Below are 43,621 nucleotides of genomic sequence, written 5' to 3' on the forward strand. Positions count from 1 at the left end.
TTTGAATTTCTTTAATTGTTTCATTGGTGGACACCTCCTTTTGTTGGAGTTCAAATCTTATTTTAGGGTGTCCACCTTCTTTCTGAACTTCAACAGTTATAAGTATAAAGTAATACTTCAGAGATTTGAGAACAACCACTTATTAAAAGTTTATGAAGGCTCCTTGGACAATAAAAGATTTATGAATAAGAAATTAAAAGATGGTGATTTAGTTTTTATAAAACAGATTGTGGATATTCCTGAAAATGCCGTTTCTGTTGAAGGTTATACAACCTATCCGGGCCTTTACGAATACAAACCAGGGGAGAAGTTATCAGAGATTTTGAAACCCGATATGTTCTTTCCCGATTCCAACATGAGATTTGCTCTTATAGAGAGAAGATATCCTTTAGGTTCATTACCTAAGTACTTAACCTTTTCTCCCGAAGATGTATTAAAAGGTAAGAAGGATTTAGAGCTTAAACCTAAAGATAGAATTATTCTATACAAATTTAAGGAAAAAGAAATTATAGACTTTAATAAAGTTAAGGATGCTTTCCTTGTAAAAGGAGAAATAAAGTATCCAGGAATTTACGCCTATAAAAGAGGAATGAAACTTTCAGACATTCTTAATCGAGATATGCTCACTTTAAATACAAACCTTTACTATGCGGAAGTAGAAAGGAGAGATTTAAAAACACTTGAAGTAACAGGAATTGAGAGGTTTGCTCCTATTGATATTTTAAATGGGAAAAAGGACCTAACAATTAATAGGTTAGACATAATTAAATTCTATCCTAAGTATATATATCCACCAATAAGGGTTTCTGGACTTATTAAGAAATCTTATTACCTTCCTTACCATAAAGGTTTAAAACTTTCTGAAGCTCTATCGTCTGCAAAATTCACTGAAGATATAAGAAAATTGAAAGTAGTAATATTCAGACAAATTAAAGAAGGACAACCTGAAGAACAAGGAAAATTATTAGATACTTTAGGAAGAACAAGAAGCAAAGAGATAGAAGTTTCAAGAATTGAAGATAATAACACAATAGGTCTTGAAAGCAATCTTTTTGAACCAGTAAAAGAAATGAATAGTATAGCCTACACTCAAGGAACAAGGGCCAACGAATTCTTAAGCGAAAACAAAATGCTTAGAGAAGAACCTTCTGATAATGAAGAAGAAAGTACAAAAGAAAATATTAAAAATAGTAAATCTAAAACTCAAATTTATGCTGCATCTGTTTTCCTCTATGATTTACTAGTTAAAAAGAATTCGAAAGTTGATATTCTGCTAAAACCCGGTGACAAGCTTGTTATTCAGAAAGTAAAACCGGATGAAATGGTTGAAAAAGTTACAGTTTCAGGTTATGTAAGGAAACCCGGAGTTTACAAAATAAATGAGAAAACTACACTTTATGATGTTCTAAAGGCTGCCGGTGGATTTAGAGAAAATGCCTATCCTCAGGGAATAGTTGTTCTTAGAGAATCCGTAAAAAAATGCAAAAGGAAAGGCTTTTAAAGGCTATTTCCATTATGAAGCAGGAGCTTGAAAAGGAAGAAGCTGGAGTTATGCAATCGGAGTTAAATGCTCAAGAGCTGCATGCAAGACAGTCCGCCTTTGAGGCAAAGAGAAGGCTCTTAAGTGAAATGGAAAAAGCTCAGGTTACAGGAAGAATTTCTGGCATCGTTGTCCCTTACAACCTTGAGAAACTTATGAATTCCTCGTACAACATTCTTTTAGAGGATGGAGACAAAATTTATATTCCCAAAAAACCATCGAGCATTCTCATTTTTGGAGAAGTTTACAATCCATCTGCTCTTGTTTATCAAAAGGATATGACTGTTAGAGATTACATTGCAATGAGTGGTGGTTTTACGAAGGATGCTGATAAGAAGAATGTTTTTGTTATAAGAGCAGATGGCTCAGTAGTAAGTTCTGAAAATCTTGGTGGGAGAACATTTGATTGGAACAGCAGTGAAAATAGAATTGAGTTGGGTTCAAATAGTGTACTTGATTATAAATTAAATCCTGGTGATGCCATAATTGTCCCCACAAAAATTCACGTTCCTGTTATGTGGAGACCTTTAATTAAAGATGTGATGCAAATTATTTATCAAGGAGCAATCACCGTCTATACAATAACGAAACTCTAAGAGGGAGTTTATGAAGAAAGAATTAATTCTTATCTTCATTTTATTGTTAATTTCTAAGATTTCCATGGCACTTGAAATGCCTAGTGCCACTGTTCCAATATTTCAGTATCAAAGGGAATATCAAATTCTTGAAAGAGCAAAGGAGATAGGATTAATAAAAAATTCAGATTTGTCATTTAAGCCATTGACAAGAGAACAGTTTGCAAGGGCAATAATAGAAATATACAACAATAGAGCAATTTCTCCTTCTTTAGCTAAGAAGTTTTTTGATGAACTTTATCCAGTTTTTAAGAGTTCTGTAAATTCTGTTCTAAAAGAGGAAAATGAAAACTACATTAAGCCTGTTAATAATATATATTTTTCTACATTCTCCCTTTCAGGAATCAATAATTACAAACTTCCTTATTCTGAAGGTTACTCTTTAAAGAATGGACTAAACAGTAGGCTTGACATTTCTTCAGAACTTAAGTTATCACGTTTTCTTATTTATTTAGAACCGGAGTACAGATTAGAAGATATCTTAAGACTCAACAGAGGATATATAACTTGGAAGTTAGACGGTCTTAATTTCCTATTTGGTAAGGATAACATTTGGTGGGGTAACGCTGAAAATGGGGATTTACTATTCACAAATAACGTACGCCCTTGGTTAATGTTTAAGGTAGAGAACGATTCCTATAAAAAACTTCCTTGGATTTTTAAATACTTAGGAGAATGGAAATTTTCCAACATAATTGCTCAATTAGAGAAAGAAAGGGTTAGATCATATGCCCATATTTGGGGGATGAGACTTGCGTGGAAGCCTTTTAGGAACTTGGAGATAGCAGGAACAAGAGCAATTCAGTTTGGAGGAAAAGGAAGACCCAATTACCACTCTTTACATGATTTTTGGGAACTATTTACTGCCAATAATGAAAATGTTAGAGATACAAATCCTGAGGCACACAAGTACGATAATAATCAGCTTGCTTCTATTGATATTACTTACTATTTGAATTGGCTCAATAAGTTTAATTTCCAACCGTTTAAAGGTGGAAAATTCTACTTTGTTTATGGTGGAGATGATGCATTGAAACCTGTTGGTCCAGGAGGATTACCTCTACCAACTGGAGCTGCCCACATTTTAGGTCTTTCTCTAACAACAGGATTAACCGATTTGAAGTTTGAATACACTGAAACGACGGATGGGAATAACGGAGCAATGTGGTACAGTCATCACATGTATCCCAACGGCTACACTTATCACGGGTTTATCATCGGAAACAATATTGGAGGAGATTCAGAAAGTTATTTTTTTAAGGTTTCAAAGGACTTTAAGTTTGCAAATGTATCTTTTTCTTACAACTACGTAGAACATGGGGTTGATAGAAAGTCTATTCAAGAAAAAGAACATATATATTCTTTAAAAGCTAATAAGCTCTTGAATTTAAAGAATTTTAGTTTCCTTAAAGTATTTTCCACACGTCTTTATACCTCATTTATCTATGACAATATTGAGCACTATGACTATACTTCAAATAATAAAAATGTTTACTTATTCTCTATTGGATTAAACTTGCAATTTTAAAAATCATCGTTTCCCTTGCTAAACTTTCCTTCTTTGAAAAGTTCCAAAGCCTCGTCTAAGAATTTAATACTTTGAGATAGCAGATAAACTTTTATTTCAAAATTTTCTAATTTACTAAGAGCTCCACTTCCTATATCCTTTACAAGAACAGCCTCAATTCCCTTTTCACTGAACAACTTTGCAATGTAATTTCCCCTTCCTCTCTGGAGCTCCAATGTAGGATTCTCTAAGATTTCTAAATTTCCAGTTTCTGTATCGAAAATTGCAAAGAGATTTGACTTACCAAAGTGAGGATTAATTAGCTTTCTTCCATTAACCTCTTTTTCAAGAATGGGAATAGTTATCCTCATTAGTCCTCCATTAAAATTTCATTTAATTCTTTAACTCGGATTTACTTTGTTTTATAAATATTGTCTCTTTTTGACTTAAATCAAGGGAATGGAATTTCAGCGTCTTTAAGATTAATAGAGAAAACTTTTTAGGAGGTAAGGATGTTTGGATTCTTTAAAAAGGGCAACGGTGGAAAGAAGGAAGAACAACAAAACTTCTGTGTTGAGTCTGACCTTTCTACAGGAGTTGGTTTAAAAATGCCCTCCATCCATCAAAGTGTTAACTTCATGTATCAGAAGGTAAAGGAGGCAGGCCTATCAAACGTTGCTGACAGATTTGAGGCAATGGAAAAGGTTCGCTGTAAATTCTGTAAGGAAGGGGTTTCCTGTCAACTCTGTTCAATGGGACCCTGCCGTATAACGCCACAGACACCAAGGGGCGTTTGTGGAATCGATGCCCATGGAATTGTAATGAGGAACCTCCTCATTAAGGCCAATATGGGACTTGCAGCTTACACCTACCACTGCAGAGAAGCAGCCCTTACACTTCTTGAGACTGCAAGGGGAAATACTGTTTACGAGATAAAGGACCCTTCAAAGATAGATGCTCTTGCTCAAATTTTAGGTGTTGATACTTCACTTCCGTTAGATTCAAAGGCAGAGAAGGTAGCCCAAAGGGTACTCGAAACACTATCAGAGAATAAAACTTCAACGTTCGTTGAAGCTCTCGCACCTGAAACGAGGAAAGAGGTATTTAAGAAGCTTGGAATTACTCCAAAGGGACCGATGAATGAGCTCGTTGATTCCGTTACTCGTTCGATGACAAACATAGACGGTGACTACATAACCTTAGCCCTCGCTGCACTGAGAAACGGTGTTGCTTCAGCCTTTGGTAGCTTAGTTCCTCTGGAGATGATTCAAGACGCTCTCTATGGAACTCCATCTCCCCATGAGTGTACTGTTGACTTTGGAGTTCTTGACCCGGACTACGTAAACATACTTCCAAACGGTCACGAACCCTTTGTTGGAATGGCTCTTGTTAAACTCGCTAAGGATGAAAAGTTTCAAAAAATGGCAAGGGAAGCTGGAGCAAAAGGGTTAAAGATTGTTGGTTCCATTGAAACTGGTCAGGAGATGATGGCTCGCCTTGAATGTGATGACGTCTTTGCAGGACTTACTTCCAACTGGATTTCTATTGAGTACTTCCTCTCAACCGGTGCTGTTGATGCCTTTGTTATGGATATGAACTGCTCACTTGCAAACCTAAAAGAATATGCAGATAAGTACAACTTTAAGCTAATTGCCGTTTCAAACATAATAGGCGTTCCAGGTTCAATAAGACTTGAGTATGAACCTGGCAATGAGTCAAAGGTTGCAGAGGAAATTATTAAATTGGCCATTGAGAACTTTAAAGAGAGGAGGAACAAGCAAAAGGCCGATGTTTCCAAGTTTAAACAGAAAGCCCTTGTAGGATTTTCGGCTGAAGCGATTGTTAATGCCCTTGGAGGAAGTTTAGACCCTCTACTTGAAGTTATCAAAAGCGGTGACATTAAGGGAATAGCAGCCCTTGTTAACTGTACATCCCTTGGAAACGGACCTCAGGACAGTGTGACCGTTCAGATTGCTAAGGAACTTATTAAGAGGGATATTCTGGTCATAGGGGCAGGTTGCGGAAATGCCGGTATGCAACAGGAAGGATTGGAAACCCTTGAGGCAGCAGAAAAGTTTGCTGGCCCTAAACTTGCAGGGGTCTGTAAGGCATTGGGAATTCCTCCTGTCCTCTCATTTGGAACCTGTACGGACACGGGAAGAATTATTATGACTGCTGTTGCCATAGCCAATGCCTTAGGAGTTGACCCTTCACAGCTTCCTGCAGTTGTTACTGCTCCTGAGTACATGGAACAAAAGGCCGTAATTGATGGATTCTCAGCCGTTGCAATGGGATTCTACACACACGTTTCCCCCGTTCCTCCGGTTACAGGGTCAGACAAAGTTGTTAAACTACTAACAGAGGAAGTTGAAGGCCTTACAGGTGGAAAGATAGCCGTAGGAGACGACCCTGTTGAAGCAGCTAAGGCAATGGAAGAGCACATCATGAAGAAGAGAGAACTTTTAGGTATATAGAGTTTTGCCCTCCCTTTGGGAGGGTTCAATTTCTTATATAGGAGAGCTCTATTGGGAGCCATTGAAAGGGAAAAAGAGACTATAAGAAAGATGGTTGAAATCTACTGTTGGAAGAAGCACAAAAGGAAAAGAGGGGAGCTCTGTCCTGAATGTGAAAAACTCCTACTCTATGCATTCAAGAGGTTAGAGTTATGTCCTTTTGGAGAAGATAAACCTACTTGCAAAAAGTGCCCCGTTCACTGCTACCTGCCTGAATATAGAGAAAAAATAAAACAAGTTATGAGATTTAGCGGTCCAAGACTTTTAATTTACAGTCCCTTAGACTGGATTGTCCACGAATTTAAGGAAAAAGTATTTATGAAGCTAAATCCCTCAAACCGTTAAGATTTTTAATTAAAATCCTTCCTCCTTCCTTTTCAATTAAACCTAACTTTTTAAGTTTTGAAAGCATTCTCGAAACTGTTTCCTTAGTGAGCCCCAACTCCATCGCAGCTATGCCTGTACTGAAGTTTATCTCCTCCCCTTCATTTTCATACTTCCTTAATATGTAGGAGGAAACCTTTGAAAGAGCTGTTTTAAGGGAAAGACTTTCTATAACGTTAGTTAAGTGGATTAGTCTTTGAGCCATTACGGATAAGAGTTTCATTCCAATTTCAGGGTCGTTTCTTATTATTTCTAAAAACTCCTTCCTTGGTATGAGTAATATTTCAGAATCTTCAATCGTCTCTGCCCAAGCAGGAAAGTTCGTTCCTGTAAAGCTTGCAGCCTCTCCAAAAAGATTTGGTTTATCAAAAATCCTTATTATCTGTTCCTTTCCCTTTGAAGTTTTAAATACCTTCACAGCTCCACTTTTAAGAATGAAGAAAAACTCGGCTCTATCGTAAGGGGAAAAGAGGGTCTTTCCTTTGTCATACTTTTTTATAGTTGAAATCTTCTTTATGCTCTCTATCTGATGTTCAGTTAACTCCTTAAAAAGAGGAATTTTTTTTAGAAACTCCACAAATTCCTCCTCATGGTTATTTGAGGAATACTTTAACTATTTCTAAATCCTCTTTAGTTGTTACTTTTATGTTCTTATAGTCTCCTGGAATAGAAACAACTGTAAATCCGTACTTTTCAAGGAGTGCAGAATCATCGGTTGCAAGGAAATTCTCCTTTAGAGCTCTCTCATGACACTCCAAAAGAACCTCAAATTTAAAGATTTGAGGAGTTTGAACTAAAATCAATCTATCCCTATCAAGTGTTCTTCTTATTAAAAAATCCCCCGGTTCAAGTGGCGTTCCTATCTCCTTCACTGTCTCCTTAGGCCTTACTCCTAAAATAACGCCGTCAGCTTCATAATCGGAGAGTGCTACAACCAACTCCTCAACTTTTGAATATTCAACAACCGGCCTTACTCCATCGTGAATTAAAACTTCCTTAGGTTTATACTCTCTTGCCTCCAACAATCCTTTATAGACCGAGTACTGCCTCTCCGTTCCTCCCGGAACAATTGAGAGGATTTTTTTATACTTTTTCTTTAACTCTCCACCTAACTCTAACTCATCCTCGGGGAGGACGAGAATTATTCCGTCTATGAGGGAATTCTTTGAAAATATCTCAATCGGATATTCAACTATTAATTTGTCGTACACCTTAAAGAACTGTTTCTTTCCCCCAAATCTCTTACCAAGACCCGCTGCCGGAATAACTGCTATTCTCACTTAACTACCTCTTTAAACCTACCAAAGATTATTTTCCCCGAGGAGGTCTGAAGAATATTGTTCACCAAAATTTTAACTTTATGCCCTATTAAGTGTTTTGCATTGTCAACAACGACCATAGTTCCATCGTCCAAGTAACCCACACCTTGGTTCTTTTCCTTTCCTTCCTTTACAAGTAGAACAACCAACTCCTCTCCTACAGCTACAACCGGCTTCAGAGCATTTGCAAGGTCGTTTATGTTGAGGATTTCAACTCCCTTTATAGAAGCTACCCTGTTTAAATTGTAGTCGGTCGTTACAAGTTTTGCACTGAGCCTTTTTGAGAGCTCCACAAGCTTTGCGTCAACGTCCTTTATCCAGGGGAAATCCCTTTCATAAATTTCAACTGGGGGCTTTTCCAGAGCTCTCATTTTTGAAACAATATCAAGGCCCTTCTTTCCTTTAGTTCTAACCATTGGGTCAGTTGAATCTGCCAGAGTTTGGAGCTCCTCCAAAACAAACCTTGGAATTACGATTTTTCCCTCAATAAATCCAAGTTTTGTTATTTCGTAAATTCTCCCATCTATTAGTGCGCTCGTGTCTACCACCTTTACACTGCAGTAGAGGGAGCTCTCCTCCTTCAGGATTTCGGTTATAGGTCTATTCCTTCCAACTTCAACTGCAAGAAATCCGAATAGGTAAGGAAGCGTTAGAAATAGAATATCCTGAAGGTAGGTAAAGGATGAAAATATGGGAAAGAGAGAAAGGGCTATTCCCTTTGCCAGGTAGAGTCCCAAAAAGAAACCTACAGAAAAGAGGATGACCGTCTTTACTTTAATTTTCTTCTTCAGAATGAACTGATAAAAGAGAAAGGAAGCGGCCGAGATAAAAATCCCCAGTATGAGTGACTGTGTAAGTGTGAATCCGTAATTTTTAAAAATGATGATAGTAACAAGAAGAAGTAGGAGAAGGAATCCTCCAAAAAGACTCTTTATCACGCCTTCTTAACCTCTCTCAGAATTTTCCTCATCCTCTGTTTTATCTTTTTAACAGGTTCCCCTAAAGAGAGGGCAATTTCTTCGGCAAGCTTTGAAAATGCCTCATCAAACATCCTCTTTTCTGAATAGGAGAGCTCCTTCTCCTTAGACCTGTAAGAAAGGTTCCTTACAACAGTTGCTAACTCCATAACATTTCCCGTTTTTAACCTATCAACGTTAAGTCTATGTCTGACGGTCCACTTATCACTTATATTTGTAGGGACTTCTGATAGAAACTTAAAAAGCTCCTCAATCTCCTCCTCAGAGAGAACGGGCCTTATTCCTGAGGATTCAACTGTTTCCTTTGGAATTAGTATTGACATATTTTTTCCAATTAGGGATATCCTGTAGAAGACCACACTCTTCCCCCCTACTTCCCTCTCCTCTACTCCCTCAACAACTCCTACACCGTGGGGTGGGTATGCAACCTTATCTCCTACTTTTATCAATTTAACGCTCCTAATGTGGTTTCCTTATCGGCACCTCCCCCTTTTTGGGTTCACCATAGGGTATTGGAATGTACTGAACGGATGCCTGTCCGCTTGGTTGGTAGTAGAGCTCCATTAAATCGTAAACTTCATCGGGAACGTCTGTTGTCACATTGAGACCTAAGGATTTAAGAACATCAACAGTTAATGGATAGTCGTGAGTCCAGTACCCAGAGGTTAGTATATCCGCTATTTCTCTAGCCTTCTTTTCGTCGTGTTTTTTTAACCTTAAGATTCTCTCTATCGTCTGCTTCATTTGAATTAGGGATTTCTCTGCAATATCTGCAAGTATTAAGGTTTCATCCTTAACGCTCCCCCTGTCGTGTTGGAGCTTTTCCTTCACTGCTTTTACAATTGAGGGGGCTGGAAATTGACCCAACTGCGGGTCAAGGGGTCCCATAACGGCGTTTGAGTCCATGACAATTTCATCCGCTGCCAATGCTATTAATGTACCACCGGACATTGCATAGTGGGGAATAATTACTCTAACTGGGGCTTTGTGCTTAGCAAGGGCTGAGGCTATCTGAGTCGCTGCCAGTGCCAGTCCACCGGGGGTGTGGATTATCAGGTCAATTGGCATATCTTCTGGAGTTATTCTTATTGCCCTCAGTATTCTCTCAGAATCCTCAATCGTTATAAACCTGAAGAGGGGAAAACCCATGAAGGCAAGTCTTTCCTGTCTGTGAATCATCGTTATTACTCTTGATTTCCTCTTTTTCTCAATTTCCCTAATTAGACGGAGTCTTGCCCATTCTAAGTTTTTCTGCTGAAAGAGAGGCCAGAGGGAGAAGAGAATAATTAATAACCAGAATAGGTCAAAGAATGAGAATCCAGGCTGTTGGTGCATGATTTCTCCTTATTTATCTTTAAAAACAATTTTACCATTATAAATCGTTATTTTCACTCTCCCCCTTAGTCTTTTATTCAGAAACGGTGTATTGCAGCTTTTGGATTTTATCTCCTCCTTGGTTAGAACAAACTCCTCTTCAGGGTCAAAAACAGTTACGTTTGCCCTTGAGCCGGGCTTTAAGCTTCCTATGTCCCTCTTCCCTATAATTCTTGAGGGATTCGTTGACAGTTTCTCTATCATCTGACTCAAAGTTAGATATCCCTCTCTAACGAGGTTTAGGGATAAAGGAAGGGCAGTTTGAAGTCCTATTATTCCAAAGGGAGCTCTGCAGAACTCAACCAACTTCTCATCCTCAGAGTGAGGAGCGTGGTCTGTGGCAATTGAATCAGCAACTCCCTTTTTAAGGGCAATTCTGCAGGCTTCGACGTGGTCCTTGGTTCTTAAAGGAGGACACATCTTTGCATTTGTATTGAATCCCTCCACTGCATCCTCAGTTAGCGTAAAGTGGTGGGGAGTTATTTCACAGGTTACTCTAACTCCATCCCCCTTAGCTTCCTCAATTATTTTCAGAGCTCCCTTACTTGAAACGTGGCAAACATGAATGTGGGCTCCCGTTAACTTTGCAATTAGAATATCCCTCATCGTTCCTATGTCCTCAGCCTCTGGAGGCATTCCGGGAATTCCTAACCTTGTAGAGAGTGGCCCCTCGTTCATGTGGCCGCCGGCTGATAGGGTCTTATCCTCTGAGTGGGTAAAAACGGGAATTCCCAAACTCCTTGCATAGTCCATGGCATTTCTCAAAACCCTACTGTCCCTCGGTGACTCTCCATCGTCAGAAATTGCAACGATACCTGCTTTCACCATCAGTCCAATTTCCGCTAACTCCTCCCCTTTGAGACCCTTTGTAATAGCACCTATTGGAAAGACGTCACATAAACCTACTTCCTTTCCCCTATCCACAATGTACTTTGTCACCGATGGATTGTCGTTAACAGGGTCTGTATTTGCCATACAGCAAACAGATGTAAAACCTCCTGCAACGGCAGCTTGGGAACCTGTTTCAATGTCCTCCTTCCACTCCTGTCCCGGCTCCCTGAGGTGAGTATGGAGATCTATAAATCCTGGAGAAACGATAAGTCCTGAAACATCAATGACCTTTGTTGCTTCTACCCTATCTATCTTTTTTTCAACTTTTACTACTCTATTTCCTTCAATTAGAACATCATACGTTCCATCCAAGTTTTGAGATGGGTCTACGACTCTTCCACCCTTAAGAAGAACTCTCATTTCCTCTCCTGTTTGTGGCACTTTGTACAGTTTTTAGGATCTTTGGCATCAAAGGCCTTAACTCCGTTATGACAGACACCACAGAATTTACCGTTCCAGATATCCTGCATTGTAAACTTATCGCCTCCAAACTTTCTCTTAAAAATCTTTGGATGGCAGTATGAGCAGTGTTGCTTCTTTACCTTTACGTGGTAAACGTGACTGAAAACAACGGGGCCGTTTTTGGTTTTAAATACCAAATCCCTATTTAAAACACCTCCTTTAAAACAACCAAAGAGGAGCAAACCAGTTAGTAAGCTTAAAGCCAAGTATCTCTTCATTGAACTTCCTCCAAAAGTTTCTCTTTTCTTCCACATAGAATTGAAAGAACGGCCATTCTAACTGCCAAACCTGTTTCCACCTGATTGAATATGAGGGAATTTTTATAGTTAACAACATCGTTTGTTAATTCAACTCCCCTGTTAAAGGGACCTGGATGGAGAATTAGCGTATCTAACTTAAGTCTTTCAAGTTTTTTCCCGTTGAGTCCAAAGAGCTCCGAATACTCCCTAACCGAAGGGAACGTCCTTTTTGCATTCTGTCTCTCAAGTTGAATTCTCAGGAGAATTACAACGTCAGAAACCTCCACTAACTCATCGAAGGAGGACAGAACCTTAACTCCTAAAGCTTCAGGATACCTCGGAATCATCGTTGAAGGGCCGTAAATGAAAACTTCGGCTCCCAATTTCCTAAATAGGATAGAATCTGAGCGGGCAACCCTACTGTTTGTTATATCTCCAACTATCGTAATTCTCTTTCCCTCCAAACTTCCCAATCTCTCCTTTAAAGTTACGGCATCCAAAAGTGCCTGGGTGGGATGCTGGTTTCTTCCGTCTCCAGCGTTGACAATAGAGGCATTGATAAAGTTTTTAACCGTTTCTGGAGCTCCCTCACACGGGTGCCTCAAGACGATAACATCGGGATGCATCATGTCCAAATTCTTAACGGTGTCTATTAAACTCTCTCCCTTCTTAACGGAGCTTGCAGAGGTGCTTATGTTTATAACGTCGGCAGATAGAAACTTACCTGCCTTTTCAAAGGACGACCTCGTCCTTGTTGATGGTTCAAAGAAGAGGTTGACAATACACTTTCCTCTAAGGACTGAAAACTTCTTTCTACCGCTCTTTAGAGCTCCCTTAACAATCTGAGAGATTGAGTAGATTTCCTCAAAGAGCTCCTTTGTTACTTGGTCTGCAGAGATTAGGTGTTTCATCAAACCCTCTCTTTCTCACTTTCGGTAATTACCAATTTAAGGGCCTCTCTGACTTCAACTGCCAATCTGTGAGCCTCAAGTCCCTCACACTCTGCCAAATTCCTTGCAGCTTTATTCACCCTCTTAAAGCCTTCAGGACTTACGTAGAGAACGGAGGAGCGTTTTACGAAGTCGTAAACGCCAAGGGGAGAGAAGAACCTTGCACTTCCTCCGGTTGGAAGAACGTGGTTAGGTCCTAAAACGTAGTCTCCCAAGCTTTCACAGGTGTAATGTCCCAAAAAGATTGCTCCGGCGTGTTTAATTCTGTCAAGGAGTGAGAAGGGCTCTTTGGTTGCTACCTCTAAGTGCTCAGGAGCTACTTCATTTGCAACGTCACACGAGTGGTAAATATCCCTCGTTAAGAAGACAGTTCCAAAGTTCTCTATGGATTTCTCAGCTATTTCTCTTCTTTTGAGCTTTTTGAGTTTTTCAGAAACTGCCCTTATAACTTCTTCTGCAACTTCTTCAGAGTGTGTAACTAAAAATGAACCTGCAAGTTCGTCGTGCTCGGCCTGGGATAGGAGGTCCGTTGCAACCCAATCTGGATTGGCAGTCTCGTCAGCTATTACAAGTATTTCACTTGGACCTGCGACCATATCTATGTCAACAGTTCCAAAGAGAAACTTCTTTGCAAGGGCAACGTAAATGTTTCCAGGCCCTACAATTTTATCAACTTTAGGAATTGACTTCGTTCCAAAGGCTATTGCAGCTACACCGTGGGCTCCTCCAACTCTGTATATCTCATCAACTCCGGAGAGTTTAGCTGCAACCAAGGAGTAGGGATTAACGTCCAAGGAGCCTATCGCAGGAGTAATCATTACGACCTTTTCAACTCCAGCAACTTTTGCAGGAACGGCATTCATGATTACAGATGAGGGGTAGGATGCCTTTCCTCCCGGAACGTAGATTCCTGCACTCTCTAAAGGAGTAACCTTCTGCCCTAAGAGAATTCCCGGTTCGGTTACAAAGTAGGAGTTTTCCTTTTGGTGCTCGTGAAACTTTTTAACCCTTTCAACGGCAAATTCAATTGCGTCTACAACGTTCTTTGGAACTTTCTCAAATGCCTCCTCTATCTCCTCTTCAGAAACCTTCACGTTCTCACTGTTTAAATCAACTCTGTCAAACTTCTTTGCATAGCTAAATACGGCACTATCTCCAAACTTTCTAACGTTTTCAATTATTTCCAAAACGGACTGAGCATACTTTGATTCCAGTCCCTGACCTCTCGTTTTTATTCTAAGGAGCTCCGGGTCTTCCTTCCAGTTTTCCTTTCTCAAGTTAACCAGTTTCATTCTCTCTCTCCTTAAGGGTTTGAACTGTTTTATTCCAAGAGATTATACTTAATGGAGTTTCATTAGTGTATTGGAGGTGGAATGGACAACTTAAAACTTATCTCTTTAGGAGCTCTCCTACTTTCGCTTCTTGGAGGAGCGTTTGAAAGTTCATCTCTCCTTGCAGCAGCATTTGTGACTACCTCTGGATTGCTTGTATACAGGTGTTTTGAATTTGGATATCCTCCAATATTTGACGGATTTGATACTCTTCTTCTGTTCGTAATAACCTTTTTAGGAGTAGCTCACATTTTAAAAGTTGATAAGAGATTTACAGGGTTTCTTTCTGCAATCTTTTTGTTTCCACTCCTTTTTATGCCGACAAGAGTCAGTGAAATTCCTCCCGTTATCAGGACTCCTCTATTTTTCCTTCACGTTGGAAGTGCTATCCTGTCCTACGCTCTCTTTATAAGCGCTGGAATAGTTTCTATATGGTCTCAGGTTACTAAAAAGGAGATTGAAAGTTTGAACCCCGTTAGATGGGGAGTTGCCCTATTCACACTGTCCCTTTTCTTTGGAACTCTCTGGGCGTTCCTTTCCTGGGGGGAGCTCTTTATGGTAGAACCTAAGTCTCTGTTCTCTCTGTTTTTCTGGTTCTTCAGCCTGTTCGTTCTCCATTCCGCCTTTGATGACAAATTAAAAAATTACTTAAACTGGTTAATTTTCCTAAATGCCCTTATAGTGGTATTCCTGTTTTTAGGTGTCAACTTTATCTTTGGAGGAACACATGCCTTTTAACCTAAAATCTGTAAAACTATTTGGAATTTTGAACTTTCTTTTTTTCCTTTTTACTTTTGCTGTTCTACTCCAGGTAAAAATTCCGATTGGACTGACTCAAATCAGCAGTATCCACGATAAAGTTTTAGAGGTTTTAATAGTTTCGTTGGGTTCTGTTTTACTCCTGTTAGCTGTTCAAACCCTTTACTGCAGAGGAACTGGAAAACTAAAAGTACTACTACATATAACAACAGGATTATCTCTACTAACGTTAATTTTCACTCCTATTTTTTGGAAGAGTAAGACTTTCTATTTATATCCCCAAAGTTATGTTGAAGTCGAAGGGAAAAAGATAGGATTGATTAAACTTTTAGTAAACAAAGATAAAATAAACAGCGAATTTTTTATAGAAGAAAAAGGAAAAAGAATTCTTGGAAGAGTTTCCTTTAACAAACCTTTATTTTCCTCTTCTGGTATGCTTTGGATAAAAGGACTGTCCTTTTACAAAGGACTACCGATGGTTAAAGTTCAGTATTCTAACTTTTCTTTAGTTCCCTTTCTTTTTTTACTTCTATACGGACTTACAACTTGTATTATTATTCTTGTCATTTTAATTTGAAGCTTAATAACTTTAACGAGGACTTAAATCTTCTAAGTTCTTCCTTACTCCCATAAACGATCAGAACATCTCCTTTTCTAAGTAACATTTGTCGAGATGGATTGATTATCACTTTACCTTCTCTAACAAGAGCAACAATTATTAACTCGGAAAAATTTTTTAATCCAAGTTCTATAATAGCTTTTCCTTCCAAATTTTTATTAATTTCAATTTCATCAATGTCATGCTTTTTTTCTATGAAAGACTTTGAAAACAAATCTAAGAATATATCAACTGAATAGGGCTTAATTAATTTGTAAAGATAAAATTTTGCACTGATGTAATCTAAAGATATAGGATAGTCAATACCTACAAACTTGCATTTTTGTATAAACTCAGGATTTAAACATCTTGCAATAATTTTTATTTTTGGATTAAGATATCTACATGCAATAGAAATATATAAGTTTTTAGAATCATCATCTGAGATAGCTACTAATCCTCTGGCCTTTTCCACATTAGCATTCTTAAGAATTACATCTTTTATAATCTTGGTTTCTGATATGAAATAATTAAAGTCGTAATTAGGATAATTGCTAATAATTTTTTCAAAAAGGTCTTTATTTTCTAAAATAAGTACGAACTCCAAATTTGAATTTATCAAGTCCTCTATAAGATAAAGTAAATAAACATCATTTCCGTAAACTATTATGTGATTTTTCATTTTTTTTATCTTTTCTCTCATTTTTTCTTCCTTCCATATTTCTCGATTTATAGGGTCAAATAAAAAAGCTGTAAGTTTTGAAAAAATATAGCCAAAAGTACCAATTCCAACCACTGAAATTGCAATTGTAAAGAGTCTTGCTTCTGGTGTACTTAAAGGAATAACCTCTTCATAACCTATAGTAGAAATTGTTATGAAAGTCATATACAAATAGTCTATGATACTATGATTCCAGTTATCTAATTTTCCATATCCTATTGTACCTGACAAAAGAACCAAAATTAGCACGAGAATAGAGTTAATTTCTTGTTTTAAAAATTTCTTGGTAAGCTTTACTGTCGCCATTTTTCAATTGTGTTCCTTGGCTTTAATTTTTATTATACGCCAACTTTAAAATATAAAATATTATTATTGGAATTGACTAGTAGGAGGAAAAAATGTATTCAGTACAGGAGGAGAAGGAGCTCCAAAAATTAACCGACGAGCTCTTAAAGTTTATTGAGGGGAAAGACAGAAGTTACTGGAAGAGGTTGAACAAAAAGGAGGCTGAGGAGTTAGCTGAAAAGCTAAGGAGGGTTATAAGGTATCACGACTATAAATACTACGTTCAGGCAAATCCTGTAATTTCAGACTACCAGTACGATAAACTCTTCCATGCTCTTGAAGACTTAGAAAATGCTCACCCTGAAATAGTTACTCCGGATTCACCTACACAGAGGATTTCACCTGCATTTACAGGGGAGTTTGAGAAGGTTAAACACTATGCGGAGATGACCTCACTTGAGAACACGTACTCTCCAAACGACTTGAAGGACTGGGACAGGAGGGTAAGAGAGCTTTTAGGAAAGGAGACTGTTGAATACATAGTTGAGCCAAAGTTTGACGGGGCAAGTGTAGAGCTTGTCTACGAAAAAGACCTTCTTGTAAGGGGAGCTACAAGGGGAGATGGAGTTTACGGTGAGGATATAACAATGAACGTTAAAACGATAAAATCGATTCCCCTGAGAGCTCCCTTCTCAAAGTACGGCATCAACCTCATTTCAATTCGCGGCGAAGTAATAATGCCAAAGAGCGTTTTTAAAAGGTTGAACGAGGAGAGGGAAAAGCAAGGATTGCCACTTTTTGCTAATCCGAGGAACGCAGCTGCAGGAACTTTAAGGTTGAAAAACCCTGCAGAGGTGGCAAAGAGGGGGCTCGACTGTTACGTCTATCAGATACTCTACTCTGAACCTAAAAAACTCTGCAGTGATATAAAAACTCAAAAAGAGGCTTTGGAGCTCCTCTCAAACTGTGGATTTAAAACACCACACATTCAAAAGGTTTGTAAGAACATTGATGAGGTGATTGAAACGGTTTTAAAGGCGCAGGAGGAAAGGGAGTCCTGGGACTTTGAAGCAGATGGAATGGTTATTAAGGTAAACGACATTTGTGCGTGGGAGAAGTTGGGCGAAACTATGCACCATCCAAGGTGGGCAGTTGCATACAAGTTTCCTGCAAAGCAGGCAGTTACAAAGTTGGTTGACGTTGTGTGGCAGGTTGGAAGGACGGGAGCTCTAACACCGGTTGCTATTCTTGAACCTGTGGAGGTTGGAGGGGTTATTGTTTCAAGGGCAACTCTCTTCAATCCTGACTTTATAAGGATGAAGGACATTAGAATTGGGGACTACGTAATCGTTGAAAGGGCTGGGGAAACTATTCCCTACATAGTTGGTCCCGTTGTTGAGAGGAGAACGGGAGAGGAGAAAGAAATTGAGGTTCCAAAGAACTGCCCGGTATGTGGAGCTCCCATCGTTAAGGAGTTAGATGAGGCAGTTCCAAGGTGCCCCAATATCAACTGTCCCGCTCAGCTCAAGGAACACTTAATCTACTGGGGAAAAGTCCTTGATATTAAAGGACTCGGTGAAGCAACTGTAAATCAGCTTATGAGGAAGGGACTTGTTAAATCAATCGCAGACCTGTACTACCTCAAAAAGGAAGACCTCCTGAGGCTTCCCGGCTGGGGACTGAGAAAGACTCAGAACCTATTGGAGCAGATAGAGAAGTCAAAGGGAGCTCCCTTCTGGAAGAAACTCACAGCCTTAGGGATAAGGCACGTTGGAGAGAAAACTGCACAGCTTTTGGCCAAAAGGTTTAGAAACCTTGAGGAGCTTAAAGGTGTCAGCTTTACCGAACTTGCATCAATTCCCGGAATAGGACCTGTTACTGCCACGAGCATAAAGAACTTCTTTAAGGCAGAGCAGAACCTCGAAATGATTAAAAAATTGGAGAAGGCTGGGTTTAAGTTTGAGAGGACAGAAGAGGAGGAGAGGGAACAGGAGCTCCCCAAACCCCTTGCAGGCCAGAATGTTGTATTCACAGGTGAACTTGGCAACTTTACAAGGAGAGAGGCTCAGCACATTGTAGAGCTCTTGGGAGGGAATCCAACAAACTCTGTAACGAGGAGAACGAGCTTTGTCGTCGTTGGTAAAAATCCCGGTTCAAAGTACCAGAGGGCGCAAAAACTTGGAATTAAGATGATACATGAAGAAGAGTTCATCAACATGCTAAAGGAGTTTTCAAAGGTAAATCCTGAGGTTAGGAAAATTCTGGAGGAGAAAGGTCTCCTTTGAGGAGGCTTTTCCTTTTTAAAGTTTCCTTAACATAAAGAAGTTACCTAAAATAAAAAGGACTAAACCCTGAGCTGTTAGTAAAAGGGCATCTCTGTAGAGTTCTGCCAATGTCATCCCCTTTATTGCTATGGAGAGAGCTCCATCTATGTAGTACTTTAAGGGAGAGAGAACCGAGAGGTACTGGAGAACTTTTGGCATTGCCTCAATTGGGGTCCAGTCTCCAGATAGGTAGAGAATTGGAATCAGAACGAGAATTGTTAACTGCGAAACCTGAAGCATGTTGCTTGAGAGTGATGCTATAAACATTGAAAGTCCCGAGGATGTAAATACATAAATAGCGGTCAAGAGCATAAAGTCCAAGATACTTCCTTTGAACGGAACCTTAACCCAAAGGCCTATTGTGAAGAAGAGTGCAAGGAAGGTAAACGTAAGTATCAGGATTCCCATTGAAACGGTTTTTGAAACCATAAAAACGTAGTTTGAAACCGGTGAAACTGTAAGCATTTCAATGTTTCCCCTCTCCTTTTCCAAAACAACTGCTGACGCCGGAAGGAGTATCAGAAAAAGGGTAATGACCGTTAGAAGTTCCGAGTAGGCCATAAAGAGTCTACTTGATGAGTCCTGGTTGAAAAAGACCCTCGTCTTTACCTCGAAAGGAAGCTGAATGGGAAAAATTCCAAAGAGGAACTTTGAGATTATCTGAGTTGCGTAGGCAGAGAAGAGGTAACTTGCGGCAACCTCAGAGCCGTTAACAACAATTCCAACTTCCGTTTTATCTCCCCTCTTTATCCTCTTCTCAAAATTCTGTGGAATTCTTATAACTCCTAAGGCCTTATCGCTTAAGAGAACTCTTTCAAGGTCCTTATCTGAAAACAGATACCCTTGCAGTTTAAATACGGTTGACGGAAACTTTGAAACCAACTCCCTTGAATAGTAGGAGAGGTCGTAGTCCTGGACGTAGAACTTTGCATTCCTCAAGGAAAGATTGATTCCCGTTGCCGCTAAGTATATGTCCAAAGTAAAGGCGTACAGGGCAAAGAACAGAAGCCCTTTATTTCTGAAGAACTGGGCAATTTCCTTGTAAAGAAAAACGAGAAAGTTCATCTCTCCCTCTTTTTAAAGAGAATTACGTTCAGAGAAAAGATTGAAACGAAGAAGAATAGGAGAACCAACATATCGGGAGCTATCAGATAGAAAGGAGCAGCCTTAAAAAAAAGGGCTTTTAGAATTCTCAAGTAGTAGAAGGTGGGAATGAGATGGGCTGTAACGAGAGCTTGGGAGTCAAAGGAGGATACGGGAGTCAAAAATCCCGTGTAGAGGATGGAGGGAACTATTGTAAATACAACCGTTCCTATAAAGGCTGCAGCCTGAGACCTGAAAAATACCGAAAGTAAAAGCCCAAAGGATACCGAAACCAAGATAAAGAGAAGCGAGGAGAGTAAAAAGAGGAGGAAACTTCCCTTGAAAGGAACCTTAAAGAGGAAAAATAGAAGAATTACTAGTACGAAATAGTTGAAAGATGAGACTAAAAAACCGAACAGTAACTTTCCCGATAGATACTCAATTTTCCTAACAGGAGAGACGTAAACGTTGTAGATAGAGCCCGATTCCTTCTCTTTGACGATTAAGAGGGCAGAAAAAACGGCAGGCGATATGGCCAAAACAACGGCCAAGGTTCCTACGGCAACAAGGTAATCTTGATTTAGTGATTCGTTAAACCAGTACCTCGGTTTAATTTCTACGGGAGACTTTAATCCTTTCTTCTTAAAGTAAGAGAGATTCTCCTTTAAAACTACTGCCTCTATGTAGCTCTTAATCGTTTCCGCCCTGTAGGGAAACATTCCATCTATCAGAGTTTGAAAAGTTCCTCTTCCCTTCTTAAAGTTTTCCTCAAATTTGAAGGGAAAGACAACAACAGCCCTTACTTCACTATTCTTCAGTGCCTCGTCCACCTCTCTATAGGAAGAAAAGTACCTCTTTAAACGAAAGTACTCTCCGTTTGATGAAATTTTGTTTATTATCTCCCTTGATAGATAAGACTTATCAAAATCGAGAACTCCGATGGGAACCTTTTTAACGTCCAACTTTAAACCAAACCCGAAAATTAACATCATTGAAACGGGAACTAAAATCGTTGTTATTAGACCTATTTTGTCCTTTAAAAATTCCCTTGTTTCCTTTTTTACTATTGAAAAAATTCTTTCAAACCTCATTTTCCACCTTAAAAACAAACACGTCTTCCATACTCACAGTGGAGGGCTCTATCCTCCTTATGTCTATTCCTTTACTTTGCAGAAGCTCCAAATCGGAACTTTTTTGGGTAAATACCTTAACCTTCCTGCCAAACGGAACCGTTTTAAACCCTAAAGACCTGAGTTTTTCCTCGGCAGAAAAGGGATTTTCAACGTAAAGGAGGTAGGGTTTCCCCAACTTCTCCTCAACTTCCCTTTTAAGTTCCTCGGGAGAGCCGAGGGCAACAGCCCTTCCACGGTTCATGAGAAGGACTCTGTCACAGTACTCCGTCTCATCCATGTAGTGGGTCGTTATGAGGGCGGTAACTCCAAACTTTACAGAGAGCTCCCTTATCATCTGCCAGAATACGTCCCTCTCCGCAGGGTCTACACCTGAGGTAGGTTCGTCTAAAAACAGTACTGCAGGAGAGTGGAGAAGTGCAGAGAGGAGGGCTACCCTCTGTTTTATCCCCAGAGGAAGGGAGCTTGTAATTGTGTTTAAGTATTTCTCTATACCTAAAAGTGGAGCCGTCTCTCTGACAATTTTTCTGACGTCCTTTGGCTTTACTCCGTAAACGTTTCCCCAGTAGATTAGATTCTCAAGGACCGTTAAATCCGAATATAGGGAGAACTTTTGAGACATGTACCCTATGATTTTCTTAGTGTTTTTGTCTATTTTTCTGCCGGCTACTGAAATTTCACCCTCCGTTGGAGGGTAAATTCCCAAGATTGTCTTTATAAGTGTGGTTTTTCCCGCCCCGTTTGGCCCCAAAAGGCCGAATATCTCTCCTTTCTTTACTGTAAACGAAACCCTATCTACTGCCGTGAACTCTCCAAATTTCTTCACAACGCCTTTAACAACGATTGCATCCTCAGGCACGGATACCTTCGGCTTAAAAGTTCCCGGAATGTGAACTCTCTTTAGTCCTACCTTTTCAACGAAGAGGTCTTCAAGCTCAGGTTTTACCTCTTCAAACTCAACGCCGTACTTTTTTGAAATATCACTTAAAACGTTTTTCTGTTCCTCTGATAGGAGAAACCTTAAATTCTTCCCCTTTAACCTTACCGTGTTTGTGTACCTCCAGAGCTCCTCGTAAGCCTCGTAGAACTTTCCTCCCCTTCCGATAAAAACCTTTTCCTTAGTTTTAACAACGTCTTCGTACTTTCCAGAGATTAGGGAACTGCCATCCTTCATAAAGAGGAGCTCCGTTCCCCTCTCTGCCTCATCCAAGTAAGAGGTTGAAACCAAAACGGTATTTCCCTCCTCGTTAAACCTGTAGAGAAACTTCCATATGTCCCTCCTTGAAAGGGGGTCAACTCCCGTTGTCGGTTCATCTAAGATTAAAAGCTCTGGCATGTGAATGAGAATGCAGACAAGGGAAAGTTTCTGCATCATCCCGCCGGACAGTTTCCCGGCTTCCCTGTCCCTAAATTCCCATAGATTCGTTATCTTTAGAAGGAGCTCCTTCCTCCTCTCCCTCTCCTTCTTAGGTATTCCATAGAGACTTGCAAAGAAGTCAACGTTTTCCTCAACGGACAACCGCTTGTAGAGGTTCTGACCCAACCCTTGAGGCATAAAGGAGAGTTTGTCCCTGACCTTTGAAAACTCCCTATCGTTGTTCGGGTCAACACCAAAAGTTCTTACCCTTCCTCCGTTGTAACTTAAAACTCCACAGACGGATTTAAATACCGACGATTTTCCAGCCCCGTCCGGTCCGATGAATACAAAAATATCCCCCCTGTTAACGGAGAAGGAGAGGTCTCTGACTGCAACTACCCTTCCCCTGTTGTACTCCACTTTCAAGTTTTCACACTCAACTACTTTCACCGTTTCTCCAGTTCAACGTAGCAGTCTGCAGGCATCCCCGGTTTTAAAACGTGGTCGGGATTTTCAAGGAGTTTCAGCTTTACTTTAAAGACCTCCTTAACTCTCTCCTCCTTCGTTTGAACCTCCTTCGGCGTAAACTCGGCCTCAGATGAAACGAACGTAACAACAACGGGAAACTTCCTGTTAGGATATGAATCAACCTTCACAAAACCTCTCTGACCTAAGTGAATTAGCCCTATTTTCCTCTCTGGTACGTAACCTTCAAAGTAGAGGTTGTCCAAGTTGTAGAGTGTAAAGAGCTTCTGCCCCGGAGCTACCACCTCCCCCAATTCAACCAACTTTTCCGTAATTGTTCCATCTATCGGAGACCTTATTGAGAGGTTTGATATTGTTGCCCTTATTTCGTCAGCTGCCCTCTTTGCCGCTTCGGCCTTTTTCCTGTAGGCCTCAACCTCGTTCTCCTTGGCTAAAATTGTTCTTTTGAGGGCTCTAATTTCGTCAGATAGAGCTCCTACCTCCTTCCTCCTCTCCTTGGCAATTTCAACCATTCTCCTTGCAGAACTTAGCTGCGATTGAGCTGCGGAAACTGCCGATTTTGCAGCCTCAAGGTTGGCCTTTGCCGTTTCAAAGGAGAGTTTAACGCTGTCGAAGGAGCTCTCAGAAATTACTCTCCTTCTGTAGAGGTTCCTGTACCTTACGTAGTCCTTTTTGGCCTTTTTAAATGCCGAGAGAGATCTCCTGTAGTTCGCCTCTGCCATCTTTAACTTTGAAAAGGCAGATTTTACGTTGTCCTCAGACTGTTTTATCTGGAGTTCGACTGTCTTTGAGAGCTCCGAGAGCCTCTTTTCCTCTGCAGAGAGTTTGTTCCTGTAGTAGTTGAGTTCCTCCTCCTTTGCCTTAACCGTTGAAAGGAGAGCTCTGTAGTTCTCCTCTGCCCCTTTCAACCTCTCGTTCAGCTCTTGAGAATCAAGAACGGCAAGGAGTTCTCCCCTCTTAACGTTGTCTCCCTCGTCGTGGAATATTCTCACTACCCTACCGGCGTACTTCGTCCCTACGTCGTACTCGTCTCCCTCAATTCTTCCGTTTATGTAGAGAGTTGAACTCTCCTTTTTGAAGGGAGAACAGCTAAAAAAAACAGGGAGTAGAACTAAGAGTAAAATCAGTCTTCTATTCATTTTCATCTCCAGTTAGCGGTTTTCCAACTGCGTATTCAAGTTTTGAAAGGGCAGTGTTGTAGTCGGCAAGGGCTGAGTTTAGAGCTTTTTTTGCGTTGTAGAGGTAGGCTATTGCATCTGTAACTTCCGTTGCAGTTCCTACGTGCTCCCTGTATCTTTCACGGGAGTCCCTTAAAAGCTCCTTTGCCTCCTTCACCATTGACTCTGCCGTTTTTATCCTCGAAAGGGCAGATTGGAGTTCCGTGTACGCAGAGACAACCTGAAGCCTCACGTTATCCCTCGTCTGCTTTAGGATATCCTCCGACTTCCTCCTCTCCTCCCTTGCTCTCTCAACTTCAAAGAACCTACTTCCTCCCTGAAAAATCGGAAAGTTGAGCTGAAAGGAAACTGAAAATGAGGAGTAAACATCTCCAGGATACTGGTCCGTCTTCTGGTAGGAAAGGTTTAAGAGAGTCTGAGGCAGAAACTGAGAAACCGCAAGTCTTACTCCCTCGTTGGAGCTCCTTTTCAAAAGTTTAACATACTTGATTAGAGGCCTTTCTGAGTAGGCAATTTTCAGTAGTTCGTTCAGGTTTAGATTAATCTTCCTGTAGGTTAAATTATTAGAGGGTTCAAATTCTAAGTTTGTATCTCCAACGTCGGTTTTAAGCTTTTCAAGGGCAACTTTGTAAATTGCCTCTGCCAATGTCAGCTTTTCCTCTGCGTCCCTCAGCTTAACCTCTGCTTCAAGGAGGTCTCTCCTTGGAACTATTCCCTCGTCAAAGAAGGCCTTAACATCAGAAAAGTGTTTCTTTGCAGACCTCAAGTAAACCTTTGCAGCTTCAACGTTTGCCTTTGCCTTCAGCACGTTAAAGTAGTCGCTTTTAACTTCGTAGATAACTTTATTGATAGTCTCCTTAAATAAGTAATAACTTGCCTTTTTCTGTTCATTTTTCAGTCTAACGTTATAGAGAATTCTCCCTCCCATAAAGAGAGGCTGCTTTAGGTTTACTCCAAACTGGTAGTAGGAGTCGTTAAAGAAGGGAATGGAGAGGTTCGGAACTCCAGGAATTGGAAACTCTGGAACCTCTGACAGTTTCGTTCTTGAATAGAAGAGGTTCACTTTTGGAAAGTAGTCCGAAACGGCCTCTTTGTAGAGGAGGTCAGAAATCCTGTACTCTGACCGAGCTTTCTTTATCTCCTTATTGTCCTTAAGAGCTTTTTCTAACAGGTACGAGAGCTCCGAGCCTAAAGAGTTAACGGGCAACAACAGTATCAGGAGAACTATCAATTTTCTCATCTCTTTCCTCCACGAGTATTGCAAAGAGTAGCGTAAAAACTCCGCAGATTGTTGCAAAGAAAAATGCATCTGCAAAGGAGTGCCAGAAGGCGTGTTTAACGTAAAGGTTTGAAAGAAGAGCGTGAGCCCTGCTTGCTGCCTCGTCCGGCAGTGAGCTCCTTAGGTACTGGAAGTACCCCTGAACCTTCTGTAGAAACAGTTCAACTTGAGGAGATTCTGAGGAGACTCTTTCTGTAAGATTTACAAAGTGAGAACTTTGAGACGAGATTAGAATGTGGGTTGAAATTGCTGTTCCTACACTTCCACCTACAAGCCTTAGCAGGTTCTGAAGTGAAGAGGCGTGTCTGAGGAGCTCCCCCTTAAAGTTTCCGAGCGAGAGCTGAGAGAGGGCTGGGAAGAAGAATCCCATTCCTACTCCCCAGGGCATCAGGTAGAGAATGACCTGCAGTTTTGACATGTCTAAGTCTAATTTCTGCTGCAAGTACGTTCCAAAAACAAAGATTAAGGTTCCAACGATTATGGAGGTTTTTTTCCTGAGAATACCTCTGTCCATCAGGAAGCCGGCAATCATGCTGAAGATTCCCGTTCCAAGGGACGGCCAGAAGAGAACTTCACCTGCAGTTATCGTTGGAAACTCTCTCAACTTTTCAAGGTACAGTGGAAGCAGAAAGTAAGAGGCGTAAACTCCCATCCCGAAAACGGTTAAGGATAAAACGGGATAACGGAAGAACTCGTACTTAAAGAGTTTCAAGTCAACCAAGGGGCTCTTTACTTTTAGCTCCCAAACGGTAAAAAGAACTGCTGAAACGAGGGAGATGTAGAGGAGGGAGACCGTTTTTAGGGAGCTCCAGCCCCAGTCGTTTCCCTTTGAGATGGAAACTATCAAAGATGAGAGTGAAAGGCCTAAGAGTAAAAGTCCTGTTAAGTCAAAGCTCTGGTTGTGTTCTTCCTTCTTTTCCTTAAAAAGGAGGAAGAGGAAATAAACAACCAAAATACCTGGAAGTAGATTAACGTAGAAAATCCACCTCCACGAAAAGTGCTCGGTTATGTATCCCCCAAGAGTTGGTCCAAGCGACGGTCCAAAGGTTGCCCCAAGAGCAAACATTCCCATGGCAGTTCCCCTCCTTTCAGGAGGGAAAATTTCAAACAGAAGCGTCATTGTCATCGGAACGGAAAGCCCCTCACCCACTCCCTGAAGAACCCTTCCTAAAATCATCGTATCAAGGTTTGGGGAGAGTCCACAGAGAGCACTCATAACCGTAAAGAGGGAAATTCCCAAAATGTAGGTATTTCTGTGTCCCAACCTCCCGCCTAACCATCCAACAACGGGCATTGCAACGGCAGATGCAACCATGTAGGAGATAATGACCCACTGAATCTCGTCGGTTCTTGCGTGGAACGTGCTCATCATGTGAGGGAGAGCAATGTCAACTATGGTTGTGTCAAGGAGAGTCATGAACATACCGGCAACTATGAGAATTCCGATTACGAAGGTTTTCGTTCCTTCCTTCATATCTATTCCTTTGGAATTTTTACCGAAACGTTCGTTCCAGGTTTGATGCACCTAAGTGGAACGTTGAAGACTTTAATCTTTACGGGAACCCTCTGAGTTACTTTTACGTACTCCCCCTGTGACGTATCCCTCGGAATGAGCGCAAATACAGAACCTGCAGATGTTCCAACTGCGGTAACATTTCCTTTAAACTGTCCCTTACAGGTTTCAAGCTCAATCAGAGCTCTGCTTCCTTTCCTAACGTACCCGATGTCATCCTCATCAATCCAGGCAAGAACGTAGAAGGTTTTCGGGTTGTATATTGAGTAGACGGCAATTCCCGGTGAAACAAAGTCCCCCTCTTCCTTCCACTTCTTTGCAATGAGACCGTCAATTGGTGATTTAACGAGAGTGTGAGAAATCAGTAATTTTGTCTTACCAATTTGAGCTTTTAGAGAGTCTATCTGATAAGCAATCTCAGAAATCGAGGCTTTTAACTCTGAAATTTTCTTCAGGTCAGCCTTCTTTGACTCCAACTGGCTCTGTAGAGCTCCAATCCTTTCCCTTGTAGAGGAGATTTTCTCCTTTAACGAATTAACAGTGTGAGAGAATGCCTCTGCTTCCCTTAGTTTTTCCTGAGAGAGTTCTAAATTTGACTCTGCCGTTTTGAACTGTGAGAGAGCCTGATAGTAGGCCGACTTTACATCGTCAAACTGCTGCTCCGAAATGACCCTTCTTCTGTAGAGCTCTTTGTACCTTTTAAACCTCTTCTCCATTCTGTCAAGGTTTACATTTGAAGCTTCGTAGGCCTCTTTTGCCGCAGAGAGTGAAGCCTTTGCACTGTTTACAAGGACGGAATACTTAACTTCTGCCTCCTTCAAATTTTCCTTCAGGGAGGAGAGTTCCCTTTTAAGTGAATTCAGCTCAAATTCTGTTGATTTAACGCTTTCCGGAAGCTGTTTTTCCAATCTTGAAAGTTTTGTTTCAAGCTCTCTTTTCCTACTGACTAACGAGTTGAGCTTTCCCTGAAGTGAGGAGAGGTCTTTTTTTAGTGTTGAATCGTCTATCTTGAAAAGAGGTTCTCCAGATTTAACCTTCTCGTACTCTCTCTTGTAAAGTTTCACAACGTGGCCCGACACATCCTCGGGAGAAACGTTCACAATATCGGCGTACTGATAGGCGTTGTCCGTTATGACAAACCTGTACCTCTCGTAGAGGTAGAAGAGAAACCAGAGGGTAACGGAGAGGAGTAGGAGAGCTCCAAGAAGGGAAAACAACCTCTTCAACTCTTACCTCCAAGGATTTCGTCCGTTAACTCAGAAACAAAGCTTAGAATTTCCCCTTCTGAAAGAACTTTTCCCTGAAAAATCTCATTCGAGAGGAAGAAACAGAAGGTGGTGTACTTGAATACTTGAACCTTTAATTCAAGTTCTTTTTTCGGTAAATGTGGAAACGCGGTTTGGAATATGTTCAGCAGAACCTGAAAGAGCTTTTTGGAGAACTTCATGTAAACCTCGTTTACCTCGCTCGTTAGCTTCGGAGTTTCAGACAGGAGAATTTTTAAAAAATTCCTCTTTTCCTGAAGGGATTTAATTATCTCTATTCCGGCAAACTTAACCAATTCAACATCTGAGAGCTCCGTTTTAAATCTCCCTATCTTCTCTAAGTTGGGAATCACAGAGAACCTGTCTAAAACCTCTGAAAAGAGCTCCTTCTTACTCTTAAAGTGCCTAAAGAGTGTAACCTCAGATACACCGGCATTCTTTGCAATTTCCCTCGTTGTAGCTCCTAAATAACCCTTTTCGGAAAAACACTTGTAGGCAGCCTCTAAAATCCTGTCCTTTGTCTTCAACTCCACCTCTAAAGTAAGTGCTTACTTAACTAAGAGTATAGGAAAAACCTCTTCTGACATCAAGGAGTTTTCTACTCAAAAATGACCGTTTTATTGTCGTAAACTAAAATCTTATCCTCCAAATGCCACCTTACAGCCCTTGATAGAACAATCTTTTCAAGGTCCCTTCCCTTTCTAATCATGTCCGAAACGGTATCCCTGTGGCTTACTCTGACAACGTCCTGCTCAATTATCGGACCCTGGTCTAACTCCTCTGTAACGTAGTGGCTCGTAGCTCCAATAATCTTTACTCCCCTTTCGTAAGCCCTATGGTAGGGCTTTGCTCCTACAAAGGCAGGAAGGAACGAGTGGTGGATGTTGATTATTCTGTTTCTAAACTCGTTAACAAATCTGTTACTTAAAATCTGCATGTACCTTGCGAGGACGATTAAGTCAATCTTCTCTTTTTTTAGGAGCTCTATCTCCCTCTCCTCAACCTCTAATTTATTTTCCCTGTTCTTGGGAAAGTAGTAGAAGGGAATCTGAAACATTTCAACTACGTGTTTTAAATCCTCGTGGTTGCTCACAACCAACTTCAGATTTCCCTTTAACTCTCCGGACTTAAATCTGTAGAGGAGGTCGTAGAGGCAGTGATCGTACTTTGATACAAATATAGCTACGTTTTTAACTTCAGAACTAAAGTGGAGCTGGTAGTCCATCTGAAACTTTTCAGCTATCGGTCTAAAGGCACTTTCTATTTCAAGCTTTGGAATTTTAAATCCTTCCAATTCCCACTCAATTCTCATAAAGAAGATTGATTTTTGGAAATCTATGTGCTGGTCTGCATTTACAATGTTTCCGTTGTTTTCTGCTATAAACCTTGTAATTTCCGACAGAATTCCCTTTCTATCGGGACATGAAATCAAGAGAATTGCCGTTTCCATTTCTCCTCCCTACTCAACTGTAACGCTCTTTGCAAGGTTTCTCGGCTGGTCAACGTCGTAACCTAAAAAGTCTGCAATGTAGTATGCAAAGAGCTGCAGAGGCACAACATTAACTATAGGTGATAAGAACTCATCTACTTCCGGAACATTTATCACGTAGTCGGAGAGTTCGTAAACCTCCTTAATTCCCGGGTTTGTAACAGAGATAACCTTTCCTTTCCTTGCCTTTACCTCTTCAATGTTTGAAACAATTTTCTCAAGAACCTTCCCCTCTGTTGCAACAAAGACGGAAGGGACGTTTTCGTCAATCAGTGCAATTGGCCCGTGTTTCATTTCACCTGCTGGATACCCTTCTGCATGAATGTAGGAAATCTCCTTGAGTTTCAGAGCTCCTTCAAGGGCTATCGGATAGTTTACGTGCCTTCCAAGATAAAGAGCATCCTTTGACCTGTAAAACTCTAAAGCTATTTTCTTAACAACCTCCTCCTCCCTTTCAACATTTAGAAAGGATTCAATCTTACCCGGAACCTCCATCAGAAGTTTTAATCTCCTATCAAACTCAGAACTGTCTAAAACTCCCCTCTCTCTCCCCAAAAGCAGTGATAGCATGAAGAGAACCGTTAACTGAGTTGTAAAGGCCTTAGTTGAAGCAACGCTTATTTCGGGACCAGCATAGGTATAAATAACGGAGTCGGCCTCCCTTGTTGCAGTTGAGCCGATAACGTTACAGACAGTTAAAACCTTAGCTCCCTTTTCCTTTGCAAGCCTCATTGCTGCCAGCGTATCGGCAGTTTCCCCAGATTGCGTTATCGATACAACAAGTGTATCCTCAGTTAAAACGGGATTTCTGTACCTGTACTCGGAAGCGTAATCAACCTCTGTTGGTATATTTGAAAAATTTTCAATGTAAAACTTTCCTACTAAACCTGCGTGGTACGAGGTGCCGCAGGCAACAATCTGAATTCTCCTTATTTTGTTTAAGTCAATTCCATCCAACTTCCCATCGGTTATTAATTTATAGTTACCGCTTACCGTATCTGAAATGGCTCTCGGCTGTTCGTTTATCTCTTTAAGCATAAAGTGTTTGTATCCCGCCTTTTCTGCCTGTGAAATACTCCAGGGAATGGTTACTTCTTTCTTTTCCTTTTTAACTCCAGCAAAATCAAAAATACTTACACTGTCAGACTTAATTACTGCTGCCTCAAAGTCATCCAAGAAAACTACCCTGTTTGTATAGGGAAGGAAAGCTGGAACGTCGGATGCGACAAAGTTTTCTCCATCCCCCAATCCTATTACTAAAGGACTGTCCTTTCTCGCAACAAAGATGGTTTCAGGCTCGTGGAGCGTAATAACTGCAACTGCAAATGAACCCCTTAATTTCTTTAGTCCCTTAAAGAATGCGCCTAAAAAACTTTCAGCAGTTTTAAACTCCTCCTCTATTAGGTGAACAATTACCTCTGTATCTGTGTCTGAGAGGAACTTGTGCCCCTTCTTTAGGAGCTCCTTCCTCAAATCTGAGTAGTTCTCAATAATTCCGTTGTGGACAATCGCAATCTTTCCATCACAGCTTAGATGAGGGTGTGCATTTTCATCGTTCGGTTCGCCGTGGGTGGCCCAGCGGGTATGACCAATTCCAGTGCTTGAAAAGACCTGTTTTTTCCGAAGGTCTATCTCAAGGTTTCTTATTTTTCCCCTCTTCTTGTAAACGAAAATTTTGTTTTCCAAGAGGAGGGCAATACCTGCCGAATCGTATCCCCTGTACTCAAGCCTTTTCAATCCATCTACTATTACATCTTTTGCGTTGTCCTTTCCAACATATCCCACAATTCCACACATAACTCTTTCTCCAAGGATTATTATTTGTTTTAAAGTATATCAGGAGAAGGAGGATATTTTGAGGGACTACCTGTGCGAGGATACGATTGCCGCAATAGGAACTCCTTTAGGAAAGGGAGCAATAGGAATAGTGAGAATTTCTGGTAAGAGAGCTCTACCCATTTTAAAGGAAGTTTTTAGGAGAAAATCCGGAGAAAGGGTTGAGAGCTTTGAGAATAGAAAAATGACATACGGCATTGTTGTCGATGAGTTCGAAGAACCTATCGATGAAGTTTTGGTAGTTTTCATGGGGGCTCCCTACACGTTTACCGGTGAGGATGTTGCTGAAATTCACTGCCACGGTGGAATTGTTGTGACGAGAAAGGTTTTAAGGGAGGTTTTAAAGAGGGGAGCCAGGCTTGCAGAGCCAGGAGAGTTTACAATGAGAGCTTTCCTCCACGGCAAGATAGACCTTACACAGGCTGAGGCCATAAACGAACTAATTGAGGCAAGGAGTGAACTCTACGCTAAGGTTGCAGTGAAACAGCTTGAGGGAAGTCTGTCAAATAAAATAAGGGAAATCAGGGATAGGCTACTTGAAACAAAGGCGTTTATAGAGGCAGCAGTTGACTTTCCAGACGAGGAGATTGAAATCTTAGAGACCGGGAAAATAAAGGAGAAACTCTTTGAGGTAAAGGATGAAATAGAAAAACTTTTAAAGACTTACAGGGAAGGGAGGTTGATAAAGGAAGGAATAAAGGTTGCAATCGTTGGAAGGCCAAACGTTGGAAAGTCCTCTCTTCTAAATGCCATTTTGATGGAGGAAAGGGCAATCGTAACGGAAATCCCAGGAACGACGAGGGACGTTATAGAGGAAACTGTAACGTTCAAGGGACTTCCTCTACGCCTTGTGGATACTGCTGGAATAAGGGAGGCTGGTGATATAGTTGAAAAAATCGGCATAGAGAAAAGTATAGAAAAGCTAAAGGAAGCAGACGTTGTCCTCTTTGTAATTGACGGTTCAGCAGGATTCGTTGAGGACGACAGGAGAATTCTTAAACTGATTGAAAATAGGGATAACGTTATTCTTGTAATCAACAAGAAGGATGCAGGATTAAGGGTAAAGTGTGAGAAGCTTAGGAACCTTTTTAAACACTGTGTAGAAATCAGTGCTAAGAACCTTGATGGAATAGATGAGCTTGCAGAGAGGATAATGGAACTTGTAGTTTTGGAGCCTGAATCCATCTTGGATGGCAACGAAGTTGTTTTAACATCTGAAAGACACTACGAGCTTCTAAAGAGGGCAAAGGAGAGTTTGGACAAGGTTTTAACCTCAATAGATTCTGGTTATGAGTCTCCTGAGTTTCTCTCAATTGATATTGACGAGGCCTTGAAGTCCCTTGGAGAAATAGTAGGAGAAGTGACAACTGAAGACATGTATGATATTATATTTTCCCGATTTTGTATAGGAAAGTAAGAATGAAGGACGGAAAGGATAAGTTTCAGATAATCCTGATTAAGGATGAGCTTGCAAATTACCTAAGGCTTAGCATATCTAAAAAGGTTCTCCTTACCTTTGTTTCCATATTGAGTATAAGTTTTGTATTCTTTGCTTTTTATTCTGTTTACGCTTTTTTAAAACTTAAAAAGTACAACTCTGAAAAAAAAGTTCTTCTGTCAAACATTGAAAGTTTAGAAAGAAACTTGAATGAGGTTAAAAGGGAAAACAGTCAACTCCACGAAAAAGTCTCTATTCTTGAAAAGGAGAGGAGAGAAACAGTCCAAGAGTTAGCCAGGAGAATAGAGATAATAAACTCTCTAATGAAAAAAGTCGGACTAAACGTGAAGGAAAAAGGGGGAGAAGGAGGTCTTTCAATTCCCCTTTCCAAAATTTTTACAGAAGATGATGTTGATTTTGACAGCAGAGATGTTATCAAACAGATAGATAGCTTAATTAAAAGGTTTAACCACGTCCCTATAGGATATCCAACCTATGGAAGAATAACATCTCCCTACGGATTGAGGGTAAATCCTGTTACGGGAAAGTTAGAATTTCACTTAGGTGTTGATATAGCAAACTACTGGGGTACTCCAATAAGAACACCGGCAGATGGTAGAGTTATAAAGGCTGGTAAGTGCGGTTTAATGGGCAGGTGCATTGAAATTGACCATGGGAACGGAGTAAGGACCTACTTTGGCCACATGTCAAAACTTCTTGTTAGAAAAGGACAGTTTGTTAAGAAGGGAGAAATTATAGGTTTGATGGGAAGTACAGGTAGAAGTACAGGACCGCACCTTCACTATACTATTAAAGTCAACGGTAAGATTGTTAATCCTAAATTGTTCTTGGAGGCCGTAAGGAATGTTAGGAAAAAAGAAGGAAGGTGAGGCAGGAGAGGTTAAAAGTATTCTCTCTGAAGGTCTGAAGATTGAAGGAAACATAATTTCTGAGGGAAAAATTAGGATAGATGGAATTGTTGAAGGAGATGTAAAGGGCGATTTTGTTGTTTTAGGGGAAACTTCAAAAATAAGAGGAAATCTGAAGGTGAAAAACCTAATTTCAATGGGGGAAGTTGAGGGAAATATATTGGCTGAGTACGTTGAAATTAAGAAAAGTTCAAGAATAAAAGGGGATATAACTACTCAAAGTTTATCCGTTGAACCGGGAGCATCGATAGAGGGAAGCGTTAAGTCTGGAAACTTCGTTTCTTCATCAAGTGAAATAGAGGAGTAACCTACAACTTCCGAGACGATAATCGGTTTTTTCTCCAAGTATTCTATAAATTCTTCAACATTTATCTTCTCTTTAACAAAAATTGCCCTACCTCCAAATGGAAAGCCCTTAGGTTTTAGGTTGAAAATCCTAAAATACCCTACTTTAGGGATTGAGAAGTAACCAGTTGTATAGTCTGGGTCGTCAGATACGCAGAGCTCCCCCAAAACTCCTGGGTAGTTAAGGATTTTTGTAGTTAAAGTTAGGGCTTCTTTAAGGTTTTCTGTAAATCTGTCTCCAGCCGATTTCTTTAGCTTTCTCGTTGCCTCTTTAGAGATGTCCAAATAGGATGCCCTTACACCTCTCTCCCTGTCAGGTTCCAACCTCCTTCCCGAAGGTACTTCGACTATCATTGCTCCCCTCATGACCCTACCTGACGGAGAGGCTCCCCTAAGAATTAGGGAGTAGATGGACAGTCCTAAATTTTCAGGGATACATGCCCTTCTAAACAGTAAGGTTAATACTTCTTCTATCGGTAGCTCTGTCTTCAGTTCATAAATTGGAGGAGCTTTAAGGTATACCGGTTTTTCCTTTAGCTTTTCAACTTTTATGGAGATGAAGTCGGCCTCACCTCTACTGTGTTCTCTTGCTCTCCAGTAGAGCTCTCCAACTACCTCTTCAACTTGGTGTTCTGGGACTATTCTCTCAGCACCTGAAATGTGAATGCCTTCCTTAGAGCTCCTCATCTTTATGCTGAAGAGCTTCTCCATTTAGGACCACCTTCAAGGGATTTCTAAACCAGAGGTCGTTCTGTGGAAATGGAATTTCTACTCCGTTTTCCCTGAAAAGCTTGTTTATTCTCTCATGAAGTTTTGACTTAACATCAAAGGCTATATCCTTCCCTTCAACATAGTAGATGAGTTTAAAAATTAGGGCACTGTCACCAAACTGAGTGAAGTAAACCGATGGTGGTGGATTGTTCAAAACTCCGTCTATCTCTGATGCGGCCTTTAAGAGGAACTCCTTAACCTTATCAACATCGGATGTGTAGGAAACTCCAACCTCAACAAAATCCTTCACTTTAGGGTCTGGATAGAGTGAATTTTCTATGATTCCTTCTGTTAATTTTGAGTTTGGAACCGTTATAAGGTTGTTTCCAGAAATGGTTAAAATTCTCGTTGTCCTAAGTCCGATGTCGTAAACGTAACCTTCAACATCAATGTCTTTTATGTAAACCCTGTCTCCTATTCTAAACTGCCTGTCCGTAACAAGTAAAATTCCCGAAATAAAGTTCTTGACAGTATCCTGAGCTGCAAGACCTACAGCCAAGGAACCTACTCCCAACGATGCGACCAAGGAAGTAACGTTAAATCCTAACCTATCTAAGACGGCTATTAGAGCAATCAGGACGATGAAGACGTTAATAACCTTCGAAATCATCGAATAATAGGTATCCACCAAGGGGGCTTCATTTACGGCTACGCTCTTCCTTACTTTCTGGGAAAGTTTTTCCAGAATAAGGTCAACTAATTTGATAGAGATAAATGTTGCTATAGAAACGTACAGAATAAAGAAAATTAAGTTGAAAATTTTCATCAACTTAACAGGAACGGGAAGCTGTACAATGGCTAAATTCAAAAATAACATTGAAAAGAAGTAGGATATCCAGGAGGACAAACCTATAATTATCTTTTCCCCTTTTGTTACTTTCTTATCAATGAGAGCCAATCGAAGTAAAAATCTCTTTATTATTTTTTTTCCATACAGTGGAATCAAGGACAAAATTAAAAATAGGAAGAAAAACAAGTATTCAGGTTTTAACCATGGAACACTTGAAAGTAAATCTGAAAAGTTCTTCTGTATTAAAGAAAACACTCCAAAATCCTTCAAGTTGTTCCTCTACTTAATATCATCATTTGTTAGGATAATCGTAACGGGACCGTCGTTGATAAGGTGGACCTTCATATCTGCCCCAAAAATTCCCGTCTTAACAGGAACTTCCCTCCTCTTACACTCCTCAACAAAGAGGTTAAAGAACTCCTCAGCCCTTATCGGTTCCTCCGATGATTGAAAGCTTGGACGCCTTCCCTTTCTACAGTCTGCAGCCAACGTAAAGTTAGGAACAGCCAGAATCTCACCGTTAATATCCTTAACGGATAGGTTCATCTTTCCTAAGGAGTCCTCAAAAATTCTCAAGTTAACAACTTTATCTGCCATTTTCTCAACAAAGGACTTTAAATCCCCCTTTTCAAATCCCACTAAGACAACCAATCCCTGACCAATTTCAGAAACGGTCTCACCTCCTACAACAACCTTTCCCGATAGAACCCTCTGAATACAAGCCTTCATTTCCTACCCCTGAATCCATAAATGTTTTATTCCATCAACGATAAACTGAGAACCTAAAGCTCCAACAAACAGACCAAATATCCTAACGGTCACCCCAATCCCCGTTTTACCCAATCTCCTTGAGAACCAAGCCGAGTTCAGTATAAAAAAGTAAATTACGAAAACTGAAATTACAACAGCCAGAAAAAGCTGAAAAAGTCCAGATAGACTGTGAACCTCCTCCTTAAAGATTAGGAGAGCCGTAAAGGCTCCTGGACCGAACAGGATGGGAATGCCTATGGGAATAACAGAAATGTCGTCCTTTTCCGCTGTTGCACTCTCCTCTCTATCTGTGTGTTTTGTTTTAGGTGGATGGGCCTGAAGCATTTGAAATGCCATGTGAAGTAGAATGAGACCACCGAAAATCTTAATGCTGTAGATATTGACACCTAAGAGTTTTAAAAGTGTATCTCCTGCAATTATGGTAACAATAGAGGCTATGAGTACTGTTAGGGAGGATTTAAAGGCAATCTTCTTAACTTCCTTTGCTGAAGTTACAATCGTTGCAACGAGAATTGCAGCAAATATGGGGTCTATAATTGATACGAGGGATATGAGAAACTTTAAAAATGCCAACTCTTCCTCCAGAGGAAGTCGGCAAGTGTAAAGAAAAACACCGTTAGTGATATGTAACCATTGAGGTTGAAGAATGCATATCCTATCTTTGACCTATCCCTTGAAACTATTAAGTGCTCCTTAACCATAAAAACAGCTGAAATCAGTATTCCTAAGTAGTAGAGAAGTCCCAAATCTTCCATCAAACCAACAGAAATGAGACCCAATAGTGTTATCAGGTGAAAGAGTTTTGAGAGAAGGAGAGCTCTATCCTCTCCCAACTTTGAAGGAATTGAGTAGATTCCCTCTCTCCTGTCAAACTCCACATCCTGAAGGGCATAGATAATGTCAAACCCTGCAATCCAGAATGCAACAGAAATAAACAACAGTATTCCAGTCAAATCAAACGTTCCCCTTATTGCTATCCATGCTCCCAAGGGAGCAAGGGCAACGGCAATTCCAAGAACTATGTGACACAATGCAGTAAATCTCTTTGTAAAGGAGTAGAGAGTCAGAATGAAAATAGCCAATGGAGAAAGTTCAAAGGCAAGTTTGTTAAGCTTGTATGCCGAGTAAACCATAACAGCAAAGCCTAAAACAGCAAGAACATAAGCTTCTGTCCTCTTAACAATCCCCCTTGGAATGTGTCTATTCGCAGTTCTCGGGTTCTTTGCATCAATCTCAGCATCTATTGCCCTGTTTAAACTCATTGCAGCAGTTCTTGCTCCAAAGAGGGCAACGGATATCCAGAAGAGCTGATAGAGTGAGGGAATTCCTTTGGCAGCAATGAGTGCCGCTGTAAGGGCAAATGGAAGGGCAAAAACGGTATGTTCAACCTTTATAAGCTCCATGTAGTTCTTTATCTTTCCAAAAATTTCTTCCATTACCCTTCTTCCTCAATGAGTTCAATACACTCACCTACGTTATTAAAAACATAATCGGGCCTAAGGTTTTTCTCTATTGAGTTAAGGATTGAAATATCCCTGTACTTCCCACTTAGAACGAAAACTGTCTTAAACCCTACTCTCCTCTTTCCCTCTGCAAGGTCTGTGAATGGGTCATCGCTCACCATGTAAACCTTTTCAGGTTCAGAGATTCCTAATAGCTCAAAAGCTCTTTTAAAGTACTCCTCAGAGGGTTTTCCAAATGAAACCACAGTTTTATTTCCTGCGTACGACAGCGCAGTTGCAAGGGCTCCAACGCTCGGCCCCACGAGCCCATCGGGGTCAAGAATTACCCTGTTCATATGGAAGGAAAAGAGCTTTGCGTTTTCAAGAACCAAAGCTGAAGTTGCTATCTTGAGTTTTTCGTAGTTAATCTCCCTGTCCCTTCCGACAACAACAGCATCAACCCTATGGTCGTTCCTTACCTCAAATCCCTCCTCCCTGAAAAACTCCTTAATCTTCTCCGTTCCTAAAAAGTAGAGTCTTTTAACGTTCTCTTTTCTTAAAAACTCTCTGGCCAAAAGTGAGGGAGAGAGAAGTTTTCTCCTGTTAACATTAAATCCCTTCTCCTTCAGTATCTCTATTAAAACGTCTGGCTTTTCCGTCGAGTTGTTTGTTGCAACTATCCAGGGAATGCCTTTTCTGTCTAAATATTCAGTAAACTCTAAAGCCTCTAAAAATGGGGTGTAACTTTTATCCCTCACCAAGGTTCCCTCAAGGTCTAAAAGGAAACCTACCATTTAATCCTCCCATCCTTTAATCTCGGCGATTATACACTACCAAATTTAAAAAAAATCGGCTAACTTTTAAGGGGCAAACTTGGTAAGGAGAGAGATATGGCAGAGGAGAGAATTTTAGAGCAGAGAAAGGAAAAAGTAGAGAAACTGAAGGAACTTGGTTATGAACCCTACGCATACAGGTACGAAACAAACGCAAAGGCGGGAGAACTCTTAGAGAAGTTCGGAAGAGTTAAGGAAGGAGAGGAAAGGGAGAATGAGGAGCTCCCGAAAGATGAGTTTTCATTGGCCGGAAGAATAATGTCAATGAGAGTTATGGGAAAGGCCGCCTTTTTCCACATTCAGGATGAGAGCGGAAGGATTCAGTGTTACATAAGGAAGGACTCCGTTGGAGAGGAGTTCTACAACAAGGTATTTAAGAAGCTCATAGACATTGGGGATATTGTAGGAGTGAGGGGAACACTGTTTAGGACGAGAACAGGGGAGCTCACTCTTGAAGTAAAGGAAATGGTACCTCTAACAAAATCCTTAAGACCTCTACCGGAAAAGTGGCACGGCCTTAAGGATACAGAGAAAAGGTACCGCCAGAGGTACTTGGACTTAATAGTAAACCCTGAAGTGAGGGAAATTTTCAGGACGAGAACAAAAGTTATTAAGAAAATAAGGGAGTTTTTGGACAGTAGGGGATTTATAGAAGTTGAAACTCCAATTTTGCAGCCTATCGCCTCTGGAGCTGCTGCAAGGCCTTTCATCACACACTACAACGCCCTTGATATTGACGTTTACCTGAGAATTGCTCCAGAGCTCTACCTCAAAAGGCTTTTAGTCGGTGGAATTGAAAGGGTCTACGAGTTAGGTAAGAACTTTAGAAACGAGGGAATAAGCACACGCCACAACCCAGAGTTTACTATGGTTGAGTGGTACATGGCCTACGCAGACTACAACGACCTTATGGAGATGACCGAGGAGCTCTTTGAGTTTCTCTTAGACGAGATATTCGGAAAGGGAGTAAGGGAAATAGAGTACCAGGGAGAAAAACTCTCCTTTAAAAGGCCCTTCAGGAGGATTTCCTACTTAGGGGAGCTGTCAAGGAAAACGGGACTTACCGAGGAGGAGCTCCTCCACGACGAGGATAAGGTGCTTCAGAAGGTAAAGGAGGTTGGAATAGAGAGGGCTGAAGAACTCTCTCACTTTAAGAGGGTTCAAGAGCTCTTTGAGGCATTGGTTGAGCCGGAACTAATACAGCCAACCTTCGTAGTTGACTTTCCAAAGGCCATTTCTCCACTTGCAAAGGAGAAGAGGGGAAATCCGGAATTGGTAGAGAGGTTTGAGCTCTTTGTCTTTGGAAGGGAAATAGCAAATGCCTACACAGAACTTAACAATCCTAAGGAGCAGGAGGAGAGGTTCAAGCAGCAGCTTGAGGAAAGGGCAAAGGGCGATGAGGAGGCAATGGAGTACGATGCAGACTTCATTACTGCCCTTGAGTACGGAATGCCTCCAACGGCAGGTGAAGGTATAGGAATAGACAGGCTTGTTATGCTCTTTACAAACAAGGATTCAATAAGGGAGGTTTTACTCTTCCCTCAGCTGAGGCCTGAAAAGAGGTGTGGAGAGGAAATCTGCCAGTTGGAACCTGAGGAGAAATGAACCCACTTTTAAAGTGGTTAGCCCTTAGAAACTTAAAACCTAAAAAGGGCTACCTATCCTTTGCGTTTCTTATAGCCGTTTTGGGGGTGGTCGTTGGAGTGGCCGCCCTGATAGTTGTCAATGCAGTAATGACGGGATTTCAGGATGCAATAAAGGAGAGGTTACTTTCAGCAAATGCAGACATCATCGTAATGAGGAGGGGAGGAGCTCCCTTTGTTAAGTACAGGTATGCAGAGAGGAAAATATCTGAAATTCCCCACGTTGTAGGAACTGAACCCTTCATCTACGTTCCCGTTATGGCTACAACGGGAAGGGCTGACACTGCATCAAGTGCCTCATTGAGGGGATGTGTACCTGAGAAGGAGCCAAAGGTTACCTCAATCCCAAAACACATAGTACTTGGAGATTGGGAGCTCTTTAAAAGAAACCCTAGTGGAGTTGTGATAGGAAGGCAGCTTGCCGATACTTTGGGAGTAACACTTGGAGACCAGATAAAGTTGATTTCACCGATAGGAAGGAAAACACCCTTTGGCGTCTTTCCAAGAACTGCTACCTACACAGTTGTCGGAATATTTGAAGTGGGAATGTACCAGTTTGACTCATCCTTAGTCCTTGCCCATATAGAGACTGTCAGAAGGGATTTCGGATTTGGAGACTTAGTCACAGGAATAATGGTAAAGGTTGATAAGTTGGAAAGTGTTAAAGGAGTTGAAAAGGAAATAGAGAAAACACTTGGAAAGGACTACGTTGCTGAGGATTGGATTTCACTTAACAAGAGTCTCTTTTCAGCCCTGAAGCTTGAAAAACTTGCAATGTTTTTAATCCTAACCCTCATAGTAATAGTTGCCTCCTTCAACATATCGAGTCTTTTAATGATGAACGTGAACAACAGGGCAAGGGAGATAGCAATACTGAAAACTGTTGGAGCTCTAAACGGCTTCATCCTAAAAGTCTTCGTTCTCCAGGGCTTCTTTATAGGGCTGATAGGAACGGCAATTGGAGAAGTACTGGGAATAGGAATTTCCATTTTTGGGGAAAAGTACAAACTAATACCCCTTCCTCCAGACGTTTACTACATAGACCACCTTCCCTTTAAACTTCACCTAACAGACTGTTTGGTTGCAGCTGCTGCAGCTATATTAATCAGTACAGTAGCAACAATCTACCCGGCGCTGAGGGCAGCAAAAACAGACCCTGTGAAAGTTCTTAGGATGGGAGAAGACTAATTGAAGGGAAAAATTAGAAAGGCAAGGATAAGCGATGCTGAGGAAATTCAGTTCTTAATTAACGAGTATGCTAAACAGGGCCTTATGCTTCCAAAGACGCTTCAGAGTATCTTTGAGGATATAAGGGAGTTCTGGGTTTACGAGGAGGATGGAAAGATACTCGGTAGCTGTGCCCTAAAAATTTTCTGGGATGACCTTGCAGAGGTTCGCTCTTTAGCGGTCGCTCCAGAGCACACGAAAAAGGGAATAGGAACTGCCCTTGTGAAAGCAGCCCTTGAGGAGGCTAAGGAGCTTGGAATCCCAAGGGTTTTTACACTAACTTATCAGGTTGGATTTTTCGAAAAGTTGGGATTTAAAGTTATTGATAAGGAAAAACTACCCCAGAAAATCTGGAGGGACTGTATAAACTGTGTAAAATTCCCAAACTGCGACGAAACTGCTTTGGAAATAAATCTCTTGGAGAGGAAGAATGACACCAGAAGAACAGTTAAAAGTGATAAAGAGAGGAACGGCTGAGATAATAAATGAGGAGGAGCTCTTAGAGAAACTGAAATACGGAAGGAAACTTAGAGTAAAGGCCGGATTTGACCCAACAGCTCCAGATTTACACTTGGGTCATACAGTTCTACTCTGGAAGTTAAGGGATTTTCAGGAGTTGGGTCACGAGGTTTACTTTTTAATCGGTGACTTTACTGCAATGATAGGGGACCCGACGGGAAAAAATGAGACAAGGCCTCCACTTACAAGGGAGCAGGTTTTGAAGAATGCAGAAACCTACGCTCAGCAGGTTTTTAAGATACTCGACCCTGAAAAAACTGTAGTCGTATTCAACAGCGAGTGGTTGGGCTCAATGACTGCAGCAGACCTGATAAAACTCACTTCAAAGTATACTGTAGCAAGGATGCTTGAAAGGGACGACTTTGAGAAGAGATTCAAGGAAGGAAGGCCTATCCACATTCACGAATTCATCTATCCCTTACTCCAGGGGTACGATTCTGTTGAGCTTAAAGCGGACGTTGAATTGGGAGGGACAGACCAGAAGTTTAACCTCCTCATGGGAAGGCACCTTCAGAGGGAGTTTGGACAGGAGGAACAGGTCTGCATAATGATGCCAATACTTGAGGGGCTCGATGGTGTTCAGAAGATGAGCAAATCCCTTGGAAACTACATAGGAATCTTGGAGCCCCCTGAGGAGCAGTTTGGAAAGGTAATGAGGATTTCCGATGAGCTAATGTGGAGGTACTACAGACTCGTTACGAGAATTCCCGAAGAAGAGATAGATGAAATGGAAAGACTTGTTAAGGAAGGGAAGCTCCACCCTATGGAGGTTAAAAAGAAACTTGCTGAAACGATAGTCAGGATCTTCCACGGAGAGGAGGCTGCAAAACGGGCAAGGGAGCACTTTGAGAGGGTATTTTCAAGGAGGGAGCTCCCTGAGGAGATTCCAGAACCAAAAGTTCAGGTTCCTGAAAATCCCGTCTGGCTCCCAATTTTATTAAGGGAGACTGGACTTGTAAAGTCGACGAGCGAGGCCAGAAGGCAGATTAGGGGAGGCGGAGTAAGAATTAACGGAGAGAAGGTTAAAGATGAACAGTTAAAAGTTGACGTACTAAAAGGAGAGTTAATTCTTCAGGTTGGAAAGAGACGCTTTGTCAAGATAAAGCCGGAGAACGTGTTGAAGTTCAGAAAGAAGGTGGACACCCTAAAATAAGATTTGAACTCCAACAAAAGGAGGTGTCCACCAATGAAACAATTAAAGAAATTCAAAGGTGCATCCCTGCACATATCAAATACACCCTTCAAAAAAACAATCAAAAGAGGAACGAAAATCAAAACCAAACTCGACCTAACAAAAGACCCAAACGTGAGAAAAAGACTTAAATGGATTCAACACTACGAAAAACACCAAAATGCAAGACTAACCTGCAGATACTTCGGAATAAGTCCAACCACCTTCTACAAATGGAAAAATAGATACAAAAAGTACGGTTTAGAAGGCCTCAAAGACAGAAACAAAAGACCTCACAGAGTAAGACAACCTCAGAT

The 43,621-nt window shown here is 40.9% G+C and carries 43 protein-coding genes; 16 read left to right on the forward strand and 27 right to left on the reverse strand.

The window, feature by feature from the left end:
- Positions 1 to 181 precede the first annotated feature (181 nt).
- The 3 genes from FN732_RS07490 to FN732_RS07500 are packed head-to-tail and all read left to right on the forward strand — an operon-like array spanning position 182 to position 3,703.
- Positions 182 to 1,501, forward strand: coding sequence for an SLBB domain-containing protein (locus FN732_RS07490; protein WP_221928614.1), 1,320 nt, complete (start codon positions 182 to 184; stop codon positions 1,499 to 1,501).
- Positions 1,480 to 2,136 carry a polysaccharide biosynthesis/export family protein gene (locus FN732_RS07495; protein ID WP_142935949.1) on the forward strand — a complete coding sequence of 219 codons (657 nt, stop codon included), beginning with the start codon at positions 1,480 to 1,482 and terminating at the stop codon, positions 2,134 to 2,136. The genes FN732_RS07490 and FN732_RS07495 overlap by 22 nt, the downstream gene beginning before the upstream one ends.
- Positions 2,137 to 2,146: 10 nt before the next feature.
- A complete protein-coding gene (locus FN732_RS07500; RefSeq protein ID WP_142935950.1) occupies positions 2,147 to 3,703 on the forward strand; it encodes a capsule assembly Wzi family protein in 1,557 nt (518 codons plus the stop codon).
- On the opposite strand, the gene FN732_RS07505 is transcribed toward FN732_RS07500, so the two are convergent.
- Entirely contained in the window at positions 3,700 to 4,053 is a 354-nt protein-coding gene (locus tag FN732_RS07505) for a NifB/NifX family molybdenum-iron cluster-binding protein (protein WP_142935951.1), read from the reverse strand. The two genes, FN732_RS07500 and FN732_RS07505, sit on opposite strands and share 4 nt — an antisense overlap.
- Before the next feature lie 141 nt (positions 4,054 to 4,194).
- Here FN732_RS07505 and cooS point away from each other — a divergent pair, with 141 nt between their 5' ends.
- Together cooS and FN732_RS07515 are read left to right on the forward strand one after the other, a co-directional pair.
- A complete protein-coding gene (gene cooS / locus FN732_RS07510; protein WP_142935952.1) occupies positions 4,195 to 6,156 on the forward strand; it encodes an anaerobic carbon-monoxide dehydrogenase catalytic subunit in 1,962 nt (653 codons plus the stop codon).
- Between the two features lie 51 nt (positions 6,157 to 6,207).
- Positions 6,208 to 6,540, forward strand: a complete 333-nt coding sequence (locus FN732_RS07515; RefSeq protein WP_142935953.1) for a nitrous oxide-stimulated promoter family protein — start codon at positions 6,208 to 6,210, stop codon at positions 6,538 to 6,540.
- On the opposite strand, the gene FN732_RS07520 is transcribed toward FN732_RS07515, so the two are convergent.
- Genes FN732_RS07520 through hisD form a run of 9 tightly spaced genes read right to left on the reverse strand, consistent with a single transcriptional unit; the run spans position 6,512 to position 14,083 of the window.
- Complete coding sequence (locus FN732_RS07520) at positions 6,512 to 7,156, reverse strand: Crp/Fnr family transcriptional regulator (RefSeq protein WP_142935954.1); 645 nt, start codon at positions 7,154 to 7,156, stop codon at positions 6,512 to 6,514. The genes FN732_RS07515 and FN732_RS07520 overlap by 29 nt on opposite strands.
- Positions 7,157 to 7,172: 16 nt before the next feature.
- Positions 7,173 to 7,859 (reverse strand): 2-C-methyl-D-erythritol 4-phosphate cytidylyltransferase, encoded by a 687-nt coding sequence (gene ispD, locus FN732_RS07525; RefSeq protein WP_142935955.1) that lies wholly within the window; start codon positions 7,857 to 7,859, stop codon positions 7,173 to 7,175.
- Positions 7,856 to 8,836 (reverse strand): PIN/TRAM domain-containing protein, encoded by a 981-nt coding sequence (locus FN732_RS07530; protein WP_246051353.1) that lies wholly within the window; start codon positions 8,834 to 8,836, stop codon positions 7,856 to 7,858. Before FN732_RS07530 ends, ispD begins: the two co-directional genes overlap by 4 nt.
- A complete protein-coding gene (locus FN732_RS07535) occupies positions 8,833 to 9,324 on the reverse strand; it encodes a CarD family transcriptional regulator (protein ID WP_142935956.1) in 492 nt (163 codons plus the stop codon). The genes FN732_RS07530 and FN732_RS07535 overlap by 4 nt, the downstream gene beginning before the upstream one ends.
- A gap of 10 nt (positions 9,325 to 9,334) precedes the next feature.
- A complete protein-coding gene (locus FN732_RS07540) occupies positions 9,335 to 10,210 on the reverse strand; it encodes an SDH family Clp fold serine proteinase (RefSeq protein ID WP_142935957.1) in 876 nt (291 codons plus the stop codon).
- Positions 10,211 to 10,219: 9 nt separating this feature from the next.
- A complete protein-coding gene (locus FN732_RS07545) occupies positions 10,220 to 11,500 on the reverse strand; it encodes a dihydroorotase (RefSeq protein ID WP_142935958.1) in 1,281 nt (426 codons plus the stop codon).
- Positions 11,497 to 11,820 (reverse strand): c(7)-type cytochrome triheme domain-containing protein, encoded by a 324-nt coding sequence (locus FN732_RS07550; RefSeq protein ID WP_142935959.1) that lies wholly within the window; start codon positions 11,818 to 11,820, stop codon positions 11,497 to 11,499. Before FN732_RS07550 ends, FN732_RS07545 begins: the two co-directional genes overlap by 4 nt.
- The gene (locus tag FN732_RS07555) at positions 11,817 to 12,752 is read right to left on the reverse strand and encodes an aspartate carbamoyltransferase catalytic subunit (protein WP_142935960.1); all 936 of its coding nucleotides are present in this window, start codon (positions 12,750 to 12,752) and stop codon (positions 11,817 to 11,819) included. The genes FN732_RS07550 and FN732_RS07555 overlap by 4 nt, the downstream gene beginning before the upstream one ends.
- Positions 12,752 to 14,083 (reverse strand): histidinol dehydrogenase, encoded by a 1,332-nt coding sequence (gene hisD, locus FN732_RS07560; protein WP_142935961.1) that lies wholly within the window; start codon positions 14,081 to 14,083, stop codon positions 12,752 to 12,754. Before hisD ends, FN732_RS07555 begins: the two co-directional genes overlap by 1 nt.
- A gap of 81 nt (positions 14,084 to 14,164) precedes the next feature.
- Between hisD and ccsA the strand changes: the two genes are divergently transcribed.
- Positions 14,165 to 14,860, forward strand: coding sequence for a cytochrome c biogenesis protein CcsA (gene ccsA, locus FN732_RS07565; RefSeq protein ID WP_142935962.1), 696 nt, complete (start codon positions 14,165 to 14,167; stop codon positions 14,858 to 14,860).
- A 145-nt stretch (positions 14,861 to 15,005) separates the two neighbouring features.
- Positions 15,006 to 15,458, forward strand: coding sequence for a hypothetical protein (locus FN732_RS07570; protein ID WP_142935963.1), 453 nt, complete (start codon positions 15,006 to 15,008; stop codon positions 15,456 to 15,458).
- Here the strand turns inward: FN732_RS07570 and FN732_RS07575 are convergent.
- A complete protein-coding gene (locus tag FN732_RS07575) occupies positions 15,445 to 16,506 on the reverse strand; it encodes a potassium channel family protein (protein WP_142935964.1) in 1,062 nt (353 codons plus the stop codon). The two genes, FN732_RS07570 and FN732_RS07575, sit on opposite strands and share 14 nt — an antisense overlap.
- A gap of 92 nt (positions 16,507 to 16,598) precedes the next feature.
- Here FN732_RS07575 and ligA point away from each other — a divergent pair, with 92 nt between their 5' ends.
- Complete coding sequence (gene ligA / locus FN732_RS07580; protein ID WP_142935965.1) at positions 16,599 to 18,770, forward strand: NAD-dependent DNA ligase LigA; 2,172 nt, start codon at positions 16,599 to 16,601, stop codon at positions 18,768 to 18,770.
- A gap of 15 nt (positions 18,771 to 18,785) precedes the next feature.
- On the opposite strand, the gene FN732_RS07585 is transcribed toward ligA, so the two are convergent.
- From FN732_RS07585 to glmS, 10 genes are all read right to left on the reverse strand, one after another.
- Entirely contained in the window at positions 18,786 to 19,874 is a 1,089-nt protein-coding gene (locus FN732_RS07585) for an ABC transporter permease (protein WP_142935966.1), read from the reverse strand.
- Positions 19,871 to 20,983 (reverse strand): ABC transporter permease, encoded by a 1,113-nt coding sequence (locus tag FN732_RS07590; RefSeq protein ID WP_142935967.1) that lies wholly within the window; start codon positions 20,981 to 20,983, stop codon positions 19,871 to 19,873. The genes FN732_RS07585 and FN732_RS07590 overlap by 4 nt, the downstream gene beginning before the upstream one ends.
- Entirely contained in the window at positions 20,973 to 22,829 is a 1,857-nt protein-coding gene (locus FN732_RS07595; RefSeq protein ID WP_142935968.1) for an ATP-binding cassette domain-containing protein, read from the reverse strand. The genes FN732_RS07590 and FN732_RS07595 overlap by 11 nt, the downstream gene beginning before the upstream one ends.
- Complete coding sequence (locus FN732_RS07600) at positions 22,826 to 24,004, reverse strand: HlyD family secretion protein (protein ID WP_185954287.1); 1,179 nt, start codon at positions 24,002 to 24,004, stop codon at positions 22,826 to 22,828. The genes FN732_RS07595 and FN732_RS07600 overlap by 4 nt, the downstream gene beginning before the upstream one ends.
- Entirely contained in the window at positions 23,997 to 25,283 is a 1,287-nt protein-coding gene (locus FN732_RS07605) for a TolC family protein (RefSeq protein WP_185954288.1), read from the reverse strand. The genes FN732_RS07600 and FN732_RS07605 overlap by 8 nt, the downstream gene beginning before the upstream one ends.
- Positions 25,240 to 26,847 carry a DHA2 family efflux MFS transporter permease subunit gene (locus FN732_RS07610; protein ID WP_246051354.1) on the reverse strand — a complete coding sequence of 536 codons (1,608 nt, stop codon included), beginning with the start codon at positions 26,845 to 26,847 and terminating at the stop codon, positions 25,240 to 25,242. The genes FN732_RS07605 and FN732_RS07610 overlap by 44 nt, the downstream gene beginning before the upstream one ends.
- Positions 26,799 to 28,061: an HlyD family efflux transporter periplasmic adaptor subunit gene (locus FN732_RS07615; RefSeq protein ID WP_142935972.1), complete on the reverse strand. Its 1,263-nt coding sequence runs from the start codon at positions 28,059 to 28,061 to the stop codon at positions 26,799 to 26,801. The genes FN732_RS07610 and FN732_RS07615 overlap by 49 nt, the downstream gene beginning before the upstream one ends.
- Entirely contained in the window at positions 28,058 to 28,627 is a 570-nt protein-coding gene (locus FN732_RS07620; protein WP_142935973.1) for a TetR/AcrR family transcriptional regulator, read from the reverse strand. Before FN732_RS07620 ends, FN732_RS07615 begins: the two co-directional genes overlap by 4 nt.
- A 71-nt stretch (positions 28,628 to 28,698) precedes the next feature.
- Positions 28,699 to 29,550, reverse strand: coding sequence for a formyltetrahydrofolate deformylase (gene purU, locus FN732_RS07625; protein WP_142935974.1), 852 nt, complete (start codon positions 29,548 to 29,550; stop codon positions 28,699 to 28,701).
- A 9-nt stretch (positions 29,551 to 29,559) separates the two neighbouring features.
- Complete coding sequence (gene glmS, locus FN732_RS07630) at positions 29,560 to 31,386, reverse strand: glutamine--fructose-6-phosphate transaminase (isomerizing) (RefSeq protein WP_142935975.1); 1,827 nt, start codon at positions 31,384 to 31,386, stop codon at positions 29,560 to 29,562.
- A 58-nt stretch (positions 31,387 to 31,444) separates the two neighbouring features.
- On the opposite strand from glmS, the gene mnmE reads away from it, so the two are divergent.
- From mnmE to FN732_RS07645, 3 genes are read left to right on the forward strand one after another with little or no spacing between them, the layout of a single operon-like run.
- Entirely contained in the window at positions 31,445 to 32,842 is a 1,398-nt protein-coding gene (gene mnmE / locus FN732_RS07635; RefSeq protein ID WP_246051355.1) for a tRNA uridine-5-carboxymethylaminomethyl(34) synthesis GTPase MnmE, read from the forward strand.
- A gap of 2 nt (positions 32,843 to 32,844) precedes the next feature.
- Positions 32,845 to 33,753 carry a M23 family metallopeptidase gene (locus tag FN732_RS07640; RefSeq protein WP_142935976.1) on the forward strand — a complete coding sequence of 303 codons (909 nt, stop codon included), beginning with the start codon at positions 32,845 to 32,847 and terminating at the stop codon, positions 33,751 to 33,753.
- Entirely contained in the window at positions 33,728 to 34,099 is a 372-nt protein-coding gene (locus tag FN732_RS07645; RefSeq protein WP_142935977.1) for a bactofilin family protein, read from the forward strand. The genes FN732_RS07640 and FN732_RS07645 overlap by 26 nt, the downstream gene beginning before the upstream one ends.
- Here FN732_RS07645 and FN732_RS07650 read toward each other — a convergent pair.
- Genes FN732_RS07650 through FN732_RS07675 form a run of 6 tightly spaced genes read right to left on the reverse strand, consistent with a single transcriptional unit; the run spans position 34,009 to position 38,705 of the window.
- The gene (locus tag FN732_RS07650) at positions 34,009 to 34,848 is read right to left on the reverse strand and encodes a 6-carboxyhexanoate--CoA ligase (protein WP_142935978.1); all 840 of its coding nucleotides are present in this window, start codon (positions 34,846 to 34,848) and stop codon (positions 34,009 to 34,011) included. The two genes, FN732_RS07645 and FN732_RS07650, sit on opposite strands and share 91 nt — an antisense overlap.
- A complete protein-coding gene (locus FN732_RS07655) occupies positions 34,811 to 35,953 on the reverse strand; it encodes a mechanosensitive ion channel family protein (protein ID WP_246051356.1) in 1,143 nt (380 codons plus the stop codon). The genes FN732_RS07650 and FN732_RS07655 overlap by 38 nt, the downstream gene beginning before the upstream one ends.
- A gap of 24 nt (positions 35,954 to 35,977) precedes the next feature.
- A complete protein-coding gene (gene dtd / locus FN732_RS07660) occupies positions 35,978 to 36,427 on the reverse strand; it encodes a D-aminoacyl-tRNA deacylase (protein WP_142935979.1) in 450 nt (149 codons plus the stop codon).
- Positions 36,428 to 36,430: 3 nt separating this feature from the next.
- Positions 36,431 to 37,042, reverse strand: coding sequence for a MarC family protein (locus tag FN732_RS07665; protein ID WP_142935980.1), 612 nt, complete (start codon positions 37,040 to 37,042; stop codon positions 36,431 to 36,433).
- Positions 37,030 to 37,905, reverse strand: coding sequence for a UbiA-like polyprenyltransferase (locus tag FN732_RS07670; RefSeq protein WP_142935981.1), 876 nt, complete (start codon positions 37,903 to 37,905; stop codon positions 37,030 to 37,032). The genes FN732_RS07665 and FN732_RS07670 overlap by 13 nt, the downstream gene beginning before the upstream one ends.
- Positions 37,905 to 38,705, reverse strand: a complete 801-nt coding sequence (locus FN732_RS07675) for an HAD-IIA family hydrolase (RefSeq protein WP_142935982.1) — start codon at positions 38,703 to 38,705, stop codon at positions 37,905 to 37,907. The genes FN732_RS07670 and FN732_RS07675 overlap by 1 nt, the downstream gene beginning before the upstream one ends.
- A 96-nt stretch (positions 38,706 to 38,801) precedes the next feature.
- Here FN732_RS07675 and lysS point away from each other — a divergent pair, with 96 nt between their 5' ends.
- From lysS to FN732_RS07700, 5 genes are all read left to right on the forward strand, one after another.
- Positions 38,802 to 40,349 carry a lysine--tRNA ligase gene (gene lysS / locus FN732_RS07680; protein WP_142935983.1) on the forward strand — a complete coding sequence of 516 codons (1,548 nt, stop codon included), beginning with the start codon at positions 38,802 to 38,804 and terminating at the stop codon, positions 40,347 to 40,349.
- Complete coding sequence (locus tag FN732_RS07685) at positions 40,346 to 41,575, forward strand: ABC transporter permease (RefSeq protein ID WP_142935984.1); 1,230 nt, start codon at positions 40,346 to 40,348, stop codon at positions 41,573 to 41,575. The genes lysS and FN732_RS07685 overlap by 4 nt, the downstream gene beginning before the upstream one ends.
- Complete coding sequence (locus tag FN732_RS07690) at positions 41,576 to 42,091, forward strand: N-acetyltransferase (protein ID WP_142935985.1); 516 nt, start codon at positions 41,576 to 41,578, stop codon at positions 42,089 to 42,091.
- A complete protein-coding gene (tyrS, locus tag FN732_RS07695) occupies positions 42,045 to 43,286 on the forward strand; it encodes a tyrosine--tRNA ligase (protein ID WP_142935986.1) in 1,242 nt (413 codons plus the stop codon). Before FN732_RS07690 ends, tyrS begins: the two co-directional genes overlap by 47 nt.
- Positions 43,287 to 43,319: 33 nt before the next feature.
- The coding region (locus FN732_RS07700; protein WP_142934556.1) for a helix-turn-helix domain-containing protein at positions 43,320 to 43,621 on the forward strand (302 nt) is incomplete at its 3' end.

Source organism: Balnearium lithotrophicum (assembly GCF_900182585.1).
In the GTDB taxonomy this organism is placed as follows: Bacteria; Aquificota; Aquificia; order Desulfurobacteriales; family Desulfurobacteriaceae; genus Balnearium; species Balnearium lithotrophicum.

What these genes read in the sequence shown, in the direction of transcription:
- FN732_RS07490 (WP_221928614.1), top strand. Translation starts at nt 182, where the DNA reads ATGAATAAGAAATTAAAAGATGGTGATTTAGTTTTTATAAAACAGATT.
- FN732_RS07495 (WP_142935949.1), top strand. Translation starts at nt 1,480, where the DNA reads ATGCAAAAGGAAAGGCTTTTAAAGGCTATTTCCATTATGAAGCAGGAG.
- FN732_RS07500 (WP_142935950.1), top strand. Translation starts at nt 2,147, where the DNA reads ATGAAGAAAGAATTAATTCTTATCTTCATTTTATTGTTAATTTCTAAG.
- FN732_RS07505 (WP_142935951.1), bottom strand. Translation starts at nt 4,053, where the DNA reads ATGAGGATAACTATTCCCATTCTTGAAAAAGAGGTTAATGGAAGAAAG.
- cooS (WP_142935952.1), top strand. Translation starts at nt 4,195, where the DNA reads ATGTTTGGATTCTTTAAAAAGGGCAACGGTGGAAAGAAGGAAGAACAA.
- FN732_RS07540 (WP_142935957.1), bottom strand. Translation starts at nt 10,210, where the DNA reads ATGCACCAACAGCCTGGATTCTCATTCTTTGACCTATTCTGGTTATTA.
- FN732_RS07545 (WP_142935958.1), bottom strand. Translation starts at nt 11,500, where the DNA reads ATGAGAGTTCTTCTTAAGGGTGGAAGAGTCGTAGACCCATCTCAAAAC.
- FN732_RS07550 (WP_142935959.1), bottom strand. Translation starts at nt 11,820, where the DNA reads ATGAAGAGATACTTGGCTTTAAGCTTACTAACTGGTTTGCTCCTCTTT.
- FN732_RS07555 (WP_142935960.1), bottom strand. Translation starts at nt 12,752, where the DNA reads ATGAAACACCTAATCTCTGCAGACCAAGTAACAAAGGAGCTCTTTGAG.
- hisD (WP_142935961.1), bottom strand. Translation starts at nt 14,083, where the DNA reads ATGAAACTGGTTAACTTGAGAAAGGAAAACTGGAAGGAAGACCCGGAG.
- ccsA (WP_142935962.1), top strand. Translation starts at nt 14,165, where the DNA reads ATGGACAACTTAAAACTTATCTCTTTAGGAGCTCTCCTACTTTCGCTT.
- FN732_RS07575 (WP_142935964.1), bottom strand. Translation starts at nt 16,506, where the DNA reads ATGGCGACAGTAAAGCTTACCAAGAAATTTTTAAAACAAGAAATTAAC.
- ligA (WP_142935965.1), top strand. Translation starts at nt 16,599, where the DNA reads ATGTATTCAGTACAGGAGGAGAAGGAGCTCCAAAAATTAACCGACGAG.
- FN732_RS07585 (WP_142935966.1), bottom strand. Translation starts at nt 19,874, where the DNA reads ATGAACTTTCTCGTTTTTCTTTACAAGGAAATTGCCCAGTTCTTCAGA.
- FN732_RS07590 (WP_142935967.1), bottom strand. Translation starts at nt 20,983, where the DNA reads ATGAGGTTTGAAAGAATTTTTTCAATAGTAAAAAAGGAAACAAGGGAA.
- FN732_RS07600 (WP_185954287.1), bottom strand. Translation starts at nt 24,004, where the DNA reads ATGAATAGAAGACTGATTTTACTCTTAGTTCTACTCCCTGTTTTTTTT.
- FN732_RS07605 (WP_185954288.1), bottom strand. Translation starts at nt 25,283, where the DNA reads ATGAGAAAATTGATAGTTCTCCTGATACTGTTGTTGCCCGTTAACTCT.
- purU (WP_142935974.1), bottom strand. Translation starts at nt 29,550, where the DNA reads ATGGAAACGGCAATTCTCTTGATTTCATGTCCCGATAGAAAGGGAATT.
- glmS (WP_142935975.1), bottom strand. Translation starts at nt 31,386, where the DNA reads ATGTGTGGAATTGTGGGATATGTTGGAAAGGACAACGCAAAAGATGTA.
- FN732_RS07640 (WP_142935976.1), top strand. Translation starts at nt 32,845, where the DNA reads ATGAAGGACGGAAAGGATAAGTTTCAGATAATCCTGATTAAGGATGAG.
- FN732_RS07645 (WP_142935977.1), top strand. Translation starts at nt 33,728, where the DNA reads ATGTTAGGAAAAAAGAAGGAAGGTGAGGCAGGAGAGGTTAAAAGTATT.
- FN732_RS07650 (WP_142935978.1), bottom strand. Translation starts at nt 34,848, where the DNA reads ATGGAGAAGCTCTTCAGCATAAAGATGAGGAGCTCTAAGGAAGGCATT.
- dtd (WP_142935979.1), bottom strand. Translation starts at nt 36,427, where the DNA reads ATGAAGGCTTGTATTCAGAGGGTTCTATCGGGAAAGGTTGTTGTAGGA.
- FN732_RS07670 (WP_142935981.1), bottom strand. Translation starts at nt 37,905, where the DNA reads ATGGAAGAAATTTTTGGAAAGATAAAGAACTACATGGAGCTTATAAAG.
- FN732_RS07675 (WP_142935982.1), bottom strand. Translation starts at nt 38,705, where the DNA reads ATGGTAGGTTTCCTTTTAGACCTTGAGGGAACCTTGGTGAGGGATAAA.
- lysS (WP_142935983.1), top strand. Translation starts at nt 38,802, where the DNA reads ATGGCAGAGGAGAGAATTTTAGAGCAGAGAAAGGAAAAAGTAGAGAAA.
- FN732_RS07685 (WP_142935984.1), top strand. Translation starts at nt 40,346, where the DNA reads ATGAACCCACTTTTAAAGTGGTTAGCCCTTAGAAACTTAAAACCTAAA.
- tyrS (WP_142935986.1), top strand. Translation starts at nt 42,045, where the DNA reads ATGACACCAGAAGAACAGTTAAAAGTGATAAAGAGAGGAACGGCTGAG.